This window comes from Bacteroides caecigallinarum, assembly GCF_021531075.1.
GTDB lineage: Bacteria > Bacteroidota > Bacteroidia > Bacteroidales > Bacteroidaceae > Phocaeicola > Phocaeicola caecigallinarum_B.
On the sequence record NZ_JADYTJ010000028.1, the window covers coordinates 1 to 42,952 of the forward strand.

The 42,952-nt window shown below is 44.7% G+C and carries 40 protein-coding genes and 1 pseudogene; 28 read left to right on the forward strand and 13 right to left on the reverse strand.

The annotated features are described in order from the left end of the window. Nucleotides 1-81: 81 nt before the first annotated feature. Nucleotides 82-441, reverse strand: coding sequence for an HU family DNA-binding protein (locus tag I6E11_RS08765; RefSeq protein WP_235337681.1), 360 nt, complete (start codon nt 439-441; stop codon nt 82-84). Nucleotides 442-792: 351 nt separating this feature from the next. Here I6E11_RS08765 and I6E11_RS08770 point away from each other — a divergent pair, with 351 nt between their 5' ends. From I6E11_RS08770 to I6E11_RS08785, 4 genes are all read left to right on the forward strand, one after another. Further along, the gene (locus I6E11_RS08770) at nt 793-2,010 is read left to right on the forward strand and encodes an acyloxyacyl hydrolase (RefSeq protein ID WP_235337682.1); all 1,218 of its coding nucleotides are present in this window, start codon (nt 793-795) and stop codon (nt 2,008-2,010) included. A gap of 120 nt (nt 2,011-2,130) precedes the next feature. Then, on the forward strand, nt 2,131-3,048 hold the full coding sequence (locus I6E11_RS08775; protein WP_235337683.1) for a cytochrome c biogenesis ResB family protein: 918 nt from the start codon (nt 2,131-2,133) through the stop codon (nt 3,046-3,048). A 14-nt stretch (nt 3,049-3,062) separates the two neighbouring features. Beyond that, nucleotides 3,063-3,872, forward strand: coding sequence for a cytochrome c biogenesis protein CcsA (gene ccsA / locus I6E11_RS08780; protein WP_317221513.1), 810 nt, complete (start codon nt 3,063-3,065; stop codon nt 3,870-3,872). Between the two features lie 14 nt (nt 3,873-3,886). Next, nucleotides 3,887-5,263, forward strand: coding sequence for a cytochrome c peroxidase (locus tag I6E11_RS08785; protein WP_235337684.1), 1,377 nt, complete (start codon nt 3,887-3,889; stop codon nt 5,261-5,263). A gap of 89 nt (nt 5,264-5,352) precedes the next feature. On the opposite strand, the gene I6E11_RS08790 is transcribed toward I6E11_RS08785, so the two are convergent. The 10 genes from I6E11_RS08790 to I6E11_RS08835 all read right to left on the reverse strand — a co-directional run bounded on the left by I6E11_RS08790 (nt 5,353) and on the right by I6E11_RS08835 (nt 15,073). After that, nucleotides 5,353-6,123, reverse strand: a complete 771-nt coding sequence (locus tag I6E11_RS08790) for a glycosyltransferase family 2 protein (RefSeq protein WP_235337685.1) — start codon at nt 6,121-6,123, stop codon at nt 5,353-5,355. 8 nt (nt 6,124-6,131) lie between these two features. Continuing rightward, nucleotides 6,132-7,217 (reverse strand): glycosyltransferase family 4 protein, encoded by a 1,086-nt coding sequence (locus I6E11_RS08795; protein ID WP_235337686.1) that lies wholly within the window; start codon nt 7,215-7,217, stop codon nt 6,132-6,134. Then, complete coding sequence (locus I6E11_RS08800; RefSeq protein ID WP_235337687.1) at nt 7,201-7,809, reverse strand: hypothetical protein; 609 nt, start codon at nt 7,807-7,809, stop codon at nt 7,201-7,203. Before I6E11_RS08800 ends, I6E11_RS08795 begins: the two co-directional genes overlap by 17 nt. 666 nt (nt 7,810-8,475) lie before the next feature. After that, the gene (locus I6E11_RS08805; RefSeq protein WP_235337688.1) at nt 8,476-9,441 is read right to left on the reverse strand and encodes a glycosyltransferase family 2 protein; all 966 of its coding nucleotides are present in this window, start codon (nt 9,439-9,441) and stop codon (nt 8,476-8,478) included. A 16-nt stretch (nt 9,442-9,457) separates the two neighbouring features. Then, nucleotides 9,458-10,150 carry a glycosyltransferase family 32 protein gene (locus tag I6E11_RS08810; protein ID WP_235337689.1) on the reverse strand — a complete coding sequence of 231 codons (693 nt, stop codon included), beginning with the start codon at nt 10,148-10,150 and terminating at the stop codon, nt 9,458-9,460. A gap of 16 nt (nt 10,151-10,166) precedes the next feature. Further along, nucleotides 10,167-11,171, reverse strand: a complete 1,005-nt coding sequence (locus I6E11_RS08815) for a glycosyltransferase family 2 protein (RefSeq protein WP_235337690.1) — start codon at nt 11,169-11,171, stop codon at nt 10,167-10,169. Nucleotides 11,172-11,177: 6 nt separating this feature from the next. Beyond that, the gene (locus I6E11_RS08820; protein WP_235337691.1) at nt 11,178-12,701 is read right to left on the reverse strand and encodes an MATE family efflux transporter; all 1,524 of its coding nucleotides are present in this window, start codon (nt 12,699-12,701) and stop codon (nt 11,178-11,180) included. Nucleotides 12,702-12,796: 95 nt separating this feature from the next. Beyond that, nucleotides 12,797-14,338, reverse strand: a complete 1,542-nt coding sequence (locus I6E11_RS08825; protein WP_235337692.1) for an ATP-binding protein — start codon at nt 14,336-14,338, stop codon at nt 12,797-12,799. 180 nt (nt 14,339-14,518) lie between these two features. Continuing rightward, entirely contained in the window at nt 14,519-14,728 is a 210-nt protein-coding gene (locus I6E11_RS08830) for a HepT-like ribonuclease domain-containing protein (protein WP_317221514.1), read from the reverse strand. A gap of 51 nt (nt 14,729-14,779) precedes the next feature. Continuing rightward, nucleotides 14,780-15,073 (reverse strand): nucleotidyltransferase family protein, encoded by a 294-nt coding sequence (locus I6E11_RS08835; RefSeq protein ID WP_235337694.1) that lies wholly within the window; start codon nt 15,071-15,073, stop codon nt 14,780-14,782. A gap of 335 nt (nt 15,074-15,408) precedes the next feature. Between I6E11_RS08835 and I6E11_RS08840 the strand changes: the two genes are divergently transcribed. The 3 genes from I6E11_RS08840 (at nt 15,409) to I6E11_RS08850 (ending at nt 18,706) form a co-directional block, all read left to right on the forward strand. After that, entirely contained in the window at nt 15,409-16,515 is a 1,107-nt protein-coding gene (locus I6E11_RS08840; RefSeq protein WP_235337695.1) for an MraY family glycosyltransferase, read from the forward strand. A gap of 104 nt (nt 16,516-16,619) precedes the next feature. Next, entirely contained in the window at nt 16,620-18,098 is a 1,479-nt protein-coding gene (locus tag I6E11_RS08845) for a capsule assembly Wzi family protein (RefSeq protein WP_235337696.1), read from the forward strand. Between the two features lie 173 nt (nt 18,099-18,271). After that, on the forward strand, nt 18,272-18,706 hold the full coding sequence (locus I6E11_RS08850; protein ID WP_235337697.1) for a lipocalin-like domain-containing protein: 435 nt from the start codon (nt 18,272-18,274) through the stop codon (nt 18,704-18,706). A 329-nt stretch (nt 18,707-19,035) separates the two neighbouring features. Here the strand turns inward: I6E11_RS08850 and I6E11_RS08855 are convergent, their stop codons facing one another. Together I6E11_RS08855 and I6E11_RS08860 are read right to left on the reverse strand one after the other, a co-directional pair. Then, complete coding sequence (locus I6E11_RS08855) at nt 19,036-20,052, reverse strand: hypothetical protein (RefSeq protein ID WP_235337698.1); 1,017 nt, start codon at nt 20,050-20,052, stop codon at nt 19,036-19,038. Between the two features lie 24 nt (nt 20,053-20,076). After that, entirely contained in the window at nt 20,077-21,081 is a 1,005-nt protein-coding gene (locus I6E11_RS08860; RefSeq protein WP_235337699.1) for a hypothetical protein, read from the reverse strand. Nucleotides 21,082-21,423: 342 nt separating this feature from the next. Here I6E11_RS08860 and I6E11_RS08865 point away from each other — a divergent pair, with 342 nt between their 5' ends. The 21 genes and pseudogenes from I6E11_RS08865 (at nt 21,424) to I6E11_RS08965 (ending at nt 42,792) form a co-directional block, all read left to right on the forward strand. Next, complete coding sequence (locus I6E11_RS08865) at nt 21,424-22,221, forward strand: polysaccharide biosynthesis/export family protein (RefSeq protein ID WP_235337700.1); 798 nt, start codon at nt 21,424-21,426, stop codon at nt 22,219-22,221. Nucleotides 22,222-22,468: 247 nt separating this feature from the next. Next, complete coding sequence (locus I6E11_RS08870) at nt 22,469-24,892, forward strand: GumC family protein (RefSeq protein ID WP_235337721.1); 2,424 nt, start codon at nt 22,469-22,471, stop codon at nt 24,890-24,892. Nucleotides 24,893-25,020: 128 nt separating this feature from the next. After that, a complete protein-coding gene (locus tag I6E11_RS08875; RefSeq protein WP_235337701.1) occupies nt 25,021-25,311 on the forward strand; it encodes a nucleotidyltransferase domain-containing protein in 291 nt (96 codons plus the stop codon). After that, nucleotides 25,308-25,790, forward strand: a complete 483-nt coding sequence (locus I6E11_RS08880) for a toxin-antitoxin system antitoxin subunit (RefSeq protein WP_235337702.1) — start codon at nt 25,308-25,310, stop codon at nt 25,788-25,790. The genes I6E11_RS08875 and I6E11_RS08880 overlap by 4 nt, the downstream gene beginning before the upstream one ends. Nucleotides 25,791-25,804: 14 nt before the next feature. Further along, a complete protein-coding gene (locus tag I6E11_RS08885) occupies nt 25,805-27,061 on the forward strand; it encodes an AAA family ATPase (protein WP_235337703.1) in 1,257 nt (418 codons plus the stop codon). Nucleotides 27,062-27,064: 3 nt separating this feature from the next. Further along, nucleotides 27,065-27,526, forward strand: a complete 462-nt coding sequence (locus I6E11_RS08890; protein WP_235337704.1) for a hypothetical protein — start codon at nt 27,065-27,067, stop codon at nt 27,524-27,526. Between the two features lie 1,209 nt (nt 27,527-28,735). Next, nucleotides 28,736-29,032, forward strand: a pseudogene (locus I6E11_RS15330) (BT4734/BF3469 family protein); the annotation flags it as partial. Then, entirely contained in the window at nt 29,033-30,976 is a 1,944-nt protein-coding gene (locus I6E11_RS08900; protein ID WP_235337706.1) for a DUF3987 domain-containing protein, read from the forward strand. A 265-nt stretch (nt 30,977-31,241) separates the two neighbouring features. Beyond that, entirely contained in the window at nt 31,242-31,490 is a 249-nt protein-coding gene (locus tag I6E11_RS08905) for a DUF4248 domain-containing protein (RefSeq protein ID WP_235337707.1), read from the forward strand. Between the two features lie 185 nt (nt 31,491-31,675). Further along, entirely contained in the window at nt 31,676-33,238 is a 1,563-nt protein-coding gene (locus I6E11_RS08910) for an ATP-binding protein (RefSeq protein WP_235337708.1), read from the forward strand. Between the two features lie 123 nt (nt 33,239-33,361). After that, entirely contained in the window at nt 33,362-34,666 is a 1,305-nt protein-coding gene (locus I6E11_RS08915) for an AAA family ATPase (RefSeq protein ID WP_235337709.1), read from the forward strand. Beyond that, entirely contained in the window at nt 34,647-35,294 is a 648-nt protein-coding gene (locus tag I6E11_RS08920; protein WP_235337710.1) for a hypothetical protein, read from the forward strand. The genes I6E11_RS08915 and I6E11_RS08920 overlap by 20 nt, the downstream gene beginning before the upstream one ends. Before the next feature lie 371 nt (nt 35,295-35,665). Continuing rightward, nucleotides 35,666-36,088 carry an HU family DNA-binding protein gene (locus tag I6E11_RS08925; protein WP_235337711.1) on the forward strand — a complete coding sequence of 141 codons (423 nt, stop codon included), beginning with the start codon at nt 35,666-35,668 and terminating at the stop codon, nt 36,086-36,088. A 330-nt stretch (nt 36,089-36,418) separates the two neighbouring features. After that, complete coding sequence (locus tag I6E11_RS08930; RefSeq protein ID WP_235337712.1) at nt 36,419-36,865, forward strand: N-acetylmuramoyl-L-alanine amidase; 447 nt, start codon at nt 36,419-36,421, stop codon at nt 36,863-36,865. Nucleotides 36,866-37,193: 328 nt separating this feature from the next. Beyond that, the gene (locus I6E11_RS08935; protein ID WP_235337713.1) at nt 37,194-38,765 is read left to right on the forward strand and encodes an ATP-binding protein; all 1,572 of its coding nucleotides are present in this window, start codon (nt 37,194-37,196) and stop codon (nt 38,763-38,765) included. A 265-nt stretch (nt 38,766-39,030) separates the two neighbouring features. Continuing rightward, complete coding sequence (locus I6E11_RS08940) at nt 39,031-39,834, forward strand: DUF2589 domain-containing protein (protein WP_235337714.1); 804 nt, start codon at nt 39,031-39,033, stop codon at nt 39,832-39,834. A gap of 11 nt (nt 39,835-39,845) precedes the next feature. After that, entirely contained in the window at nt 39,846-40,658 is an 813-nt protein-coding gene (locus I6E11_RS08945) for a hypothetical protein (RefSeq protein ID WP_235337715.1), read from the forward strand. Nucleotides 40,659-40,670: 12 nt separating this feature from the next. Beyond that, nucleotides 40,671-41,252 (forward strand): DUF2589 domain-containing protein, encoded by a 582-nt coding sequence (locus I6E11_RS08950; protein ID WP_235337716.1) that lies wholly within the window; start codon nt 40,671-40,673, stop codon nt 41,250-41,252. A gap of 30 nt (nt 41,253-41,282) precedes the next feature. Further along, nucleotides 41,283-41,522, forward strand: a complete 240-nt coding sequence (locus I6E11_RS08955) for a hypothetical protein (RefSeq protein WP_235337717.1) — start codon at nt 41,283-41,285, stop codon at nt 41,520-41,522. Nucleotides 41,523-41,527: 5 nt separating this feature from the next. Next, nucleotides 41,528-41,938: a hypothetical protein gene (locus I6E11_RS08960; RefSeq protein WP_235337718.1), complete on the forward strand. Its 411-nt coding sequence runs from the start codon at nt 41,528-41,530 to the stop codon at nt 41,936-41,938. Nucleotides 41,939-41,961: 23 nt separating this feature from the next. Further along, complete coding sequence (locus tag I6E11_RS08965; RefSeq protein WP_235337719.1) at nt 41,962-42,792, forward strand: N-acetylmuramidase family protein; 831 nt, start codon at nt 41,962-41,964, stop codon at nt 42,790-42,792. The last annotated feature ends 160 nt before the right edge of the window (nt 42,793-42,952 follow it).

Consider the following 42,952-nt stretch of genomic DNA (forward strand, 5'->3'; position numbering starts at 1 on the left):
CAGCAGAACCACCACCTAAGGAGGTAATAAGCTCATAAGAGGGGCTTGTCTGATATGAAAATAACTCCCAACTTATCTATTTCAGCAAGTTGGGAGGGAATTCACGTCTTTAGCGGACAGTAATAATTTCTTTATCAATCCGTCGTGGAATTCATCCTTCGATGTAGCCCCTTCACCGCTCAGGCTCACTTGCAAAGAACCCAGCTCTCCCAGACGGACAATTTCTCCATTTGCCAAAGAGTCGGCAACCACATCTTCCAGAGCTATGAGCACCGCCATCACGTCCGCTCTCGTCACAGTACACATCTGCTGGATTCTTGCCGACAGCTCCCTGATTCCCGCTTCTCCTCTGGCCTGTGCCTGTGCATAATACTTTCCCTCCAATTCAGGTGTTTTAGGGTCTTTACGTTCTACTACCGAATAAGTCAAATACTTGTCCATAATTTTTTCCTTTCTTTTAAATTGTTTTTTCTAGATACTAGTTGACTAGGTACTAGTTACTAGTTGACGAGGCTCTCCATCCGGATGGCTCTAACAACTAACAACTCTTAACTACTTGAATCCTTGTCAACTAAATAGTTATTACTCTCTGTTGTAATCTTAATTAAACCGGTTTTCTTTTTGATTACGATACAAAGGTAGTATGCCGTCCACACCCACAGCTCCCTTTTGTCCGCTTTGGGTTCTATATGTCAGTATAAGTCTTTATTTGTATGTTTTTATTTACGTTTATATAAGCGATTCATGCTTTTTATGCTTATATTTGTGTTTACGGACAACCTCAATACCATTATGAATCGAAAAGCACTATATATATTATTATTTTTTGTCATCGTAGCCCACTCTGTCTCCCGTTCGCAGCCTGTCTTCCGGAACCTGTCTTACGGACTCACCTACGAACGCGGCAATCTCATCCCGGGCGACAAGTATGGCAAGGACCTCATAAAGGGCAACAACTATTCATCCTATGCCTTTCATGTGTCTTATCGTGCCGACAGTCTTCGTGCCACTCCCTCCGACCTCTCTTTCGGTTATCCCGTCATCGAGGGCGGCATCCTTGTGTCGGACTATAGCCGTTCGCCCCTATACCATCCCTCATCGTCCACATCCGGCAACATAGGATATATGATAGGGCTTTACGGCAAATTCTGTCGCGACCTCTTCAATACCGGCTCCTTCCGCATGGGATATACCATAGCCAACGGCATAGGAGTATCCACCCGTCCATATTCCTACCCCGACAATCAGGCCAACGAATTCATCGGTTCGCGTTTCTCCATATATTTCTCCACCGATCTGTATGCAGCATATCGCTTTCATCCTCGTTTCGAGGTGATGCTCTCCGGAGGCCTGAAACACTATTCCAATTCCGCCCTCGGACGTCCCAACAAGGGAGCCAACACCCTGGGTATGGCCTTGGGTATGCGCTACTACCCTTCGGCCGATGTTACTCCGCTCTACAAGGTGTATAATCCTTCATCCTCGCCATTGCGCCGTCTCGAACTCGATCTCAATGCAGGATGCAATCTCCACACCATGATAGAGGGCTGGTATTATTTTCTCGGCGACCCCTCCACACGTCCGTCCCGTTTCCAGGTCCATCCGTCCTTTGCCGCATCTGTTTCTGCCATGTACCGTTACCATATCAAGTTCAGTTCCGGCATAGGCATAGACTATATACGCCCCTCCTACGTGTCCGAATCCACCAGACTCGACACAGCTATGGGCGGTAAGAACCAGACCTACAGCCCGCACATCCTTGGAGTGTCATTAAAGCATGAGATACACTACCGTCAGCTAAGCCTCTGTGTTGGCCTGGGCTACTACCTGCACCGCGAACTCGGACATTTCGACAGACTGATGAGCAAACCATATTACGAAACCATCGGCTTGCGCTACTATATTCCCCACACACCGCTCTACGTCAGCTATCATGTCCTGGCACATCTATTTCGTGCCGACAGTATGCAGTTCGGCATAGGCATACGCCAGCCGTTAGCCTTTTTGTAATGAATACAACTTTTTCATCTATAAGATTTGATATTAAATATAAAATACCTAACTTTGCACAATGATAAACAGACCGACTAAACTAAGGCAGGCCATCCCTGCACATAACATACCTTGTCAATGAAAAGATCAACATATATCGCCTTTTGGAGTACACTCATACTCCTCTCGTCTGTAATACAATATTTTACAGGCAATTTTCCCTATTCCGTATTCAGCTTTCCCCTCAATCTCATTGTCGGAGCATTGTGGATATACCTCATATATCTTTCGCTTGGCAGCTACCCCGACAGGCCTGCCGTACGTTTCATGCTCTCCGGCAGCACCACATTCTTCAGCCTGCTTTTTCTCATCCTCGGTTCGCTGGTCATCGGGCTTTTCCCGCAGATGACGGCTGCCGATGCCCAAGCCATGCCCGGCATACTCTCCCGCCTGGGAGTATATAATTTCATGTCCTCATGGATATTCGTGGCCATTCTCACAGTCTTCCTTACCCATCTGGGCATGATAACCCTTCGCGGCACTATGCGTCGTGCCACTTTCCGCCTACGTTTCTTTCTCAATCATGCCGGACTCTGGATAGCAGTCTTTGCCACATTCCTGGGCAGTGCCGATACCGTCACGCTCCGCATACCCGTGTTCTTCGACCGTCCCAACCGCGAAGCCTATACCCTCGAAGGCGAGAGGACATTCCTTGGCCATAACCTCCTTCTGAAAGACTTTCATGCCGAATACTACGAGAATGGCGCCCCGCGCAACTACCTTGCCGTTGTCAGCCTTTCAGAACCCGGTTCCGATACAGCCGAAGAGTTCACCCTCAGGGTAAATCATCCATACAGCCATACCTTTGGTCAGGACATCTATCTCACAAGCTACGACACCACTTCCGCCCGTCCGCGCTACTGCATACTCCAGATAGTCATCCAGCCCTGGAAATACATACAGCTCCTCGGCATTATCATGACACTGGCCGGAGGCATCATGCTGTTCGCCTTCGGACCGCGTTCAGGCAAGAAACAACTCACACAAACCACTTAACCACAACTGCATTTATGACAATAAACTGGGACACATTCCATATCTTCACCATCATAGCCATAATCCTGTGGCTCTGCGGTTCGGTGCTCTCCGCACTCAGCAGCCGCCTGTCGCGTCCGGCTGTACTTTTCAGTCTTCTGGGCACACTCACACTCCTCGTGTTCATAGCCGGACTCTGGTCATTCCAGCAGCGTCCGCCCTTGCGCACTATGGGCGAGACACGCCTCTGGTACTCCTTCTTCATGGGCATCTCCGGACTCATAACCTACTGCCGCTGGCGTTACCGCTGGATACTCTCATTCACCACCGTCCTCTCGGCAGTGTTCTGCATCATCAATATTGTCAAACCCGAGATACACGACCAGTCCCTCATGCCTGCCCTGCAGAGCATATGGTTCATACCCCACGTCACAGTCTATATGTTCTCCTACTCCCTTCTGGGATGCGCCTTCATCATAGGCTGCCTCGGACTCTTCCGCTCCCGCCCTTCATACCTCTCCACAGCCGACGAGCTGGTATATGGCGGCACAGCCTTCCTCACCGTCGGGATGCTCACAGGAGCCATCTGGGCAAAGGAAGCATGGGGCAACTACTGGAGCTGGGACCCCAAAGAAACATGGGCACTCATCACCTGGAGCATATATCTCATATATATACACCTGCGTCTGCACAGCCCCTTCGGCAAGTCCGCCACCTTCCGCACACGCATCCTCTATGCCACCCTCGTGGCAGGATTTCTCACACTGCAGATGTGCTGGTACGGAGTCAACTATCTCCCTGCCGCACGCAACAGCGTACATTTATATAACAGAACAACCAACTAATAAATTAATTTTATATGAAGAAAAAAGTAATTTTAGTGCCGTTGGTCATCGCCCTTGGCGGCGTACTGACCTACCGACTGGTCAACACACCTCCGTCGGACGACCTCCCTATGAATGAGATGATGGAGCAGATCCTCACAGATGGCGGCTGTATGGCTTGCCACGTGTCAAACCCTGAGTTGCCATTCTATGCCAATCTGCCCATAGCAGGCAAAGTGGTAAAGGAAGACATCCTTCTGGGATACCGTTCGTTCGACATCCAGCCCATGTATGATGCCATCCGCAATGACGGCACAGTGAGCGAAGTCGACCTTGCCAAAGTAGAGAAAGTGATAAAGGACGGCACCATGCCGCTTGCCAAATACTATCTCGCACACTGGGGCTCTTCACTCACATCCAAGGAAACAGGCATGGCTCTCGACTGGATAAGCAAGCACCGTGCCGTAAAATACCCTAACACACTGGCATCAGCCAAGTTTGCCAACGAGCCTGTACGCCCTGTACAGGATTCTGTACCTGTCGACCTGCGTAAGGTCATCCTCGGCGAAATGCTCTTCCACGACACACGCCTGTCAGTCGACAATACCGTGTCGTGTGCCTCATGCCACGCCCTCAACACAGCCGGAGTGGACAACAAACGCTTCTCCGAAGGTGTCAGAGGTCAGATAGGTGGAGTAAACGCCCCTACAGTGTTCAATGCCCACTACAATTTCGTGCAGTTCTGGGACGGACGTGCCAAGACCCTGGCCGATCAGGCAGGCGGACCTCCACTCAACCCTATCGAGATGGGACACACCAGCTTCGACGATATCTGTGCAGCCCTGGCAGCCGATAAAGCTTTCACAGCCGCTTTCACACAGGTATATCCTGAAGGCCTCACACAGGCAACCATCACCGATGCCATCCAGGAGTTCGAACGCACACTCCTCACACCTAACTCACCTTTCGACAAGTACCTGAAAGGCGACGAGACAGCCCTCACAGCCGACGAAATAAGCGGCTACGAGCTCTTCAAGAAGTACGACTGTGCCACATGCCACGTGGGTGAGAACCTTGGAGGCCAGTCATACGAACTCATGGGTATCAAGGCCGATTACTTTGCCGACCGCGGCACGGAAATCACTTTCGAGGACCACGGACGCAACAAGGAAACCAAGACCGACTACGACATGCACCGTTTCAAAGTACCTGGCTTGCGTAACATAGCCCTCACCGCACCATACTTCCACGACGGTACTAAGGCCACCCTCGAAGAAGCCGTAAAAGACATGGCACACTACGAAGTGGGTGTCGACCTGAGCGACAGCGAGACAGCCCTCATCGTGAAGTTCCTCAATACACTTACCGGCGAATACAAGGGTAAGACACTTACAAATGATAATTTGCAGTAAAGTCTTAGAGTGAAAAAGTGATAAAAAAACTCCCTTACGTTTCGGCTTCATGCCTTGCGTAAGGGAGTTGTTGTTTATAATAACTGTTTCTATTTCTTGATTCTTGATAATATTACCTCTCCAACTTTATATACATATCTCAATGAGAGTAACAACCTGTTTGTATAAATATTGTTTTCTTTAAATGCCCTCAGGTGTTCTTTCATTATCATTTTGTGACTACTCAGTCCCGAAGTGCTCACACCGCCCGTTCTCATCGTCACGAAATCCTCTTTCATATATCTGGTCCTTATTCTGTTTATGAAAATAGCCCTTAACAGAAATTCAAAGTCGGCAGCAATTCTATACGAAGTATCATACAGTCCTACTCTGTCAAGACATTCCCTTTTTATGTAGAATGAAGGATGGGCCGGCATGAACCCTAGTCTCATCAGCCATCTTCTGAAAACTTTTGACGAGTAATACCTCACCGTCTTTTTCAGATTATCGTTATCTACAAAGTGAATGTCGGCATACACCGCATCCACATCATTTGTCAGAAAGGCCCTGTTAATATGTTCCAGCACATTTTCCGAGGTATAGAAATCATCAGAGTTCAGAATCCCCACCACATCCCCTGTAGCCATTCTTATACCCTTGTTCATTGCATCGTATATACCATTGTCCTTTTCGCTTATCCATTTCATCCTTCCTTCGAATTCAGGTTCATAATGTTTCACAATCTCCAGTGTCTTGTCCTTTGAGCCTCCGTCCACAATGATATATTCTATATCCCTGTAAGTCTGTCTCAGCACCGATTCTATAGTATCTTTAACGGTAGCTTCCGAATTATATGTTGCTGTTATTATCGAAAATTTCATGTATGTCGTTATTTATTAATGCAGTTCCATGCTGTTTCATACAGTTCAACTGTCTCTTTATAAGCTTTATCCCACGAAAACCTTTTACAGTTTTCCAATCCTTTTTCTACCACTTTTTTTCTTATCTTTTCATTCTCCAGCATTTTTAGTTTTTCTACAGTTTCTTGTTCTGTTTTGGTAGAGTTTATCAGCAAAGTGTCGTCTCCGGTCACTTCCGGAATTGACGAACCATTGAATGCAATTACCGGACACCCCGCTCTTTGTGCTTCAATCACCGGAATTCCGAATCCCTCGTATTCCGACGGATATATCAGTGCAAAAGCATTATTATACACTATATTGAGCTGTACGTTATCAATAAATCCCGTACAGAAATACCTTCCAGGCCTGTCCAGATATCCGTCTACCATGCTTTTTTCCTTGTCGCTCAGGGTTGCCCCCACAATCACCAGGTTCAGGTTTGTTACAGCCACAGCCTTCACTGCCAGTTCAAAATTCTTGTATGCAGCCCTCGAACCTACAAATACGGCATATTTCTGCTTTCCGTACGGCACTATACCGTCACAGCCTTTGTCCGTCAGACAATAATCCTCAGCCACACCGTTGTATATCACTCTTACTCTATCCTCTTTTATTTGCGGACAGAATTTCATCAGGTCCTTTTTTGTGTTTTCCGATATGCATATTATATAGTCCGAGTGCATAATAGCTTTCCTCTTCTGCCATGAGTGTATCCATTTCCTTATTCCACTGTTATATATCTCGTAGGTAAAGTCATGCACAGTGGTTATATTTATGGCATTCTTGTCATTCGTATACCTGTAGTATGTAGAGTGGAAGATATACCTGTAATCCTTTTTCACCCTGCACGTCATATATCTTGTAGCTTTCAGATATCTTTTCGAGTGTGTATTCTCCTTGTTCTTGTCGGGTATACATTCGTTCAGTGCCATCACATTCCCCTGCGGACAAGTGTTTATGCACAAGTATTCATGCTTGTCGTCAATAAATCTTTTCAGCAGTTCGTGCCACACCACAGATATTCCTCCGTGATTCTGCAGTGCGAAAATTATGTTGTCAAAAATTATTCTCATACATATTCTTTTTTTTCTTTTCTGCCAGATAAATAATGTTGCCTATTGTAAATGGTAATAATGCTGTTGCAAAAGATACGGCATTGGCCAACAATCCAATAAACCCCAATATAATTACATATTTCATTTTACCTTCCACTATTATTTTCAGATTCTTTACTATCACATACAGCAATAGTAATCCTACTGCTCCTAGTTCAAACAGTATACTACCCCATCCACTCATTATTCTGATGATTTTATTGTTTAGAGTGTAGTCTGTCACCAGATAGTTCAAGTCCGGGTTGTTATAGCAGTCATCCATGAAGTCGGCATATTGACTGTATCCGTGTGGTAATCCCCAATTCTCGAAGAAACCATAAATAGGAAAAAACAAATGTACAAAACGTTCGTTTATACTATCATCAATAAGCACCAGTTTATCAGGGTTTTCAAACATCAGTGTTAAAATCCTTCCTATTCTGATACCGCTTATCTGTTCCGAATAGTTGTTTATTATCGTAATAAATACAAACAGAAAAAAAGAAACAATCAGAAAAATCTTCAGTTTGTTTTTTTTCTTTGCCATGAACGATATGAATGCGTATAACATAAGACACGCTAATATCATAAGTATCACAAGCGATGACCTTGCATATATAAAAATTTGAATGATTAACAATGTATAGAGCTTTTTTATTCCTTTATTTTCCTTGAAATTGAGATAGCCTAAAAGGATGAATAGTATACATATGATTCCATAAAAAGTAGGTTCCGGTGCAAGGCATACTACTCCTCGTCCACTTTCAATCGTATCTTCTGAACTTCCTCTCGGTAGTAGGAAAGATAAGAAATTAGAGTATACAAATGTTTGAATAGTGCCGATAATAAACCAAGTATATACAGTCCTTTTGAAAATATTATAATTAAGTCCCCCAGTAAAGTTCATGCACTTATACGTTACATATGAAATAACGAACAGACTAACATAATTCACTAATGACCTGATACTTCCAAAATCAAATTCAGAAAAGAACAACATACCGACTGAGAATACCGCAATAATAAGCAGTAGGAATAACGACAGGTTTATTTTGCTTGTAAAATAAAATGGCAATATAATCATAGATACCATCAAAGCATAAGGTTGGCTGTCAGTACCCAGAGGTATAATCTGTATGAAAGGAAAGAAAGATGACAATATCAACAATGTAATTAAAAAATTTGATATATCTAGCTTGGCCTGTTCTTTTTCTATCATATTTGTTATCTACAATATTTAAATAATACTGAAAATCTTTTTCTTTATAAAGTATGGTTGTCTGAATAATAAAGATTTAATACATTCTTTGTATGATACTTTGTAATATAATTTTTTTTCTGTTCGGTAGAATTCCATTATCTTATCGTTTAGCTCTTTTTTTTCTTTTTCAGAAATGGAAGTTTGTTTAAATAATTCCTGATTGAAATAGAAAACGCACTTCACCAGATAGTCGGCTACCGCACCGGTCTCTTCTGCCGTCATGTCCCTGTCTTTTATCATATCGAAGTCATGTCTGTGTATGTACAGCAGGTCATCGAAGTTCTTGCGTTTTTTATTCGTGGTTATGGAGTTGTTTCTTAATATGTAGTTATACGTATTATCTTCTATACACACTATGCTTCTGGCTTTCGTTGCCATATTGAATGAAAAAAGTATGTCCTCGTGCAGCAAGTCCGTCTTGAATTCCATATTGTTTTCAGTCATGAAGGCTTTCTTTATCAGTTTGTTGCATGCCATCACAAACCATCTGTTTTTTAGATACTCCACAAAAATACATTTGTTGTTGTCCAGATGTCCTTTGCTTTTCATCACATAATTCCATTTCGCTCCCACGATGTTGAAATTTCCCATAGCCACATCAGCTTGATACTTTTTTGCCTCCATGAATAATTTCTCAATAGCATCAGGCGGTAAAGTATCGTCACTATCCAGAAAATACACGTATTTCCCATTGGACACATTCATTCCCGTATTTCTTGCAGCAGATAAACCTTTATTTTTATCGTGAGTCACTGTAGAAATATTAATGTCTCCCTTATATTCACATAAAAATTCGTTTATTAGTTTCATACTGTTATCCTTACCGCAATCATCTACTAGAATAATTTCGATATTTCTGAAGGTTTGATTCAATACAGAGTTCAAACAGTCTATTACATATTTCTCAACGTTATATATAGGTATAATTATAGATACTTCCATTGTCACAATTATAATATTATTTTTTTAACTTTTTATAAGTCATCAGGTATATTTTGTGTAGAACCTTGTTTGATTTAATGAAGTTATAAATTGAAATTTTTAGTTTGTCTTTTGTCGTTACCCATGACCCGGCAAAATGATGGATTGTCACAGTATTTTTTGTCACCGTAATTTTTCCTGTCTTATATGATTTTGCAGTAAGGAAATCCTGCTCCAGAAGAACCATATCTCTAAAGTTTTCTGTTACAATCTCTTTCATAATAAGTGGCAGAGGTCTTGTATCCAGTGTGTCGTCATTCTTTATAAAACTCCTTCCATTGTAATAATCCAGACATTTTTTCACCCATTCCGCACCTTTTTCTGCTCCGAACACCCCTGCTTCTATCCCTTCGTTGTCTTCATACCCCAAAATATATTTTCTATCCGTCAGATGGTTGAATGACTTAAGTACCTCTACATCCATATCCATGTATATTCCGCCGTAATTATATACTGCATACAGTCGTATATAGTCTGCAGCAAAAGCATATTTTTTTGCTGCATATGCCTGCTGTGTCCATAATGTGCTGTTTACGTCAAATTTTGACTTGTCCCATAACACGAATTCATATTCTGGAAGTTTTTCTTTCCATGATTTCATACAGCTTTTTAGTTGTTCAGGTATTTCTTCTCCACTAAGCCAACAATAATGTATTATTTTAGGTATCATAATTCTTCTGTTATAGTTATCTCTTATTTATCAGTTTGTAAACTTTCAATATTGTATATATTACCCATGTAGGTAAATTCATTTTTATACACTTTGCCAGCACCTTGTAGATGCCACATCCTGGTATATAGTATTCCTTTATCCTTCCGGCCTCTTTTCTCGCGCTTTCTACCACATTTCTGTAGTTTTCTTTGTTTGAATTTGTTATAGCCTTCATCATCTGGTCTATTCCGAATTCCGAGTAAATCTTTTTCAGATACCTCCTGTCATTAATTTCCATCACATCTTTCAGGACATCCATTTCCTTTATTAGCGTTTCTGCCACTCTTACATATTCTTCTGCCGGATGAAACCTAGTCGAGAGTGTTTCCTCACTATATCTCATATAGTGGTATGTTATTTCCTTTCTTAGGGTTATAAAATCCACGTATTGCAGATATTGCCAAACGAATATATGATCTTCATGCGTCGATATATCCTTCCTGAATCTTATGTTTTCTCTGTTTAATAATCTCTTGTTGAACAGTTTTCCGCATGGGCATCCGTTCCCCAGGATGTTATATTTCACTATATTGTCCTGTTCCATTTTCCCGAAGCTTATATTCTCGTATTCAAAGAAGGGCTTGTTCATATATATATTGTTCCCAAAGTCATATAGCATACCTTGAATCACAATAGAATTTTCATTTTTACATTTGTCGAAAATCTCCAGATAGTTGTTCTCCACCCAGTCGTCGCTGTCAATGAAGCATACCCAGTTAGCCTTAGCCATATCTATTCCTGTGTTTCTAGCTATGCTCACACCTTCGTTCTTCTTGTGCACCACAGTTATTCTTCCATCTTTTCGGGCGTATTCGTCACATATTCTTCCCGATTCGTCCGGACTGCCGTCGTCCACCAGTAGCAGCTCAAAGTTTTCCAGTGTCTGGTTCAATATGCTTTCTATGCATCCCGATATATATTTTTCTGCCCTATACACCGGTACAATGACTGATATGTCAGGCCTTTCTGTATTTCTCATACCGTGCTATTTCCTTAATTTACTTGTTATTACACTTTTTTCTTTTTGGGTACATCCCATTACATATGTACACATACCTACTGACACCACACACACTATACCTATGGCAAGGAACGAAGCGGTTTCTCCCATAGGTACCTGAATATATATAGCCAACGGTATTACAGGTGCAGCCATAGCCACTTTCAGAACAGGAACCATGACCTCCCTGAGATATCTTTTAATATCCATACCTATCATCGGCAACACTATTTTCAGGCGTATATACTGTGTCAGTATTTCTATTACCATATGTATTATAAACACTATCTCCGGTTTCATTCCGGGAATCTTCAGAGTAGCATATGCTATTGGTACAATCATCAGCAATGACGTCCCTTCGTATATTTGAAATTTCTTCAGCCTTCCTGTAGCATGTACAGCCGTTATTATCGGGTTCGAGAAGCAATAAAGTATACTTACAGCCAACACAAGCCTCAGAAAGTTTACCGTATGTTCCGGAAACTCACCCAGCCACCATTTCAGCACAGTCTCTGCTTCAATAATAAGAGGAAGACATATCAGAAACAATAGGAAAAACGAATATTTCGAACTGGCAATAATCAGTGTATGCATTCTTTCCAGATTACCCGAAGCATAGCTTTTTGTTAACTGTGGGTTTATTGCCATTTGAAAATTTACACAGAAGTTATTCACTATGTTCTGTACCTGCACTGCTATTCCTCTTGCTGCATTCACAGCTGGAGTAAAAAATATGTTTAACAGGATATTAAGTCCCTGTGTATATCCAAATACGGCCAGATTGCCGTTCATAGTCCATCCTGCATAGCTGAATATTTCCTTGAAAAGTTTCTTGTCTGTATTTCTGATATGCAGTCCCTTAGTTTCTTCGAACTTTCTGTTACAGTAAATTATATATACCACAAAGTCAAACATTTGTATTATGCATATATACACTGCATAGAATATCAGTTTGTCAAACGGTGTATATACCAGCATGAACACTGCTACCAGTTTCAGTATCGCATCGGCAAGTGTCAGATATGCAAAAGCCGACATTTTCTCATGAGCAATGATGGCTGCATTGTATGGCGAACATACAAATCCTCCTATGGCTGTCAGAATAGAAAGTTGATATACCCACATTGCCGCTGTTTCTCTTCCCTCCGGAATGTTCAGTTGCGTCATTACAAACCAGAGTCCCAACGTTTCGCTTATTATCAGTACAATAACAGAGAACAGCAAATGAATTTTCACAATATTGCCAAAAGTATTCTTCAGCTCTTTCATATCTCCTTTTCCAAGCGAAAAAGTGATAAACCTTGCCGAAGCTCCGGCCAGTGAACCGGTCAGGAATCCCAAAAACGTGATTACTCCTCCCACCACGTTATTGATACCAAAATCCTCCACACCCAAAGTTTTCAGCACAATTCTGGATGTATAAAGGCTAATCATCACCATTATGAACATCCTGATGTAAAGCAGAATACTGTTCTTTGCAATTCTTTTATTTTCGTTTGCGTTACTCATCAAATACGTTTATATTATTTGTATCCTAGATACTTCCTTAACTTCTCTAACTTCTTCTCTCCTCCCACCTTTTCGACATTCCTCGTCGCCTGAACTCACCTCACAATCCATCTCTCCACATTCCTATTCTCATTGCTGAAGTTCACTCCTATCTTCACCAGCTTTCTGCCGTCGCATTCGAAAGGAAGGGAATAGTCTTTGCTCTCTATCTGTTGCATTGCTTCTTCAGCAGTACCGTCCAGCTTGAATTCCATCACGTAGATATAGTCCGGTGTTTTCACCACCATATCTATTCTTCCTTCCGACGTGTGATACTCCGCCTGGGTATAGAAGCCCAGCAGTTTGAACAGGATGAACATCACGTTCTGGTAGTGCAGCTCCAGGTCGCGCACCAGCTCGTACGGAGTGTCGGCAAAGAAAGTCGTCAGGCGTTTCATGAAGGCATCCGTGTTTCCTGCACGTACATCCTTTACGAAACTTATTATTTCGAATGCAGCGTCCGAACCATCCATTCCCGTATAGCTAGGCAACAGGAACTTTATGAATCCGTTCTCCACTTCTTTGTTCGGGAACCCTAAGATATAAGTCTTGAACTCCTTGTCATAATCCTTTATTGTCAGATATCCGCTCTGATACAGAATCGGCACCGGATCCTTCCTGAAGGTCTCCAGTCCGTTCAGCGAGTCTGCCGTGGCATATTCCTTCATCAGCTTCTTCAGATTATATTTGCAGCCCTTCATCAGTTCCACCAGGAAAGTGGGTGTTCCCGTCTCGAACCAGTAATCGCCGAACTCCTTCTTTGCGAATGTGTTCAGTATGCTGAACGGATTATATATGTCCATACATCTTCTATTGAAGTGATATCCGTCGTACATCTCCTTAAGTTTCATTTTAGTCTCTTCCACAGTCATCCCGTTGGCGGCGCCCAACTCTGCTATACTCTCTCCCATTGCAGTGTGGAGCTCTTCCTCAGTAATTCCACATATGCCGGAATATGCAAATTCCATCGAGATATCCCTCAGATTGTTCAGGTCGCTGAACACGCTCACCTTTCCGAACTTTGTCACTCCCGTCAGCAGGGCGAAGCGTATGTACCTGTCCATCGACTTCAATGCCCCATAGAAAGCCTTCAGCGTGTTTCTGTATTCATCCTGCAGAGCATCATTGTCTATGGCCTGCAGCATAGGTTTGTCGTATTCGTCCACCAGGATGACAGTATTTCTTCCCGTCTTTTCTGCAGCCCTGCGTATCACACCCTCAAATCTGGTAGCCAGCGAATACTCATCCGGATTTTTGCCATACAGCGCCTCACACTGTTTCAGGAACAGGTCGAGCTTGTTCTCCAGGTCCTTCGGAGTGGCATATCTTTCCGTATTCAGGTCCAGATGCAATATCGGGTGTTCCTTCCATTCCTTTTCCAACTCCGCAATCTTCAACCCCTCGAACAGCTCCTTACTTCCGCTGAAATAAGCTTCCAGAGTGGAAATGAGCAGACTCTTCCCGAACCTGCGCGGACGGCTCAGAAAGTAGTATATACCATTGTTTGCCAAATCGTACACCAGGTCGGTCTTATCTATATAAAGATATCCGCCTTCACGGATTTTCTCGAAATTCTGTATTCCTATAGGGTATTTCATGTTTGTCAATTAATAATTAAGAGTTTATAGTGACTATGTGATTAGATACTAGTTACTAGTTGACTAGATACTAGTTGACTAGGATTTTAGGTACTAGGCAGTCCCTAGTCCCTCGTATCTAGTTCCTAGTATCTCGTCCCTAGTACCTAGTCTCTAGTCCCTCATATCTAACTAGAATAATCAATCATTATTATCTACAAATAAGATCATCTCCTTTACTGTAACGAGCATTTCCGGTAAATTGGTTCTCACAACATTATATACAATTTCCGCATCTAAATCAAAATAGTGATGTGCAATAATATCTCTGATTCCCATAGCACCCTTCCAGTCAATCATGGGGAATTGTGTAAGGAGTTCTTTGTTCGTAAGTTTATCTACTCCTTTGATGTTTCCAAAGTCATTTCTATTTTATGTAACAGATGTAAGACATGCTCTTTCTTATACATAAATACCCTCCTCGATGATATCCTTTTTTAATAATGCATCCATATTCTGACGTATGCGTACTACATCCACTTCACAACCAAAAAGTTGTTTTAATTCTTCCTTAATATGAACAAGGCTGAATATATTTGGAACCTCCAAATCTACACATACATCCACATCACTATCTTCGGTCTGTTCACCCCTGGCTACAGAACCGAAAATACCAATCCTTGATATACCGTAAAGTATTCCTCTTTTCTGTTTATATTCCTTTAATAACTGAACATACTCCTGTGTTGTTTTCATACCTTCATGTTTGTTGTTAGTTTTTAGTTGTTAGAGCCATCCGGATGGAGAGCCTCGTCAACTTGTCAACTAAAAAACTAGTATCTAGTCCCTAGTATCTAGTCCCTCGTCCCTAATTTCCACAAAGATACATCTTTTTCACAATATCCCCAACTAAACCATGTCATTTCAGCCATGCTACATATATATTTCATTTGTGTTAAACCTATTTTCGTGCGGAAATCCAGATTATGGCTGTAAACATTTTGCCATATCGGATAAAACATCTAATTTTGTAGTTAAATGCCTTAATCAGGCATGTAGGAAACAAGTGGATTTAATGATATTATATTTTTATGGCTAATATTTATATTCTCATCGCTGCCTTTCTGGTGTCGGTGGTTTTAAGTAGGATTATCATCCCGAATATTCTGATAATTTCCCTCAGGAAAAGGCTGTTCGACCAGCCTGATGCCCGAAAGGTGCATAATCGACCCATTCCTCGTCTGGGTGGGGTGACATTTTTCCCGGTTATTGTATTTTCCTTTGCTGTTTTCACGGCAGCGAGAGTTATAGGCAACGACATTGTCTACGATGTCTTTACCCCTGCCGTGGCATGCGAGTTCCTGTTCCTCATAGCCGGTCTCACACTGCTTTATATTGTCGGCATAGGCGACGATCTGGTGGGCGTACGCTATCGCAAGAAGTTCCTTGTTCAGATAGTGTCCGCAGCTCTCTTCCCCGTTGCCGGACTGTATATCAATAATTTCTACGGCCTATTCGACATCTATTTCATACCGTCGTACGTGGGCATTCCGCTCACTGTGCTCCTTGTAGTCTTCATTACGAATGCCATCAACCTTATCGATGGCATCGACGGACTTGCATCCGGACTCAGCATGGTGGCTCTGGTCATCTTCGGAGTGATTTTCATTCACTACGGCCTCTGGAACTATGCCATCCTGGCATTTATCTGCGTGGGAGTCATCATACCGTTCTTTGCCTACAACGTGTTTGGCAATGCCGACAAGGGACGCAAGATATTCATGGGCGACACCGGTAGCCTTACCCTGGGATATATCATCAGTTTCTTCGTCATCAAATACTGTATGTATGTGCCCGGCGAAGACATGCAGGCCTACGGATCGCCTGTCGTAGTGGCGTTCAGCGTACTTCTCGTGCCATGTCTCGATGTCGTCAGGGTAGTGCTCAAACGTGCCCGTATGCACAAACCACTCTTCATGCCGGACAAGAACCATATCCACCACAAGTTCCTCGATATGGGATTCACACCGCGCCGTGCACTTATCACCATACAGCTCATGTCGGCAGGCTTCTGTGCCTTCTCCTTCATAGCTGTCAGATATATGAACAATACCCTCGTATTCGTCATAGATATAGTGGTATGGACACTGCTCAATGTGTGGTTTAATAAGATTATAAATAAAAGACTTTATGGATGACGAGGTTCTAGTCCCTAGTCCCTGGTATCTAGTCCCTGGTATCTAGTATCTCGTATCTAGTTTCTAACAACTAAAAACTAACAACCAACAACTAAAAACTCAAAATGAACCTCCTATCCCCAATACCGCTCCTCCTCTTCCCTCTGCTGGCATTCGGACAGACAGCCGGCGGTGGCAAACTCAGCATTCATGCCGAGACAGAGGTCACAGTGTCACAGGGCGACTATGCACCGCTATGGCTTTCGGCCAACAGATACGGCATGGGCAGTACCTCGCCGTCATCATGGTATCTCAGGGCAGGAGCCGATTATGAAAAGGATTACCGTCGCGGATGGAACATCTCAGCCGGTATCGATATGGCAGGGGGTGTCAACACCACCTCACATTTCTGGCTTCAGCAGGCATACTTCGACACCTCCTGGCGAATGCTTACACTCAGCATAGGAAGCAAGGAACGCATAAGCTCGCCGCTCGAGAAGAACACCCTTCTCACCTCCGGATGGATGATGGAAGGCATCAACACACGCCCCATACCGCAGATACGTGCCGAGATACGCGATTTCTACACCCTTCCCTTCACCCGCGGATGGCTTGCCCTCAAGGGACATCTGGCATACGGAGCCTTCCTCGACGGCAAATGGCAGGAATCCTTCGCAGGAGCATGGCAAAACTATACTCGCGATGTGAAATACCACAGCAAGGCCCTTATGTTCCGCGTGGGCAACAAGTCAAGACTGCCCCTCGAATTCGAGTTCGGACTGCACATGGGCACACAGTTCTGTGGCGACCAGATGCAGAAACAGCCCGATGGTAGCAGCTGGCTCATCCTCGATATGCCCGACGGACTGCGCAACTACTTCAACGCCTTCTTCCCTACAGCCGGCGGAAGCGACACCACCTGGGGCGAGCAGGTCAACGTGGAAGGCAATATGTTGGGAAGCTGGAATTTTGCACTCAACTATTATTACCGCGACTGGAAGTTCCGTCTCTACCTCGACCACTATTTCGAGGACGAATCGCAGATGTTCACCCAGTACGGCATATGGAAGGACGGACAGCTGGGACTTGAAGTCACCTTCCCTTCCAATCCGTGGATAACGTCATTCCTCTGGGAAGGCACATCCACCACAAACCAGACAAGTCCCCTGCTTTACGACGCATTTGCAGGCTCGTTTACCGACCTCCAGATGAGCGGTGCCGACAATTATTATAACCACTACATATACCAGGCATGGCAGTATTACGGCATGGGCCTGGGCTGCCCGCTCCTCCCCGGACCGGCATATAATGCCGACGGAGCCATGACATTCCGTAGTAACCGCATGAAAGCCCATCACATCGGCCTGTCGGGTAATCCCGCTCCCGAATGGAACTGGCGCGTGCTCGCCTCCTTTGCCCGTCATTGGGGAACGTACGGCACACCATTCCGGAAGGTGGAACACCGCTTCAGCGGCATGGCAGAAGTGCTCTACACCCCCCGACGCATAAGTTGCCTCACTTTCAAGGCAGCACTCGGAATAGACCGAGGCTCCTTCCCCGGCAATAGCATCGGAGGAACGATAGGGATGAGATATAGATACTAGGTACGAGGGACTAGATACTAGGTATGAGATACTAGGAACTAGGGACTGCCTAGTACCTAGTCAACTAGTACCTACTCACCTAGTCAACTAGTACCTACTCACCTAGTCAACTAGTACCTAGTCAACTAGTATCTAGCCAACTAACAACTAAAAACCAACAACTAACAACTAATATGAAACATCTACTCACAGCCATACTGATACTCCTTATGGCAGGATGCGCCAAGGCCCCCATCAACAGCGATGTGGAAGGATTCTGGCAATTGAATGAATTTGAGATTCTCTCCACCGGCGAGACAGTGGAATGCACACGCCTGTATTACAGCATCACCCGCATGGTGACCGAAGTGGCAGAGAAGCAAGGTCCCAACGGCTATGGAGCCTATATCGGTCGTACAGCATATAGCGACGATGGCAATACCTTGATACTAACTGATTTCAAGGGAAGGTCAGGTACCGGCGACAATGGCAAGGATGCTCCGGTAGAAGGTCTCCGTCATTACGGCATCAACTCCCAGGAAGAAACAAAGTTCCGGATAGTACGCTGCGACGGCAAGACTATGGTCCTGGAGTCCGACTACGCACGTCTGGAACTAAGCAAGTTCTAGTCACCCGTTTCGGGCGTCTATAAGTCCGTTTTCACATCGAAGCATGGACACTCCTTTATCCATTCTTCAGGTTCTATCACCCCGTCGCCGTCAGCGTCGGGGTATTCTACTTTTATAGCTTCTCTATTTCCTCCCCGCTCATACCGCTAATGAGGATTATCTGCTCCATCTGTGATATTGTTATTTCAGATTGGTACATTGCTACTTTTCTACAAAGGTAGAAAAATATCCCGAAAATACAACTCACGGTGCAAATGTCATGAACAAAAAAAGCTGCGGACAGGTTTTGTCCGCAGCTTGCAGTAAATGTCTTTATTTGTTCAGATTTATTAGTATATTCCGCCAATGAAGTCAACAGATTCAGGATCGCCATACCAGCTTTCTTCTCTGTCTATATTCATATTCACACTGTTTGCAGTAGAATTGTCTGTGATATTTACTTTCAAAGTCTTGATCATGTTTCTTCTGAAGTCTACATACTTTTCAGCAACCTTGAAAAGATTATTTTCGCTGTCGAATCTGTATACGCTGACAAGAACATTCTCGCTATAGTTATTTGCAAATGTTCCGTCCGACATCAAATCTGTATTATATGCTTCCATCAGATTAAACAAAGAGTAGCAATTAGTCAATGTAGTTTCCGGATATCCTATATACATACCTTGCGTTCCTTCAATGTTTACCCATATAGCATCACCTTCCTGCATATTTTCCACTTCAATTCTCGCACCGAATGACACTCTGGCCATGTTGATATTTACTACACCGCCTTCAGCAGGAGTATATTCTTCCGACTGTCCGTAATATCTCACCTGGTAAGGTCTGTCGTATGCTATAAAATATCCGTCTTCGTCTACTCCGGTAACAGAAGTACCGCGTGTCAAATTGAATGAATTGAAACTTCCCAAATATGAGAACTCATTGTTAAAATAGCTGTCGAACGGTGAAAAATAATAAGAACTTCCTGAAATGCTGTCCACATCTGCATACACCAGACTTTTACCATCCTGAATCAATGTTGCAAAGAAGAGATATCTGTCGCTTTCTTTCAGTTTTATTTTCATGTCGCTTACATTGTCAAACAGACCGTCAGCATACCCCAAAAGCCCATTATTGCTTTCATCAATAGTATAAGCCTGTACATAATACAAGTCATTGCTTTCCCCAGCTCTGCTCATAGGCACATCACCCATGTCCTTGATTTCACCAGCGCAGTTCAGCGAAACTTCCACCAGCTTGTCGCTCTTCTGTTCGTCGTTTATAACATCCTCATTGTTACATGCTGCCATACTCATGGCCATAGCTGCGATTACAGCAGCCGATTTCAATAAATTCATTGTTTTCATAATCTATATAGTTTAATCAATTAATTACATTCCTCCTTCGAAATCCACTACCTCGTCATCCTCTATCATTCCGCCATCTTCTATACTGATATCGAATCCGTTTTCACCCGGTTCCAGTTTCTGTAACAGCTTTACCACCAGTGGCCTCTCCTTGTTTCTCACCACCTCTGTATTGATGCTTCCCACCGGCTGTTCTTCCCCGTTCTCATCTATGAACACCACATTTATGTTCACATTCTCACTATAATTATATGTGAATTCTCCTTCTCCGTTCCAGTCAGTTTTGAAAGCCTCTTCAGGATTTTCCATAGCAAACAGAGCGGCAAATTCCGTTTCAGGATATACCATTGTAATTTCCGGTGCGCCGTCCATTCTCACTTTCAGCGTTCCTTCAGTAAAGTTTTCGGTAGTTATTTTCAGTGCGAATGCCGTTTTCAGCATACAGATGTCCACGTCTCTCCTTACAGAGTCGTTAGCCAGGTACGGTTCAGACTCGCCGTAATATCTGTTCAGGCTCGGTCTTGTGAAAACTCCCTCCAGCAATCCTGTAGTTTCCGTCTCACCGCCTCCGATATAGTTTCCGTTGAAATCGCTGGTATACTCGAATTTGTTGGTCAGTGCCGTCATGAAAGGCGCTCCATAATACGCCGGAGTGTCTTCCGAGTGTTTTATTCTTTCCAATCCGTTCTCCACCACAGTAGCCTTGAACATATATTCATTCCCCGGTTCAAGAGTAATCTTCATACTGTCAGTCACATTGAACAGTCCGTGGGCATATTTCTCATATCCGTCCCCCACTCTGTATGCCTGCACATAGTAAAGATTCTTCCCCTCGTACATCTCGGACGTAATCACACTGTCATCCGTGATTTCTCCGGTACAGTTCAGCGACACGACGTACCCTGTCTCTGTGTCCGTGTTATTGTCGTCATCTTCCTCATCGTCCGGATCAATCAGGTTGCATGAGACCATCCCCATTGCAACTGCCACCTGGATAGCTGCAATTCTTAATACATTTACAGTTTTCATATGTGTAATAATTTAACTTCCGCAGATATTAATTCTCATTTCAGTGTCAAAATTATAAATTTTTTACATAAAGTGTTTTTCTATCCGTAAAAATGTTGATATTTATTTAGAAGATACTAGATACTAGATACTAGGAAGGAGATACTAGATACGAGATACTAGATACTAGGCCCCCTAGTCAACTAGTCTCTAGTCCCTACCCCCCCCCCTCCTCCCTACTTTTACCATTATTACAAATCTTCCCTACAAACATATAAAAAGCCTTTTCCGGAGTAGAAAAAACATCAATTTGTTTGCTAATTCACTATAAAGAGCATACTTTTGCAGGGAAATTCAATTATTATGAAGAAATATATAGTATTATCATTGCTCGCTGCCTCGTTTTTGGGCAGCTGTACCTCTTATAAGAATGTACCTTATATGCAGGACATCGAGACAGTAAATAATTATGGTAAGGTAATACCCCTTTACGATGCAAAGATCATGCCCAAGGACCTCCTTAGCATAACAGTCAATACCACGGACCCTATGGCAGCGGCTCCGTTCAACCTCACAGTGCAGACGGAACTTACTTCCTCACTCGCACAGAATCTGCGTACCACATCCACCCCTATGCTCCAGCAGTATCTGGTGAACAACGAGGGTGAGATAGACTTCCCTGTCATCGGACGCCTCAAGGTGGGCGGTCTCACCAAGAACGAGGCCGAAGATATGATTCGCGAACGCCTTATGCCATACCTCAAGGAGACACCTATCGTAACAGTGCGTATGGCCAACTATAAGATATCTGTATTGGGCGAAGTTGCACGTCCCGGAACATTCAATGTAAACAATGAAAAGGTAAATATCCTCGAAGCCCTTGCTATGGCAGGCGATATGACAGTCTACGGTGTGCGAACCAATGTCAAGCTCATCCGCGAGGATGCCGACGGCAAGCGCGAGATAAAGGAGCTGGACCTCACAAAGAGCGACCTCGTCCTCTCTCCGTATTTCTACCTCCGTCAGAACGACATCATCTATGTCACACCGAACTCCACCAAGGCCAAGAGTTCCGACATCGGTACCACCACCACTACATGGATATCAGCCACATCCATCATGGTGTCCATCGCCAGCTTGCTTGTGAATATATTGAGATGAGAATAATAACTATTTAGGTAACAAGGCCTCAGTAATTAAGAGTTGTTAGTTGTTGGTTGTTAGTTGTTAGAACCATCCGGATGGTAACCTAGTCAACTTGTCAACTTGTCAACTAGTAACTAAAAAACCTCGTCAACTCGTCAACTAGTAACTAAAAAAAACCTAGTCCCTAGTATCTAGTCCCTAGTCCCTAGTCAACTAACAAACTAAAACCAAATAACCCGTGGAAAAAGAAATTTTCAATGAAATGGAAGAGGCACAGGAAAAGCCTTTCAACATTTACGAGATAGTATTCAAATACCTGGTCTACTGGCCGTGGTTCGTTGCCAGTGTCATATTCTGTCTGGTGTGTGCATTCATCTATATGCGCTACTCCACCCCTGTATATACTGTAAGTTCCAAGGTCCTAATCAAGGAAGCCGACCCACGTTCGCGTATGATGGGCGGTAGTGCACTAGTGGCACTTCAGGATGTGGGCGGATTTACCATGACCAGCAGTTTCGACAACGAAGTGGAGATACTCAGCTCTGTAACCCTTGCCAATAAGGTGGTAACGGATATGGGACTATACATCAACACCTCACTCGTGCGTACATTCGGCTACGATGTACCTCTTTATAAGAACAATCCTCTCAATATATATATGAACCCTCTGGAAGCCGAGAAACTGGACGGAGCAGTCACACTCGAGATGAAACTCACTCCTGCCGGCGAACTCTCTGTAAAGGGAGAATACTATATCGAGGACGAGGACTACGAACTTGAGGAACAGAAGTTCACCGCCTTCCCTGCCGTACTTACCACACCTGTGGGAGTAGTGACTATAAGCAAGAACGAAGCATTCGTGGCAGAAGAGGACGACGAGGAAGAGAAACCGAAGGACCTCCGCTTCCGCACAGTCATTGTTCCTCCTATAGCTGCAGCACGCTATTATGCCGGTAGTTTGGTTGTTGAACCTACTTCCAAGACCACTACCATAGCAGCCATTTCTCTCCAGACAGGCAACCGCCTTTTGGGTATGGACTATATAAACAATCTTATCCGCCAGTATAATGCCGATGCCAATGAAGAGAAGAACCAGGTGGCAAGCCGTACAGCCGAGTTTATCGACGAACGTCTGTCCATCATCAATGCCGAGCTTGGCACAACGGAATCCGAGATGGCTGAATTCAAGCAGCGTGCCGGACTTACGGATATGGAGAACGATGCCAAGATAATATTAGAAGAGAATAGTAAATACGAACAGCAGCGCATCCAGAATGCCACACAGATTAGTCTGGTGGAATTCCTTAAGGACTATATCAACAATCCTGCCAATGCCAACGAAGTAATCCCTGCCAATGTTGGACTGGAAGATCAGGCATTAAGCTCTGTGATTGGCCAGTATAACACCATGCTTATAGAGCGCAAGCGTCTGCTCCGCACATCGTCGGACAGCAACCCTGCAGTAATCAACCTCAATACAGGTATCGAGGCTATGCGCACCAGCGTACAGACCAGTGTGGAAAGCGCTCTCGAAGGACTCCGTATCACAAAGGCAGACCTCGACCGCAAGGCCAACCGTCTGGAGTCACGCATCAGCAATGCCCCTCAGTACGAAAAGGAATTCCTCAACATAGCACGCCAGCAGGAAATCAAGGCACAGCTCTACACCATCCTTCTTCAGAAGCGTGAGGAGAATGCCATCACCCTGGCTGCCACAGCCAATAACGGACGTATCATAGAGAACCCTCTTCCGTCCATCTATCCTGTATCGCCGAAGAAAAAGATTATAGCCCTTGCAGCCCTGATAATAGGTCTCGGTCTCCCTGTAGGCTTTATCTATCTTCGCGACCTCTTGAAATACAAGATAGAGGACCGTTCCGATGTAGAGAAGATTACGGACGTAACCATCCTTGCCGAGCTGCCTAAGACAGACACTCCGGCCAAGGGAGCCATCGTCATACGCGAGAACCATAACAATATGATGGAAGAGATGTTCCGCGGCCTGCGTACCAACCTCCTCTTTATGCTTGAGAAAGGCCAGCAGGTCATCATGGTGTCATCCACCCAGCCGGGCGAAGGTAAATCCTTTGTGGCAGGAAATCTTGCAGTCAGTCTCGCATTTATGGGCAAGAAAGTCATTATAGTAGGTATGGATATCCGCAAGCCGGGTCTTAATAGAGTATTTAATCTCAGCACCCGTGTATACGGTATCACCAACTATCTGAGCGACCCTGAAGGCGTCAAGCTCATGGACATGGTTCAGCATTCCGATGTCAGTGACAATCTGGATATCCTTCCGGGCGGTCCTGTACCACCTAACCCTACAGAGCTCGTTGTACGCGATGTCCTTGATAAGGCCATTGCCCAGCTCCGCGAGAAATACGACTATGTAATCCTCGACACCGCCCCTATCGGAATGGTACCGGATTCAGCCATCATAGGTCGTGTGGCAGATATCCTTCTCTACGTATGCCGTGCCGATGTCACACCTAAGTCAGGCTACGAGTATATCAACGTACTCAAGGCAGAGAAGAAGTTCCCTAAACTCGCCACCGTCCTCAACGGTATAGACATGAGCAATCGCCGTCACAGCTATGGCTACGGTTACGGCCGCAAGTACGGCTACGGTCGCGGCTATGGATATGGATATGGTTACGGTTATGGAGAGCCGGAAAAGAAGAAGTAACATAATCTGAACAAAAAAATAGAGGTAAAGCGAATGCTTTACCTCTATTTTTTTATACCTTTGTGATGAAAGTATCTTTTACGTACCTTTCTACACATTCTGAGCCATTTTATGAATATCACTTTATTATGAGATTATCCAGAAAAGAAATAGAAGTAATACTGAGTATAGCCAGAAAGATATACGGTGAATCGGTGAAGGTATATCTTTTCGGTTCACGTACAGACGACAGTAAAAAAGGTGGAGACATAGATTTGCTTGTGCGTACACCCGAGGGAAATAAAGGAGTACTTGCAAGAATCAGAATGTCAGCCATGCTGAAAGAAATACTTGGTGACCAGAAAATAGATATCATAGGCGACCATGAGACATCATACGTTGCGATGGAAGCCCTTAATAAAGGAATTTTGCTATCATGACAGACAAAAGAGATGAAATAAAAGAACGCATGGAGCGTGAATTCGAGATCTGCGACAGACATATCTTGCGCATAAAAGAGGCATTGAAAGACTTGTCGTCACATCTTCCATTACAGTTGGATGAATATACAGCACAAGACACCGAATTAGTGCGATGTATAGACCAGTTCATATTCAGATTCTCAAAACTTCAGGACTCTATGGGAGCCAAACTATTCCGGTATATTCTGGAATATCTTGACGAAGACATAAAATACCTTCCTATGCGTGACATACTCAACCGTCTGGAACGTTACAGCATAATCCCCTCTTCCCACGAATGGATATATATTAGAGAGCTGAGAAACGACATAGCTCACGACTATCCGATAGATGAGAAGGACACAGTAACAGCTTTAAACGAACTCATAAGCAAGACAGAGATACTGTTTGAGATATACGATGGGTTGAAGGAGCGGTATAAAGAACAACTTTTGTAACAATAAAAAAATAAATGCAGACTATCTTGCGCGGCTTTCTGTGGATGGGGAGATGTGGAAAGTATCCGCAGAGCGTACCCGGAGGAAAGAAAAACATAATAACAATTATGGATAATTATTTGAAAATAAGAAATTTTGGTCCTGTTAAGGATGCGGTTATAGAATTAAAACCTTTTCTTGTACTTATTGGGGGACAAGGAACAGGTAAGAGTACAATCGCCAAACTTCTTACCATTTGTCAGGATTATTTGTGGTATGTAAATATATTGCAGAACAATGAGCATATAATGGCCCCCTTTAAATTGTTTAATATCCATTCATACTTCACAAAACATACATTTATCGAATATAAGAAAGGCAGTATTCATATCATATATAAAGACGGCGGGTTTACTCTTACGGATGAGAGATATACCGATAAGGAAGATATGATTAATAATTATGCCGCTAATCTTATGAGTGAACAGAGCCGTATTATTTCAGTCATGGGATTGAATAAGGATGTTCCTTATGAAGAATTGTTTAATAAAAACTATTATCTTTTAAGCGCAAATACCAGAACATCTTTATATATACCTTCAGAAAGAAATTTTGCCGGAATATTCTCCTCATTTATAGCAAGCATGATGCTGTCCCAGGTTCCTGTGCCAAATACATTGATGAATTATATCAGTTATTTTGAAAAGTCAAAAAACAAGTATCCGGAATATAAACTTCCGTTTATGGATATAACATTCCAGAAAAGACAGGATAAGGAAGGTATTCTGATAAAAGACGCTGATGGCGAAAACAGGCTGTTGCCATTAAGCGACTGCTCGTCAGGAATACAGTCATTATTGCCTATGCTTATGATTATGGACTATTGCATAGACAACAAGTTTTTCAGGTCTTATGTAGTTGAAGAGCCTGAACAAAATCTATATCCAGAAAATCAGTATGCCGTTCTCTGTTATTTAATTTCCCAAATTAACAAGGTGGAGAATGCCGACAGCCATGTTATAACTACACACAGTCCGTATATACTGTCTGCTTTAAACAACCTGATGTTTGCATACGAAGTGGGTCAGTCCAAACCGGAGGAAACGGAAGCTATAATACCAAAGGCTTGCTGGATAGATGCCAAACGGATAGTTGCTTATTCTACTGACGGTGGCATAATCGAACCTATTATCGACAATGAGCTGCAGCAAATAGAGGCAGAGCGTATAGACGGTGTTTCCCAGAAGATGAACGAACAGTATGAGCGGTTGTTGGATTTAAAAATCAGATGATTCATGAAATTCACGGATAAATATAATCTGCCTGAGGCCATTAAAAGTGCTGATACCCGAAAGGTTGTTACATTGAAAGAGCCGCGTGAAGATAGGAAATATATAGCTGATAACCCCAATCAACTGTTTCTGACAGTGTATCAGGTGGACGGAGCATTATTGAAATCTCAACAACCGGGAGACAAGAAGTGTGATTATGCCATTTACACATCCAATGATGATTTGTTTCTGATAGAACTGAAAGGAAGTAATTATTCACAAGCATTAGATCAAATGAAAAAAACATTGGATTGCTTGCTGACTCCGGATTTAGATGCTCTGCACTCTGTTAATGGTAGAGTGGTTTTGTCTAAAACCAAGGTTCCCGCCACATTGGAAACAAAAGAAAAAAAGATGATGCTTCTTTTTGGAAAACTTGGTGGAACATTAAAAAAGAAAAGTCGGGAGTTTCGGGAAGTGGTGTAAGCATCCCCAATAGGTGTATTGATTAGCCCCCCTACTGACAGCTACCCTGACATAACAGAACTTCGGAATCCGCAAGTATCCCAGCCGAAAGGCAGGATGCTTACGGATTTTTTTGTTCACATCTATATAGCTCCTAATATGCAATTATTAATCCGCACAGATGGAATAAAGCCGCTTTTCATTTGAAATATTTCCGTCATTTCAGTCTTCCCTCGTCCCCTTATCCCCTAAAAACCTCGTCAACTAGTATCTAGTCTCTAGTCCCCTAGTCTCTAGTATCTTCCCCCCTAGCCCCTAGTATCTAGTCCCTAGTCCCTAGTATCTAGTCCCTAGTATCTCCAACTTGAGCACCTTCTCTTCTTTATCTTATCATAAATCCCCTTGAACTCATACTCAGCAAGCACAATCTGGCGGTGCAACACCTTAAATTTTTCATAATCCAGCTTCCCCTTCTCATAGCGGTATTTCACAACACATCTGAACAACTCCACATACATCGCCATAAAAGCGATTGAAAATTTTTTTTAATCATAATTCTATGTTTTCAGGTGACAAGTTGACGAGGTTTTTTAAGTTACTAGTTGACTAGATACTAGTTACTAGTTGACGAGGCTTTCCCAGTTCCTAGTATCTAGTCCCTAGTATCTAGTCCCTAGTATCTAGTCCCTAGTATCTAGTCCCTAGTATCTAGTCCCTGTAGCCTTGTCACCTAATTCTTAATTCTTCATTCTTAATTTTTAATTAAAAAATGCCTTCCCTAAAAATATGTTACTAAACCCCATATTCCCGCCGTAAAAATATAAAAATTGTGATTTTAATACAAAAAAAGGGTTGTTAAATTTCGGCCTGTTTTCTCACCTGATTTTCTCAGTCATAAAAGGGGAAAACCCTTGTCCGGGTATCCACAAGGCCGATTTGTGACGAAAAAGGCCAAACATTAAAAAACATTAAACACCCTCATTTTTTAACAACTGCCTGTTTTGGCACTCTCCCTACATTTGTCCACATCGATTTTTTTATCAATCTTTTAAATTCATTAGAAGTATGAATATCACAATCTTCGAGAGCCTTATGAAGAAAGAGGCTCACTGCGTAATCGATGCCGCCGAATGGATAAGGGAAATACGCGACGGCAAGTACAAACCTACTGTGGACAAGGTGCGCTCCATGATAAAGCTTGGCGACAAGGAGAAGGCGCGCGAATGGAAGATGAAGCTCCCCGCAGCCGTATGGGCTGGAGAGTGCCGCAAAGGTCGCTACTTCAAGTTCACCACCCGGCGCACAGGCTATGCCATCTTCGACTTCGACAGTCTTACGGAGGAACAGATCAGTGCCGCACGACAGCTCCTCGAGGTCTTCCCCTGGATAGTGGCTATACACGTCACAGCATCCGGTCGCGGACTGCGAGTAGTGGCTAATATCGGACTGGTGCATATCGACGTCTACCGCGATGCCTACGCGAAAGTGGCATCTCGCCTTCACGACCTCACCGGCCTGGAGCCCGACATGGCATGCAAGGACTTTGCCCGTGCCAGCCTCGCCTCCTACGACCCCGACATCTATTTCAACCCCGATGCCACCGTGTTCCCCTATCCCGACGACTCCAACCCCCTGAACTACGTCCCCGTCACCGGTCCCGACACCTCCGAGGACTTCCGCTACCTGCAGAGTCCCGTCACACAGGCACTCGCCCTGGGCTATCAGTCGGAGTCCCATCAGGAGGATACAGCCCCCGATGTAGACGCCGTGATAAACCGTTTCTTCTACACCCACCCCTACGTCAGTGGCAGCCGCACACGCACCATGCTCAGCCTGGGTCAGTACCTCCGCTGGCGGAAAGTGCAGCCCTGGCAGCTCGGTCAGGCCATATCCACAGCATGCGCCCGCGGCGTAGAGCCCGGCATCACCCCTAAGGAGATAGAACGCGCCGTCCGTTGGGGCTATGAACATGGCGACGAAGGCGGAAAAGAGCAGACAAATTGGGGTCACTACGGTCACAATAATAATATGACCCTTAATTTTCACGAAAAATCCTCACAAACACCTGATAATAAAAATGTTATAGAAGAAGAAACAGACGAGGAAGAGATTGTTGAAGAACAGTGCCGACCCTTCGACGACGATATTTATGACCGCCTCCCCCAAGAGATACTCCGATTGCTGAGCATAGCCAAGGACAAAAGGGACAGAGACATCACCCTTCTGTCGGTCATCACCATATCAAGCAATCTGTTTCCTGCGCTGCGTACCATCTATGGCAATAAGAAATACTCTGCTCATCTCTATACCTGCATCATAGCCGAAGCAGGTGCCGGTAAAGGTGTGGCAATGAACGCTACCGCTCTGGCCAGGAAAACAGATAAGGAACTCGACAAGATGTACCGCAAGGCAAAGAAGGAATACGAAAAGAAACTCCTCCAATGGGAAATAGAACTGAAGCTTGCCATAAAGGAACACAGACTGCCCAATGTGGATTTGCGTCCTGAGGAGCCACAGAGGCAATGCGTCATCGTATCACCCAATACCTCGAAGAGCCAGCTTATTATCGACGTGAAAAATGCCGGAGAGGATGGTCTGGCAATTATAAGCTCCGAAATTGACACTATGGTGGAATCTCTTAGTACCGACTACGGAAACCATGCAGCCGAACTGCGTATGTTCTTCCAGCATGAGGAGGTTCGTCAGCGTTTCAAGATAGACAAGGAACCCATAGTGATAGAACACCCACGCGTGGCGATACTCATGACCGGAACCCATGAGCAGATAGTCTCCTTGATAAAATCACCGGAAAACGGACTGTTCAGCCGCTTCCTTTTCTATATGATGAACGATAATGCAGTGTGGAAATCACAGTCGCCATTTACTGAAGCCGGCGAAATAGACGTGGAAGAACTTTACGACAGTCTTTCGGAGAAGATGAAGGAAAACTACTTCAGAACCCGTGGAAAGGAAATAATCATAAGGTTCACCCGCGAACAATGGAAAATGCTTGACGAAATATTCGAAGCTCAGCTTGGCTTTGTGGCCGGTGAAGGCAAACCCGGTGCAGCCGCTATGGTCAAACGTCACGGGCTTATGACAGCCAGGACAGCTATGGTGCTGTGCGGCTACCGTATCATGGAGGCAGGATGGGATGTAAAGGAATATACATGCAGTGATGAAGATTTCGATACGGCGTTGCGTATAGTCCTGACAGTTCTGAGTCATGCTGAGCATGTTTCAACCATGCTGAAAGATTCCGGACAGAGAGGCAAGGTAAAGAATTTCTTCCGCCTCATGCCCATACTCAAAAGGATGCCTTCCAGATTCACCTATTCAGAATTTGATACAGCGGTCAGAAAAGCAGGTTTCGGAGTATGCGCAGCAAAAAGAGCACTTAAGAAATACGTCGCAAGTGGCTTATTATCAAAGGATAACGGGGTTTATTACAAGACTTCCAGGCTAAAATAAAGGGTCATATAGTATAAGTGACCCTAAGTGACCCTAAGTGTCCCCAAACCGCTGATTTCAGCCGCCGCAGAACCCCTCTTCAAGACGTGGGCAAATTCCACCTTAAACGCGGGCAAGTTTTACCTTAAACTTGCCCACGTTTTTTCATAAAACTGAAGAAGGAAAAAACCGTACCACGGCGGACAAACTGCCAATATACCCCGAAAATCACTTGACCGTCTGCCCCATTTTTAGTATCTTTACGTAAAATAAAACATAAGGATCTATGACAAACGGACAGACACAGCAGCCGGAACACACCTTCCGCCTGCGCACCTACAAGAAGAACGAACTGGCCATGATGTACTTCCCCGACGTGTCGAAAGACGCCGCCTCGCGCAACTTCCGCCGATGGATAAGGCAGTGTCCCGACATGCAGAAGGAACTCCGCACCATAGGCTACGACAAGAACCGCCAGTACCTGCTCAAGGCAGAAGTGGAAGTAATAGTAAAGTATCTGGGCGAACCCTACTAAGGTTCCCCGGGTACTTTTTTTAATGCGCATAATCTCCCCCCCCTGTTCGTTCATTCATTTTCTCCCGTATAATTTGATTTATCGTTATAAAATGACTATTTTTGTGAAATGAGTTTTTAATTGTCCACTAAAAACCAACAATCAACAACTCTTAATTTTTAATTATTAATTATTAATTGACCAACATGAAATACCCTATAGGAATACAAAGTTTCGACCAGATAATTGAGGACGGTTATCTGTATATCGACAAGACGGATATTGTTTACCGTCTGACCCACGAAGGAAAGATATATTTCCTGAGCCGTCCGCGCAGGTTCGGCAAGAGCCTGCTGGTATCCACGCTGAAGAACTACTACCTGGGCAGGAAAGAGCTGTTCAAGGGACTGAAGATTGACTCTCTGGAGAAGGACTGGAAGGTATATCCCGTGTTTCATATCGACTTCAACGGAGAGGACTTCACCCAAAAAGGTATATTGCAGAAACTTATAAACGGATATATCTCCGCATGGGAGTGCGAGATGGGGCTGGAGAAGGATACGGACATCCCTACAGGGCTCAGATTCAAGAGAGTCCTGGAAGCTGCCCACAAGCGTACGGGCCTGCGTGCTGTGGTCTTAGTGGACGAGTACGACAAGCCGATGCTGGACGTGCTGGATGTGGACAAGAGTCTGGAGGAGGAGCACCGCAATATCCTGAAGGGTTTCTACTCGGTGTTCAAGGGAGCGGACGAGCATCTGCAGTTCGTTTTCCTGACGGGAGTGACAAAGTTCTCGCAGGTAAGCGTGTTCAGCGGATTCAACCAGCCGGAGGACATCAGTATGTCAAGGGATTTCGAGACTTTGTGTGGCATCACCACTGAAGAGATGGAAACATGTTTCAACGAAGGAATCACAAAAATGGCAGGAGAATACGGATACACGTACGCCGAGATGAAGGAGAGGCTGAAGGCACAGTACGACGGCTATCACTTCAGCGACAATATGACGGATGTGTATAATCCGTTCAGCATGCTCAATGCCATGAAGTCAAGTCGCATGAACGACTACTGGTTCAAGAGCGGCACTCCAACATATCTGCTCCGTCTGCTGACACACTGGGACGAGAATATGGACGAGATTACAGGCAGATATTACTCGCCCGAAGAGTTTATCGACTACAAGGCTACGGTGGAAAAGCCGCTACCCATGATTTATCAGAGCGGGTATCTGACCATCAAGAAGTATGACATGGAAGAGAACTCATTCCTGCTGGATTATCCCAACAATGAGGTGAAGAAAGGATTCCTTACACTTGTGGCAGCCGGTTATTTCAACACACGCGAAAGTGTAGGTTCATGGATAATGAGTGCGGTGGGGCAGCTTAAGAAGGGATTGATTGACGATTTCCGCGAGAGTCTTACATCCTTCCTGGCAAGTATCCCGTACACCATGCGCCGCAAGGAGAACGAGCGCGAGAGGGAACGATACTTCCACTATACCTTCTATCTGATAATGCGTCTGATAAGCGTTTATACGGTATATACGGAGAAAGAACAAAGCCACGGAAGAGTGGACTGCATAGTGGAGACTCCGGACTATGTATATATCTTCGAGTTCAAGCTGGACGGAACCTCAGAAGAGGCACTGCAGCAGATAGAGGAAAAGGGATATGCCATGGAATACGCAGCCGATAAGCGCAAGATATATAAGGTAGGAGCTACTTTCTCATCAGAAACGGGAACGATAGCGGAGTTTGAGGTAAAGTAGCTTTAATACCATAAGTTTTGCACTTGCGAAACTTGAGTTATTTTTATATCTTTGCGACGAAAATATGTATTTATATAGTGTTATCTTTGCATAAGATGTGCCGTATGTCTATAATAAAAAAGTATGGGAAATATAGAAATAAAAATAAGACGACTTGGTCCCGTCAGGGATTCTGATATTGTGCTGAAACCATTCATGATTTTCACCGGAGAATCAGGAACCGGTAAGAGCTATACAGCATTGCTTGTCCACTACATATACAGAGTTCTTTGTAACACTATAGATATAAGAGATTTTTTTGACTATATAGGTGCGTCATTTGACAGACACAAAGAACAACTTACGGATGATGAGGGATTTCTTTTTGAGTTCACCCTTCAGCAGTTCGAAGAATGGATTAGTAGTGCATCTATACGCTACGTAAGTACTTCCATCGGAAACTTTTCTTTTAATGGTGATGTTTCAGTCAAATTCCATGAACTTCCTGATACATACAGATTCTATTATAAGAAAGAAGTCGTAGAAGTAGGTGGAGAGATGAAATATTATGACACAATAGTCATAAACAAAGACATCAATATGAGACTTCCATACCGTTCGCAAGGTTGGTCCAGCTTACCATACGCAGCTCTTTGGGAACTTTATCTCAAGACGGCATATGACATAAAGCAAGACTCCACATTTCTTCTACCTCCATCACGTGGTGGTTTGGTGTGTCTGAACGATACAGGTAGAGGAGATTTCAATAATTCTTCGGCAGGCATGTATAAGGAGTTCATTAACGATTTTGGGCAGTTAAAGTCATTAGCTCCCAAAGACGGTATAAAATCTGAGGAATACTCTATTTTAAGCCACGACCTTATAAATGGCAAAATTAATATCCGTGAAAATGAATTGTTCTATGAACAGGAGTTTGGAGAAATTCCGATAACAGCCAGTGCAGCCTCAATCAAAGAACTCGCTCCATTTGCTGTCATGCTCCAGAAAGGTTTAGTGGAACGCTACTCTATAACATTCGAGGAGCCGGAAACCAACCTTCATCCGGAATTGCAGATAAAGTCGGCTGATATTATGGCATCTTTGCTCCGGAAAGGTTGCCGCTTGCTTGTTACTACCCATAGCGACTATTTTCTCCGTCGTATAAATGACCTGATTCGCCTTGATTTGCTCAAAAGTAAAGTTCATGATAAAGAATACATAGAATTTTGCAATAATCATCATTATTCCCCTTCACTTACAATACCTCAGGAGATAATTGGAGCTTATTTTTTCAAGCGGACATCATATTCCGATACCGAAATCATGTCTCAAAATGCAGGTGATGGAATCCCGTTCGATACATTTAGGTCTGTATTGCAAAATCAGTTGACAGACAGTTCATATATTTACGATAAAATCTGTGAGATAAATGAAACAGCTGATCAGTGAATTCAACAGCGAATACCGTAACTATTCCGCTATTGGTTATAACAATTACCAATTCACGGAAGATGACAATAAGGGCAAGCCTGACACACTCCAGAGTCTTACCATACTAGGTATAGATGCTTGTGTCATACCCAAAAGTATAATAAAAGACTCCACATCCATTTATGCGAAAGCAAATTCGCAGGATATTCTCAGGAAAGATAATGATGGAATATTCTTAAAGGAAGAGAATGGTAAAAAATACATTTATCTGTGCGAACTTAAGAGTTCTTTTCTTGAAGGAAACATAATAAAAGCCAAAGACCAGATAGTAGGTGCATACATTAAATTACATTCACTGTTCAGCGCACTCCAGTCATACAATCCTTCGGAATGGTCAATAAGAGGAATTATAGCGTCTTATAGTCCAAGTATTGAAAAAATCTCAGATTTACAAAGGAAGATGGAGAACGGAGATATCAAGACAAGATTCTGTTTCAATTTACAAAGAGATAAAAAATACATTATGCCAGAGGCTAACTGTAAGCGTAGTTTTTTTCCTTTGCACGTACCGGAAATAACAATATACCATATATCTGTTCCCGATAAAACAGAAAACTATACTATTGATTTCAATGACATTATTTAAGTTCCAGTCACAATATACGACATGGGGAGACCAGGAAAACGGTCTCCCCTTTCTTTTTTAATGCCTCATGAAACCTTAAAACCATACTAATCCATCCTAATCCACATAATCCCACCCCTATGCGGACAAAGAGGAACTCCGCCAATTCCATCCTCCCTACCTTTGTAGTGTAATCAGAAAGAAACCGGTTGATTAAAGATTACACAGAGAGTAATAACCATTTAGTTGACAAGGATTCAGTAGTTAAGAGTTGTTAGTTTTTAGTTGTTAGAACCATCCGGATGGCAACCTAGTCCCTAGCACCTAGTCCCTAGTCTCTAGTCCCTAGTCAACTAGTACCTAAAAAACAACCATTTAAAGAAAGGAAATTTATGGACAAGTATTTAACCTATTCAGTAGTAGAACGCAAAGATCCGCAAACACCGGAACTCGAAGGAAGGTATTACGCACAGGCACAAGCCCGCGGCGAGGCCGGCATCCGCGAACTCTCACAGCGCATCCAGCAGTCATGTACCGTCACCCGTGCGGACGTCATGGCAGTGCTCATAGCCCTGGAAGACGTAGTGGCCGACTCCCTTGCCAATGGCGAGATAGTCCGTCTGGGCGAACTCGGCTCCCTCCAGGTCAGCCTGCGAGGTAAAGGCGCAGCTTCACCCGAAGAATATCACGACGGCCTGATAGAGAAAGGAAAAATCCTCTTCCGTAGTGGCGAAACCCTCTCCACCATGCTCGGCACACTGAAATTCCAGAAAGTGGAACAGAAGTACAAGAAAGAAGAAGAACCATTACCGTAATCAATTACTAGGAAGGAGATACTAGATACGAGATACTAGATACTAGGAAGGAGATACTAGATACTAGGAAGGAGATACTAGATACGAGATACTAGATACGAGATACTAGGCCCCCTAGTCAACTAGTCCCTAGTATCTAGTCCCCTAGTCCCTAGTATCTAGTCCCCTAGTCTCTAGTCCCCTAGTCAACTAGTCCCTAGTCCCTAGTCTCTAGTCCCTAATCAACTAGTCCCTAAAAAAAGAATATGAAACGAATAATCATCAGAATCCTGAAATGCCTGGTGTGTATTCTCACTGGCAGCTGCAGGAACAAAGGAAAAGGAGGAGGCAATGCAGAGACATGTTGATACCATCATCATCCACTGCTCTGCCACCCCAAACGGCAGCAGGCTCGAACCTGCTGCACTAGTCAAGATGCACCGTAAGCGAGGTTTCAACGGGTGCGGATATCACTTCTATATCCGTCGTACAGGCGAGATATGCGATATGCGTCCGGTAGAGCGCATAGGCGCCCACTGTCGCGGTCACAACGAAGGCAGCATAGGCATCTGCTACGAAGGAGGCCTTGACAGCCGAGGCAACGCCGCAGACACCCGTACCCCCGAGCAGAAACACGCCCTGAAATGGCTCATAGCCACATTGAAGAAGGAGTTCCCCATCAAAGTAATAGCAGGCCACCGCGACTTCAGTCCGGACCTGGACGGCGACGGGACGATAGAACCCGAAGAATGGATAAAGGAATGTCCCTGCTTCGATGTCAGCGCCGAGGGCTACTGATAATCAAATCCGCAAGTTTTCTCACCGCAAGGTGGGATGCTTGCGGATTTATTTGTTACCTATGCCGCCGATATATAATTTTTTTACAGAACATCAAACTAGTCCCCTAGTATCTAGCCCCTAGTATCTAGTCTCTAATCCCCTAGTCAACTAGTCCCTAGTCAACTAGTCCCTAGTACCTAAAAACCCTCCTAAAGGCAGGATGCTTGCGGATTTTTTTATAAAAAACATTGATTTATTGTCTATATCAGGAAATAGAGTTACTTTTGTGAATAAAGCATATAATAGAGTGACAGTAAAAAAATAGCAGAAATATATTTTGACCAACATGAAATATCCTATAGGAATACAAAGTTTTGACCGGATAATCGAAGACGGTTATCTGTACATCGACAAGACAGACATGATTTACAATCTGGCACACGAAGGCAGTATATATTTCCTGAGCCGTCCGCGCCGTTTCGGAAAGAGTCTGCTTGTATCCACGCTGAAGAACTACTTCCTGGGAAGAAAAGAACTTTTCAGGGGTCTGAAGATTGACTCACTGGAGAAGGACTGGAAGGCGTATCCCGTGTTTCACATAGATTTCAACGGAGGAAATTTCACCCAAAAGGGAATATTGCAGAAATGGATTGACGGCTATATCTCCTCGTGGGAGAAGACTGTCGGGATAGAAACGGATAAGAACCAGCCCTCGGGATTAAGGATGATCGCATTGCTGAAGGCTGCCCACGAACAGACCGGTTTGCGTGCCGTGGTTCTGGTGGACGAATACGACAAGCCCATCCTTGACGTGCTTGATTATGACAAGGACCTGGAGGAAGAGCACCGCAACATACTGAAAGGATTCTACTCCGTATTCAAGGGAGCGGACGAGCATCTGCAGTTTGTGTTCCTGACGGGTGTGACGAAATTCTCGCAGGTAAGCGTGTTCAGCGGATTCAACCAGCCGAAAGATATAAGTATGCACAGGAAGTATGAAACACTGTGCGGCATTACGCAGGAGGAACTGGACTCTGCTTTCAAAGAACAGATAGAGGAGATGTCGGATGAATACAGATGCTCGTACGAGGAAATGAGGAATAAACTGAAATCACAATATGACGGGTATCACTTCAGCGACAGAATGACGGATGTGTATAATCCGTTCAGTCTGCTTAACGCTTTCGACGCACAACGTATTTACGACTACTGGTTCAAAAGCGGAACTCCAACATATCTTATCCGCCTGTTGTCGCACGCCAACGAGAACATGAACGAGATAACGGGCAAGTATTATGCTCCTGAAGAGTTCATAGACTATAAGGCCTGCGTGGAAAAGCCCCTGCCTATGATTTATCAGAGCGGGTATCTGACCATCAAGAAGTATGACATGGAAGAGAACTCATTCCTGCTGGATTATCCTAACAATGAGGTGAAGAAAGGCTTTCTGTCGCTTGTGGCAGCCGGATATTTCAACACACGCGAAAGTGTCGGCTCGTGGATAATGAGTGCGGTGGGGCAGCTTAAGAAGGGATTGATTGACGATTTCCGTGACGGGCTGACCTCATTCCTGGCGAGTATCCCATATACCATGCGCCGCAAGGAAAACGAGCGTGAGAAAGAACGTTACTTCCACTATACTTTCTATCTGATAATGCGTCTGATGAGCGTTTACACGGTATATACGGAGAAAGTACAAAGCCACGGACGAGTGGACTGTGTGATAGAGACTCCGGATTATGTATATATCTTCGAATTCAAACTTGACGGCACGGCAGACGAGGCGATGCAACAGATTGAGGACAAAGGTTATGCACGCGAATATGAATCAGACAGCCGTAAACTCTATAAGATAGGCTCTGTATTCTCCTCGGAAACAGGAACCATCGAGGAATGGAAATGTGTGGAACACCAGTAATCATAATGAGACATCAAACGTTGCGATGGAAGCCCTTAATAAAGGAATTTTGCTTCCCTGACGGAACATAACTTCGGAATCCGCAAGTTTTCCAGCCGAAAGGCAGGATACTTGCGGATTTTTTTGTCCACATCTGTTTCAGCCGTTTCACACAGCGGCAGCCGCCCTTCACCAAATAGACTGTAGCGGGCAGGAAAAGCAGAATACTTTTGCGGTGTAAGCTTACGGAAAACTTAAAATTTTCATTTTTAAAAGAATTAAAATTATGGCAATCAGTAATGCACCATCGCAAGTGGCAACCAGTGCGTTGCAGGCGATACCTTTCAGCTCTATGATCGGCGGTCCGCTTAAGGCATGTATCGAAGCCCAGGCTATGGCAGCCAAGACCACATGGGACTTCATTCAGGAAGTAGGTTTGAACCAGAATCCGGAAACAGGCGAGAAAAGCGCTGTAAACGTAGCTTTCAGCTTCAACCAGAACGGAAGAATGGTACAGCTCAACGTACCTCTCCTCACCATTGTCCCTATACCTTATATCGCCATCCACAGCATCGACATCAACTTCAAGGCAAGTATCTCTGCCTCGTCGTCAAGTGTGAGCGAGAACAGCAGCAGCACATCGCTCGATGCCGGTGCCGATATTACGACAGGCATAAAGGTCGGTCCGTTCCATATGGACGCCAAGTTCAATGCCAACTACTCTTCAAAGAAAGACTCAAAGGCTACCGAAGAGTCCAAGTACAGTGTGGAATACACTATGGACATTGCCGTCAAGGCAGGTCAGGACAGTATGCCGGCAGGTCTTGCCAAGGTTCTTGAGCTTCTGGGCAACTCGCTCGATGTGTCCGACCCTAAGGGTGAACTCGAAGTGAATGCACGTGTGTTCAAGACAGGCGACAAGCTTATCGCTTCCTATAAGAACAAGGACGGTCTGTTCGAGCCTGCAGCCATCAAGTGCGACGCCCTGACACTGGAACAGGACGGCGATAATATGGTGGCAGTTCTTGGCAGCACAGGCAGCTTCGAAATCACAGCCGGCGAACGCAAGATAAAGGTTGAAGTGAAATAACATTCCGCGGTATGGCACAGTTGAAGTCTATTATAGGCTCTATCCTGCGCGATATAATATATGCACAACATGAGGCCAACCTGTACGCGGTGTCGCTGGGCGAGAGTTACGGCAAAGACGGAAAAGCAAGAGGTTTCGATTTGCCCAACATCATGTTCAGCGACATAGAGATGGAACTCCGGTATGCGGTGAGCCGTTCGGACGACGAGGAAGAACAGGCCAACATCAGCTATTCGAAGTTCAGAAAATACCTCGGCACCCTGTGTGCCGAGGTTGCCCGTACAGCCATAAACCAGGGCATCAGCACAGTGCTGTATTCAGGTATAGAGCGCGATGAGGACGACAAGGCGTTCTTCCTCCATCTCAAACAGGACAAGGAACTGTATTCCCGTTTTCATGTATTCCTGTTCAAGAATCTGAAGAACAGCTTCGATTCCGAACTGTATACGATGATAAACGGTACCGACGGCAAGGTGAACGAGCAGAACGTAACGGACAGACTCATGACGGTGATACGCAGCAAGTTCCTGAATGACACCGACCTCACCCCTCTTTTTTCCGGCACCGACGGAAAGTCGCTCTACAAGCAGTGCGACGAGGATATCCTCAAGGCAGTGTCGTCGGCAGTACACACCCAGTCGGACGGCAAGACCTTCCGCAAGAGCAAGCTCTATCCGCGTCTGGATGTCGAGGTAAGCTCGTCCGAGCTTGAAAAGCTGCCTTCGTCGGCCATACAGACCTTCAGGTTCAAGTTCCGTCCGGCGGAGACACCGCCCACACTGATGGATACGGAAGACGATCTGGACGATTTTGACATGAAATAAATCCCGCGAGATATGGAAACAAAAAACGACAATGCAGACAAGCCTGTACGCAAGAACAGCAGTCAGGTGATGGAGCTTAAACAGCTCATAGCAGGTCCTCTGGTGGCAACCATAGAAGCCGATGCCCTGTCGTCGCAGAAATATCTGGACTATCTGATGCAGGTGACCTTCGAGAGCTACAATCCCGCCACCGGCGAGACCGGCAAGATAAGGACACTGAATTTCGGCTACACCGAGAACGTGAACGGCACAGAGGTAAAGCGTACCGTCAGCATACCGCTGATAACCCTTGTCCCTCTTCCGCTGCTTCACATCGAGGAAGCCGACTTCGATTTCGACATCAAGATAGTGGACTGCATCACCGAGAAGTATGATGCCGCCTTCGGCAGCGACGGAAGCGACCGGGGCAGCGACGGCTTCAGGATGCGTGCCTCGCTTGCACCGCAGAGCAGTTCGCGCAACCAGTCGGGCGAGCTCCAGCAAAGCATCTCCGCCAATATGAAGGTAAAGGTAAAGATGCGTACTGCGGACATGCCGGCAGGACTCTCCAATCTGCTGCATCTCACCGCCAACAACCTTACTACGAGCGAATGAGCAGCCTGCAACCTATAAAAACAGAGACAAATGACAAACGACAATCACAACAGACAGACTGCCAGGACAGGTTTCCCGTGTCCCAACTGTCAGGGATTCATTGAGACCACGGCAGTGAACCTCCTCATCACCCGCAGTCTGTTCTGCCCATCATGCGGCCTGCGCCTGGACATCGACGTGGCCAACTCGCGCCGTGCCTTCGACGCCCTTAGGAAGATAAACGAGGCACAGCGCAATCTGGAAGAAAAAAGTAAATTCGGAACAAACTAAAAGACATGAAAGGAGACAACAACATGATTACAAGATTGATTATTACTACATTTATTCTGGTAGTTACACTGGCATCATGCCGCAAGGAGCTTGACAAAAGCACCGACACGTGCTCAGTTATGCCATGTGTGGTTGTGGCAACCGACGGCAACAAGCCCCTTGAAGTGTTCAGCGCACTGAGCGGCATGACGGTACAACCCACCGATGGCTATTACTCATATTCCTACCGCAGCGACGACGGCACATTCTATATCAGCGTAGACGGCTGCTATGTTCCCGACGACGACCATACCTATGCCACCATGCTTCTGCGCATGCCGGGCGACGAGACAGGCAAGACGATACTGTTCGTTACCCCTTCGTACCCTGCCAGCAGGTCGGAAAGCGGTGATGTGCCTGTAAAGATGGAATATTAACCCGATAAAACAATCAGTGCAATATGAAACTTTTGAAAAAGAACAGTAAAGGCACGGAGACAGGTATCCTCAGGAGCCTTCTCTCCCATTTCGGCTACCTCCCGGTGTCCGGCACGGACACCGAAGCCATATTCGACGATGCCGTATACGATGCCGTAGTCCGTTTCCAGAAAGATTCCGGCCTCTCGGCCGACGGCATAGTAGGTTACGACACCTTCGAGCGCCTGATATACAGGAACGGCAATAACGGAGACAGTCCTACGGACACGGATTACAAGCTTATGGGCATACTTCTGGAGTGCACTCCGGCAGCCATACTTGCCGTACAGGAAGTCGAGACCGGCGGCAGGGGCGGATTCTTTGCCCCCGGCAAGCCTGCAATACTCTTCGAGGGACACATATTCTGGTCCGAGCTTAAAAAGCGCGGTCAGGACCCCGAAGACCTGCTGAAGTGTAATCCCGGATATTCGGACATCCTCTATCCCCAATGGACCACGAAGCACTATCTGGGCGGTATAAAGGAGTATGACCGTCTGGACAGAGCCATTGCCATAAACCGTGATGCCGCTCTCTGCTCCGCCAGCTGGGGTATGTTCCAGATAATGGGCAACAACCACACTGTGTGCGGCAAGAAGACAGTGGACGATTTCGTGGAAGCCATGAAAAGCGGCGAGCTTGCCCAGATGCTTCTGTTCTGTCGTTTCATCCGCGGCAACAGCCGTCTTGCCGAAGCCATCCGTGACATAGGCAAGGAGCCCGACTGGACAACCTTTGCCCGTTATTACAACGGTCCCGCCTATGCCAAGAACGACTACCACGGCAAGCTGGACAGGGCATATACGAAATATAAATAACCCTTCATAAATCACACTTTTTTATTTTAAACATCCGGAGGCGGGCTTTTCAGTCCGCCTCCAGCATTTTATACTATAATAGCACATCATTTAAATATTATTTTTATATCTTTGTGATGAAAATATCTTTTTTATAAAAGGGGAAATATATAAACAGTTG

Bases quoted from the DNA above. Each gene is read 5' to 3' on its own strand.
- I6E11_RS08880 (WP_235337702.1), top strand. From the start codon at position 25,308: ATGACAGACAAAAGAGATGAAATAAAAGAACGCATGGAGCGTGAATTC.
- I6E11_RS08890 (WP_235337704.1), top strand. From the start codon at position 27,065: ATGAAATTCACGGATAAATATAATCTGCCTGAGGCCATTAAAAGTGCT.
- ccsA (WP_317221513.1), top strand. From the start codon at position 3,063: ATGACAATAAACTGGGACACATTCCATATCTTCACCATCATAGCCATA.
- I6E11_RS08840 (WP_235337695.1), top strand. From the start codon at position 15,409: ATGGCTAATATTTATATTCTCATCGCTGCCTTTCTGGTGTCGGTGGTT.
- I6E11_RS08845 (WP_235337696.1), top strand. From the start codon at position 16,620: ATGAACCTCCTATCCCCAATACCGCTCCTCCTCTTCCCTCTGCTGGCA.
- I6E11_RS08885 (WP_235337703.1), top strand. From the start codon at position 25,805: ATGCAGACTATCTTGCGCGGCTTTCTGTGGATGGGGAGATGTGGAAAG.
- I6E11_RS08945 (WP_235337715.1), top strand. From the start codon at position 39,846: ATGGCACAGTTGAAGTCTATTATAGGCTCTATCCTGCGCGATATAATA.
- I6E11_RS08860 (WP_235337699.1), bottom strand. From the start codon at position 21,081: ATGAAAACTGTAAATGTATTAAGAATTGCAGCTATCCAGGTGGCAGTT.
- I6E11_RS08820 (WP_235337691.1), bottom strand. From the start codon at position 12,701: ATGAGTAACGCAAACGAAAATAAAAGAATTGCAAAGAACAGTATTCTG.
- I6E11_RS08770 (WP_235337682.1), top strand. From the start codon at position 793: ATGAATCGAAAAGCACTATATATATTATTATTTTTTGTCATCGTAGCC.
- I6E11_RS08965 (WP_235337719.1), top strand. From the start codon at position 41,962: ATGAAACTTTTGAAAAAGAACAGTAAAGGCACGGAGACAGGTATCCTC.
- I6E11_RS08950 (WP_235337716.1), top strand. From the start codon at position 40,671: ATGGAAACAAAAAACGACAATGCAGACAAGCCTGTACGCAAGAACAGC.
- I6E11_RS08785 (WP_235337684.1), top strand. From the start codon at position 3,887: ATGAAGAAAAAAGTAATTTTAGTGCCGTTGGTCATCGCCCTTGGCGGC.
- I6E11_RS08870 (WP_235337721.1), top strand. From the start codon at position 22,469: ATGGAAGAGGCACAGGAAAAGCCTTTCAACATTTACGAGATAGTATTC.
- I6E11_RS08795 (WP_235337686.1), bottom strand. From the start codon at position 7,217: ATGAGAATAATTTTTGACAACATAATTTTCGCACTGCAGAATCACGGA.
- I6E11_RS08765 (WP_235337681.1), bottom strand. From the start codon at position 441: ATGGACAAGTATTTGACTTATTCGGTAGTAGAACGTAAAGACCCTAAA.
- I6E11_RS08905 (WP_235337707.1), top strand. From the start codon at position 31,242: ATGACAAACGGACAGACACAGCAGCCGGAACACACCTTCCGCCTGCGC.
- I6E11_RS08930 (WP_235337712.1), top strand. From the start codon at position 36,419: ATGCAGAGACATGTTGATACCATCATCATCCACTGCTCTGCCACCCCA.
- I6E11_RS08915 (WP_235337709.1), top strand. From the start codon at position 33,362: ATGGGAAATATAGAAATAAAAATAAGACGACTTGGTCCCGTCAGGGAT.
- I6E11_RS08835 (WP_235337694.1), bottom strand. From the start codon at position 15,073: ATGAAAACAACACAGGAGTATGTTCAGTTATTAAAGGAATATAAACAG.
- I6E11_RS08850 (WP_235337697.1), top strand. From the start codon at position 18,272: ATGAAACATCTACTCACAGCCATACTGATACTCCTTATGGCAGGATGC.
- I6E11_RS08825 (WP_235337692.1), bottom strand. From the start codon at position 14,338: ATGAAATACCCTATAGGAATACAGAATTTCGAGAAAATCCGTGAAGGC.
- I6E11_RS08805 (WP_235337688.1), bottom strand. From the start codon at position 9,441: ATGGAAGTATCTATAATTATACCTATATATAACGTTGAGAAATATGTA.
- I6E11_RS08960 (WP_235337718.1), top strand. From the start codon at position 41,528: ATGAAAGGAGACAACAACATGATTACAAGATTGATTATTACTACATTT.
- I6E11_RS08790 (WP_235337685.1), bottom strand. From the start codon at position 6,123: ATGAAATTTTCGATAATAACAGCAACATATAATTCGGAAGCTACCGTT.
- I6E11_RS08935 (WP_235337713.1), top strand. From the start codon at position 37,194: ATGAAATATCCTATAGGAATACAAAGTTTTGACCGGATAATCGAAGAC.
- I6E11_RS08955 (WP_235337717.1), top strand. From the start codon at position 41,283: ATGACAAACGACAATCACAACAGACAGACTGCCAGGACAGGTTTCCCG.
- I6E11_RS08855 (WP_235337698.1), bottom strand. From the start codon at position 20,052: ATGAAAACAATGAATTTATTGAAATCGGCTGCTGTAATCGCAGCTATG.
- I6E11_RS08940 (WP_235337714.1), top strand. From the start codon at position 39,031: ATGGCAATCAGTAATGCACCATCGCAAGTGGCAACCAGTGCGTTGCAG.
- I6E11_RS08925 (WP_235337711.1), top strand. From the start codon at position 35,666: ATGGACAAGTATTTAACCTATTCAGTAGTAGAACGCAAAGATCCGCAA.
- I6E11_RS08900 (WP_235337706.1), top strand. From the start codon at position 29,033: ATGGCATGCAAGGACTTTGCCCGTGCCAGCCTCGCCTCCTACGACCCC.
- I6E11_RS08875 (WP_235337701.1), top strand. From the start codon at position 25,021: ATGAGATTATCCAGAAAAGAAATAGAAGTAATACTGAGTATAGCCAGA.
- I6E11_RS08920 (WP_235337710.1), top strand. From the start codon at position 34,647: ATGAAACAGCTGATCAGTGAATTCAACAGCGAATACCGTAACTATTCC.
- I6E11_RS08865 (WP_235337700.1), top strand. From the start codon at position 21,424: ATGAAGAAATATATAGTATTATCATTGCTCGCTGCCTCGTTTTTGGGC.
- I6E11_RS08800 (WP_235337687.1), bottom strand. From the start codon at position 7,809: ATGTTATACGCATTCATATCGTTCATGGCAAAGAAAAAAAACAAACTG.
- I6E11_RS08910 (WP_235337708.1), top strand. From the start codon at position 31,676: ATGAAATACCCTATAGGAATACAAAGTTTCGACCAGATAATTGAGGAC.
- I6E11_RS08815 (WP_235337690.1), bottom strand. From the start codon at position 11,171: ATGAGAAATACAGAAAGGCCTGACATATCAGTCATTGTACCGGTGTAT.
- I6E11_RS08810 (WP_235337689.1), bottom strand. From the start codon at position 10,150: ATGATACCTAAAATAATACATTATTGTTGGCTTAGTGGAGAAGAAATA.
- I6E11_RS08775 (WP_235337683.1), top strand. From the start codon at position 2,131: ATGAAAAGATCAACATATATCGCCTTTTGGAGTACACTCATACTCCTC.